The organism is Pseudomonas sp. 43NM1, from assembly GCF_002836905.1.
Lineage (GTDB): Bacteria > Pseudomonadota > Gammaproteobacteria > Pseudomonadales > Pseudomonadaceae > Aquipseudomonas > Aquipseudomonas prosekii.
The window spans coordinates 1-50,838 of sequence record NZ_MKGS01000145.1 but is presented as its reverse complement, the minus strand read 5'-3'; the positions used below and the strand labels follow the sequence as shown (position 1 = coordinate 50,838).

Annotated in this window: 42 protein-coding genes; 33 read left to right on the top strand and 9 right to left on the bottom strand. The window is 58.5% G+C overall.

The genetic code is table 11. The features are described from left to right. Positions 1-225: 225 nt before the first annotated feature. The 3 genes from BI292_RS15965 (at position 226) to BI292_RS15955 (ending at position 2,031) form a co-directional block, all read left to right on the top strand. A complete protein-coding gene (locus tag BI292_RS15965) occupies positions 226-393 on the top strand; it encodes a rubredoxin (protein ID WP_003437744.1) in 168 nt (55 codons plus the stop codon). A gap of 21 nt (positions 394-414) precedes the next feature. Further along, the gene (locus tag BI292_RS15960; RefSeq protein WP_101208420.1) at positions 415-1,563 is read left to right on the top strand and encodes an NAD(P)/FAD-dependent oxidoreductase; all 1,149 of its coding nucleotides are present in this window, start codon (positions 415-417) and stop codon (positions 1,561-1,563) included. 192 nt (positions 1,564-1,755) lie between these two features. Then, positions 1,756-2,031: an HU family DNA-binding protein gene (locus tag BI292_RS15955; protein ID WP_003213368.1), complete on the top strand. Its 276-nt coding sequence runs from the start codon at positions 1,756-1,758 to the stop codon at positions 2,029-2,031. 91 nt (positions 2,032-2,122) lie between these two features. On the opposite strand, the gene BI292_RS15950 is transcribed toward BI292_RS15955, so the two are convergent. Genes BI292_RS15950 through BI292_RS15935 form a run of 4 tightly spaced genes read right to left on the bottom strand, consistent with a single transcriptional unit; the run spans position 2,123 to position 8,011 of the window. Further along, on the bottom strand, positions 2,123-4,360 hold the full coding sequence (locus BI292_RS15950) for a lipase family protein (protein ID WP_371918733.1): 2,238 nt from the start codon (positions 4,358-4,360) through the stop codon (positions 2,123-2,125). Then, positions 4,357-5,151: a hypothetical protein gene (locus tag BI292_RS15945; protein ID WP_101208418.1), complete on the bottom strand. Its 795-nt coding sequence runs from the start codon at positions 5,149-5,151 to the stop codon at positions 4,357-4,359. The genes BI292_RS15950 and BI292_RS15945 overlap by 4 nt, the downstream gene beginning before the upstream one ends. After that, complete coding sequence (locus BI292_RS15940; protein ID WP_101208417.1) at positions 5,148-5,996, bottom strand: DUF4123 domain-containing protein; 849 nt, start codon at positions 5,994-5,996, stop codon at positions 5,148-5,150. The genes BI292_RS15945 and BI292_RS15940 overlap by 4 nt, the downstream gene beginning before the upstream one ends. Next, positions 5,993-8,011, bottom strand: a complete 2,019-nt coding sequence (locus tag BI292_RS15935; RefSeq protein ID WP_101208416.1) for a type VI secretion system tip protein VgrG — start codon at positions 8,009-8,011, stop codon at positions 5,993-5,995. The genes BI292_RS15940 and BI292_RS15935 overlap by 4 nt, the downstream gene beginning before the upstream one ends. A gap of 711 nt (positions 8,012-8,722) precedes the next feature. Between BI292_RS15935 and tssA the strand changes: the two genes are divergently transcribed. From tssA to BI292_RS15815, 24 genes are all read left to right on the top strand, one after another. After that, positions 8,723-10,279: a type VI secretion system protein TssA gene (gene tssA, locus BI292_RS15930; RefSeq protein ID WP_101208415.1), complete on the top strand. Its 1,557-nt coding sequence runs from the start codon at positions 8,723-8,725 to the stop codon at positions 10,277-10,279. 32 nt (positions 10,280-10,311) lie between these two features. After that, the gene (tssB, locus tag BI292_RS15925; protein ID WP_092276020.1) at positions 10,312-10,815 is read left to right on the top strand and encodes a type VI secretion system contractile sheath small subunit; all 504 of its coding nucleotides are present in this window, start codon (positions 10,312-10,314) and stop codon (positions 10,813-10,815) included. A 28-nt stretch (positions 10,816-10,843) separates the two neighbouring features. After that, entirely contained in the window at positions 10,844-12,319 is a 1,476-nt protein-coding gene (gene tssC / locus BI292_RS15920) for a type VI secretion system contractile sheath large subunit (protein ID WP_092276023.1), read from the top strand. A gap of 13 nt (positions 12,320-12,332) precedes the next feature. Then, positions 12,333-12,740 carry a type VI secretion system baseplate subunit TssE gene (gene tssE, locus BI292_RS15915; RefSeq protein ID WP_092276026.1) on the top strand — a complete coding sequence of 136 codons (408 nt, stop codon included), beginning with the start codon at positions 12,333-12,335 and terminating at the stop codon, positions 12,738-12,740. 10 nt (positions 12,741-12,750) lie between these two features. Further along, on the top strand, positions 12,751-13,251 hold the full coding sequence (locus BI292_RS15910) for a PAAR domain-containing protein (protein WP_101208414.1): 501 nt from the start codon (positions 12,751-12,753) through the stop codon (positions 13,249-13,251). A 14-nt stretch (positions 13,252-13,265) separates the two neighbouring features. After that, a complete protein-coding gene (locus BI292_RS15905; protein WP_256592700.1) occupies positions 13,266-14,090 on the top strand; it encodes a hypothetical protein in 825 nt (274 codons plus the stop codon). Then, positions 14,080-14,424 carry a hypothetical protein gene (locus tag BI292_RS15900; RefSeq protein WP_101208412.1) on the top strand — a complete coding sequence of 115 codons (345 nt, stop codon included), beginning with the start codon at positions 14,080-14,082 and terminating at the stop codon, positions 14,422-14,424. The genes BI292_RS15905 and BI292_RS15900 overlap by 11 nt, the downstream gene beginning before the upstream one ends. 97 nt (positions 14,425-14,521) lie before the next feature. Next, entirely contained in the window at positions 14,522-14,932 is a 411-nt protein-coding gene (locus tag BI292_RS15895; protein ID WP_256592699.1) for a hypothetical protein, read from the top strand. Positions 14,933-14,956: 24 nt separating this feature from the next. Then, positions 14,957-16,744 (top strand): type VI secretion system baseplate subunit TssF, encoded by a 1,788-nt coding sequence (tssF, locus tag BI292_RS15890; RefSeq protein WP_092276045.1) that lies wholly within the window; start codon positions 14,957-14,959, stop codon positions 16,742-16,744. Beyond that, the gene (tssG, locus tag BI292_RS15885) at positions 16,708-17,715 is read left to right on the top strand and encodes a type VI secretion system baseplate subunit TssG (protein WP_101208411.1); all 1,008 of its coding nucleotides are present in this window, start codon (positions 16,708-16,710) and stop codon (positions 17,713-17,715) included. Before tssF ends, tssG begins: the two co-directional genes overlap by 37 nt. A gap of 13 nt (positions 17,716-17,728) precedes the next feature. After that, a complete protein-coding gene (gene tssH / locus BI292_RS15880) occupies positions 17,729-20,383 on the top strand; it encodes a type VI secretion system ATPase TssH (RefSeq protein WP_092276051.1) in 2,655 nt (884 codons plus the stop codon). Between the two features lie 10 nt (positions 20,384-20,393). Next, positions 20,394-21,914, top strand: a complete 1,521-nt coding sequence (locus BI292_RS15875) for a sigma-54-dependent Fis family transcriptional regulator (protein ID WP_101208410.1) — start codon at positions 20,394-20,396, stop codon at positions 21,912-21,914. 312 nt (positions 21,915-22,226) lie between these two features. After that, positions 22,227-22,367: a type VI secretion protein gene (locus BI292_RS15870; RefSeq protein ID WP_092276060.1), complete on the top strand. Its 141-nt coding sequence runs from the start codon at positions 22,227-22,229 to the stop codon at positions 22,365-22,367. Positions 22,368-22,384: 17 nt separating this feature from the next. Beyond that, on the top strand, positions 22,385-23,581 hold the full coding sequence (gene tagH / locus BI292_RS15865; RefSeq protein ID WP_092276063.1) for a type VI secretion system-associated FHA domain protein TagH: 1,197 nt from the start codon (positions 22,385-22,387) through the stop codon (positions 23,579-23,581). A gap of 5 nt (positions 23,582-23,586) precedes the next feature. Next, positions 23,587-24,087, top strand: a complete 501-nt coding sequence (gene tssJ, locus BI292_RS15860; RefSeq protein WP_092276065.1) for a type VI secretion system lipoprotein TssJ — start codon at positions 23,587-23,589, stop codon at positions 24,085-24,087. A 2-nt stretch (positions 24,088-24,089) separates the two neighbouring features. Beyond that, on the top strand, positions 24,090-25,421 hold the full coding sequence (tssK, locus tag BI292_RS15855; protein ID WP_092276068.1) for a type VI secretion system baseplate subunit TssK: 1,332 nt from the start codon (positions 24,090-24,092) through the stop codon (positions 25,419-25,421). A 5-nt stretch (positions 25,422-25,426) separates the two neighbouring features. Then, positions 25,427-26,302 carry a type IVB secretion system protein IcmH/DotU gene (gene icmH, locus BI292_RS15850; RefSeq protein ID WP_092276071.1) on the top strand — a complete coding sequence of 292 codons (876 nt, stop codon included), beginning with the start codon at positions 25,427-25,429 and terminating at the stop codon, positions 26,300-26,302. Positions 26,303-26,315: 13 nt separating this feature from the next. Beyond that, entirely contained in the window at positions 26,316-29,843 is a 3,528-nt protein-coding gene (gene tssM / locus BI292_RS15845; protein ID WP_101208409.1) for a type VI secretion system membrane subunit TssM, read from the top strand. Further along, on the top strand, positions 29,843-30,571 hold the full coding sequence (locus BI292_RS15840; protein WP_092276077.1) for a PP2C family serine/threonine-protein phosphatase: 729 nt from the start codon (positions 29,843-29,845) through the stop codon (positions 30,569-30,571). The genes tssM and BI292_RS15840 overlap by 1 nt, the downstream gene beginning before the upstream one ends. Next, positions 30,568-31,584, top strand: a complete 1,017-nt coding sequence (locus BI292_RS15835) for a serine/threonine-protein kinase (RefSeq protein ID WP_178076587.1) — start codon at positions 30,568-30,570, stop codon at positions 31,582-31,584. Before BI292_RS15840 ends, BI292_RS15835 begins: the two co-directional genes overlap by 4 nt. A gap of 28 nt (positions 31,585-31,612) precedes the next feature. Continuing rightward, the gene (tssI, locus tag BI292_RS15830) at positions 31,613-33,661 is read left to right on the top strand and encodes a type VI secretion system tip protein TssI/VgrG (RefSeq protein WP_101208408.1); all 2,049 of its coding nucleotides are present in this window, start codon (positions 31,613-31,615) and stop codon (positions 33,659-33,661) included. A gap of 5 nt (positions 33,662-33,666) precedes the next feature. Next, positions 33,667-34,701 (top strand): tetratricopeptide repeat protein, encoded by a 1,035-nt coding sequence (locus tag BI292_RS15825; RefSeq protein ID WP_157831266.1) that lies wholly within the window; start codon positions 33,667-33,669, stop codon positions 34,699-34,701. A gap of 16 nt (positions 34,702-34,717) precedes the next feature. Continuing rightward, positions 34,718-37,801: an N-acetylmuramidase domain-containing protein gene (locus tag BI292_RS15820; protein WP_101208406.1), complete on the top strand. Its 3,084-nt coding sequence runs from the start codon at positions 34,718-34,720 to the stop codon at positions 37,799-37,801. After that, positions 37,798-38,532, top strand: coding sequence for a hypothetical protein (locus BI292_RS15815; RefSeq protein ID WP_178076586.1), 735 nt, complete (start codon positions 37,798-37,800; stop codon positions 38,530-38,532). The genes BI292_RS15820 and BI292_RS15815 overlap by 4 nt, the downstream gene beginning before the upstream one ends. Positions 38,533-38,666: 134 nt before the next feature. Here BI292_RS15815 and BI292_RS15810 read toward each other — a convergent pair whose 3' ends face one another. Further along, positions 38,667-39,059 (bottom strand): DUF6124 family protein, encoded by a 393-nt coding sequence (locus BI292_RS15810; RefSeq protein ID WP_101208404.1) that lies wholly within the window; start codon positions 39,057-39,059, stop codon positions 38,667-38,669. A gap of 465 nt (positions 39,060-39,524) precedes the next feature. Between BI292_RS15810 and BI292_RS15805 the strand changes: the two genes are divergently transcribed. The 6 genes from BI292_RS15805 (at position 39,525) to BI292_RS15780 (ending at position 45,300) form a co-directional block, all read left to right on the top strand. Then, positions 39,525-40,010, top strand: a complete 486-nt coding sequence (locus BI292_RS15805; RefSeq protein WP_101208403.1) for a cell division protein — start codon at positions 39,525-39,527, stop codon at positions 40,008-40,010. After that, complete coding sequence (locus tag BI292_RS15800) at positions 40,003-41,445, top strand: TIGR01777 family oxidoreductase (RefSeq protein ID WP_101208402.1); 1,443 nt, start codon at positions 40,003-40,005, stop codon at positions 41,443-41,445. The genes BI292_RS15805 and BI292_RS15800 overlap by 8 nt, the downstream gene beginning before the upstream one ends. A gap of 9 nt (positions 41,446-41,454) precedes the next feature. Next, positions 41,455-43,896: an alpha/beta hydrolase gene (locus BI292_RS15795; protein ID WP_101208401.1), complete on the top strand. Its 2,442-nt coding sequence runs from the start codon at positions 41,455-41,457 to the stop codon at positions 43,894-43,896. A 41-nt stretch (positions 43,897-43,937) separates the two neighbouring features. Continuing rightward, positions 43,938-44,339, top strand: coding sequence for a hypothetical protein (locus tag BI292_RS15790; RefSeq protein WP_157831265.1), 402 nt, complete (start codon positions 43,938-43,940; stop codon positions 44,337-44,339). A gap of 27 nt (positions 44,340-44,366) precedes the next feature. Further along, entirely contained in the window at positions 44,367-44,789 is a 423-nt protein-coding gene (locus BI292_RS15785) for a hypothetical protein (protein ID WP_101208399.1), read from the top strand. Between the two features lie 121 nt (positions 44,790-44,910). Continuing rightward, positions 44,911-45,300, top strand: coding sequence for a helicase (locus BI292_RS15780; protein ID WP_101208398.1), 390 nt, complete (start codon positions 44,911-44,913; stop codon positions 45,298-45,300). 123 nt (positions 45,301-45,423) lie between these two features. On the opposite strand, the gene BI292_RS15775 is transcribed toward BI292_RS15780, so the two are convergent. The 4 genes from BI292_RS15775 to BI292_RS15760 form a co-directional block, all read right to left on the bottom strand. Beyond that, entirely contained in the window at positions 45,424-46,824 is a 1,401-nt protein-coding gene (locus BI292_RS15775) for an aminoacyl-tRNA deacylase and HDOD domain-containing protein (RefSeq protein ID WP_101208397.1), read from the bottom strand. 78 nt (positions 46,825-46,902) lie between these two features. Further along, positions 46,903-48,978 (bottom strand): ATP-dependent DNA helicase RecG, encoded by a 2,076-nt coding sequence (gene recG / locus BI292_RS15770; RefSeq protein ID WP_101208396.1) that lies wholly within the window; start codon positions 48,976-48,978, stop codon positions 46,903-46,905. 9 nt (positions 48,979-48,987) lie between these two features. Then, on the bottom strand, positions 48,988-49,917 hold the full coding sequence (locus BI292_RS15765) for a hydrogen peroxide-inducible genes activator (protein ID WP_092276135.1): 930 nt from the start codon (positions 49,915-49,917) through the stop codon (positions 48,988-48,990). Between the two features lie 323 nt (positions 49,918-50,240). Then, positions 50,241-50,838: energy transducer TonB (locus tag BI292_RS15760; RefSeq protein WP_101208395.1), on the bottom strand; the 598-nt coding region annotated here is incomplete at its 5' end.

Sequence of the window (50,838 nt, the reverse complement as noted above, 5' to 3'; positions counted from 1 at the left end):
GGCAGGGGGATTTTGAGTGCGGCACAGTGAGTCATTATTGGCAGCAAATGAGGCGGCGAGCTTACCATGTCGGCCGGCGATTTTGATTGAGCCGGCCGGCTGTTGCATCGAACGCGCTTGCATCTGTCGGGTCCGATCAGTACAAAACGCCCTGAGCCGGACGGCAACGCTGCACCCATCGACCGTTCGCGCCAGCAATAGCCTGAATCCTGAGGAAATGACTGAATGAAAAAGTGGCAATGTATTGTCTGCGGCCTGATCTATAACGAAGCCGACGGCTGGCCGGATGACGGCATTGCGCCGGGTACTCTGTGGCAAGACGTGCCGGAAGACTGGCTGTGCCCGGACTGCGGCGTAGGCAAGATGGATTTCGAAATGATCGAAATCAACTAAGAAAAAAAAATGGAGTTGGGAATGAACGCACCTGTCGTGATCATCGGTACCGGCCTGGCTGGCTACAACCTGGCCCGGGAGTTTCGCAAACTCGATGGCGAAACCCCGCTGCTGCTGATTACTGCCGATGACGGGCGTTCCTACTCCAAGCCGATGCTCTCCACCGGGTTCGGCAAAAACAAGGACGCCGACGGTCTGAGCATGTCCGAACCGGGCGCCATGGCTGAACAGTTGAAAGCCGAAGTGCGCACCCACACGCGCATCAGCGGCATCGACCCCGGCCACAAACGCCTGTGGATCGGCGAGGAATCGGTGATCTACCGGGACCTGATCCTTGCCTGGGGCGCGGAAACCGTGCGTGTGCCGATTGAAGGTGATGGCGCGGACGCGGTGTTCCCCATCAACGATCTGGAAGATTACGCACGTTTTCGCGCGGCGGCCGTCGGCAAGCGTCGGGTGCTGGTGTTGGGCGCCGGCCTGATTGGCTGCGAGTTCGCCAACGACCTGATTCTCGGTGGTTACGAAGTGCAGCTGGTCGCGCCATGCGAACAGGTGATGCCGACGTTGCTGCACCCGGCGGCAGCCGCTGCGGTGCAGGCGGGCCTGGAAAGCCTCGGCGCACGTTTCCATCTCGGGCCGGTGCTCAATCGGCTGCAGCGTTCGGCCGATGGCCTCGAAGCGCATCTGTCCGACGGCCAAGTGATTGCCTGCGATGTGGTGGTCTCGGCGATCGGTCTGCGCCCGCGCATTGATCTGGCGGCTGCTGCGGGCGTTCAGGTCAATCGCGGCGTGATGGTCGATCGGCATTTGAAGACGTCCCACGCCAATATCTACGCCTTGGGCGATTGCGCCGAGGTCGATGGGCTGAATTTGTTGTACGTGATGCCCCTCATGAGCTGTGCGAGAGCGCTGGCCCAGACGTTGGCCGGAAACCCGACCGCCGTCAGCTATGGCGCCATGCCGATCACCGTAAAAACCCCGGTTTGCCCGTTGGTGGTTTCGCCGCCACCGCGTGGCACCGAAGGCGTCTGGACGGTCGAAGGGCAGGGCGCTGACATCAAGGCGTTGTGCCGCGATGCCTCGGGCAAACTGCTCGGATACGCCCTGACAGGCGCGGCGGTGACGGAAAAACTCGCGTTGAACAAAGAGCTTCCGGCCCTGCTGGCGTAAATACCGGTCGTTCTGTCGGAATCACCCCGCTTTTGCCCCTACAAAGGTCGCGCCGAGACTGGCGCGCCTCTTCGCTGCGTGCCATCCTCACTCCCGTCTGCCGCAGAGTAGAGCACCTGCGGCGCCTTGGGCGCTGTTCCAACGAGAACAGCACGGACATAACAACAAAAAACCGTCAAAGGGGCTTCACTAATGCGTAAACCAGAACTCGCCGCTGCAATCGCGGAAAAAGCAGACCTCACCAAAGAACAAGCGAACCGCGTTCTCAACGCCGTTCTCGAAGAAATCACCGGCGCTCTGCACCGCAAGGACAGCGTCACGCTGGTAGGCTTCGGTACTTTCCTGCAACGCCACCGCGGCGCCCGCACCGGCAAAAACCCGCAAACCGGTGAGCCAGTCAAAATCAAGGCCAGCAACACCGTCGCGTTCAAGCCCGGCAAATCGTTGAAAGACAGCGTAAATCCATAAGTGCGGCGAGCTCCCTGAATCACCGGGAGAACCGTATTGAAAGATGGGCCTGACGACTAAGTCGCAGGCCCATTTTTTATGCGCAGCGGGTTCACATGATCGAGTCGATATCCAGATGAAACGGCGTACCGACTGCGTGCCCCCCGGTCAGGGCGGCAATGACCTGTTCGTTGTCCTCAACGGCTGGCGGTGTGCTTGCCAGTTGTTCGGCGGCGGTGTTCGCCAGATTTGCCTTCCAGCGATTCAAGGTATCGGCAAGTAACTGCGGGTTTGTTGCCAGATGCCCGTAAACATCGGCGCTGCTGACCACCTTGCGCAGCGTCGCCAGGCGATCCCGGGTGACCTGCAGGTTGCCCTTTTCCGCAATGATGGCGTCGATTGCACCTTGATGGGCACGCCGATAAGCATCCGGACGCGTCTCGCGGGAGGATTTTTCCAACTGGTTGATCATGCTCTGAATGGCGTCGCTGACCCATTTGAACTCGCGGCTGGTGACGATCGGCCGTTTGTATTCGTGCGATTCCTGCCAGCGGCGCAGCGTCGCCCAACTGTTGGGGATATAACCGCCGACCATCAGGTGATTGAGTATGTAAACGCTCGGTTCAAAAGCCCGATGTTTCGGTAAACCGTTTTTCTGCTGAAGCAATTCATTACAAGCGCGTTGGTTAATGCTCTCGCAGCCCGGCTGCCAGAGGATTGAAGCTTGATCGCCATTCTCGAACCTCACGGGCATGAAGTGATGCAGTTCGCCGTGGTGGGCGAACGACTCACCGCTCAAATTGCTTACCCCCGCGAAGAACACCGAAACGCCGAGTGGCGCGTTGGCGAAGCCGACCGCGAGGCCGGCGCCCATCACTGCCGGTTTGGTATCCATTTGCGTGCCGGGCACGCTGGGGATCGGGTCGTTGTGGTTGACCATGCGGTGGTGGGTGAGGGTGCTGGCGCCATCGACGAAGGTTTGGTCCGCGGCGCGGGGGGCGCCGTAGGTGTAGAGGAGGATGTCGTAAGAGAAGCCTGGTCGGCGGCGGAGCATCTCGGCTAGAAGCAACGCGATGGCACCGCCGAGGCTGTGGCCGGTGATGATGAGTTTTTGGTTGGAATGGAATTTATCGAGGTATTTGGTGGTGAAGTCATAGGCCACTTTGGCGGCTTGGTAAAAACCTCGGTGAGCTTGCCCAACGCCTTCGATAAATGGCACTTGATGCGCGTCGATATCACGCAGCAGGTCCCATGGATGATCGTTGGTGCCGCGTATGGCGATCAAAAACAGCTCGTCGTGATGAGTGATGAAGGCTTGGGTATCGGTTCCTCCTTTTTTCTTGCTGTCGTCGAGAAAGTGAACATTGGCGGGATTTTCCTGCCGAGCCTCTAGTCCTGGGTCATTTACTTGCGGGTAATACTCAGGATTGAACGGAATAATTTCCAGACGTTTGGAGTACGGAACGTCTTCATACAGCGGATAAAACGGCGTTTCAGTGTTTTGTCCCGCGTCCACCTGCCAAATTTCCTCTCCGGTTGCCAGTGCGTCGCCGAACCAGTTGCCGCTGGTGGGTTTTGTAGGAAAAGCGACCTTCATTGACGTTACCGGCTGCTCGTCAGGATCCTGACCGAACGGTGTGTAGCTCAACGTCGACATCAACGCCAGTTGATAAAGGTTCAGTGCGCAAAATTCGTTGGCCGTAGAGAGCACAGGACGTAACGACCGCAGTGGGCGTACTTCGAGCACATGGTGTCGGTTGGGCAGGAGTCCGACGCCGAAACGTCTGGCCGTCTTCATGTCAGTGCCCGACTCGCCCCTCGCACACGTCGATTGCTGTCGCATCATCAACAGTACGTGGTTGGCGGGCTCGAAGTTACGCTTGGATATGGGCGGCAAATGCGCCACCTGTTCAACCAGCTCGCTGACTTCCACTTGGCAGTAGAAATCGGTGGGTTCTTTTGCATGACTGTTTTGCGTGCGTGCGCCGCTTTTATCGAAGAATCGGGTTTTCTCGGCGCGCACTTGAAGTTCGGTGATGGGCAGGGGGTAGTGGTGCCTCTCTTGCAAGAGCGAATAGGTTTGCTCACCCCCTTTATATTCTCGGTTGATCTTGAGGATCAGCGCACCTCGATAGTGGTTATCTACCTTGCCGGAACCGGTGGAATCGAGTCTGCCGGTGTGAACAGTATCTTCGTAATCGACGACTTCATAGGCCAGCCCAGCGTAGGGTTTGCCGTCCCCGAATTCATCCACCAATTGAAAACTGGTTGAATGACCACGCTTTGGACACGCATGGATGTCGCCACCCATGAACGGTTTATCGTGCTCTGGTATCGAGTTTGGCTTCACGGCTTCACCTCCGTGCTTTCTGTGCAGCCGGGATAAATGGTGCAGCTGCGGCCATCCGGCATGTGGAAGGAGCTGAAGTCCTTATAGTTGCCGCGGCAAAAGGCGTATGGGTCTTCAAAGTTGTCGCCCATACAGCGTTTCCACCCGCCGGGCACCTTGACCCATTGATCTCCCCAGGCGGGTTCCTCTTCTTCAGCTAACTTGATTTTTAACCGAACTGTTTTTTCCGCCAGTTCTTCCAAGGAAAGTGTCACAAGGGGCTTCGGACCAAACGGAATGCCTTGCGCATCGGTATTGCGACAGTCGAGAAGTTTCACAATGCGCCGCAATCCACCGGCCGTGCGAAACAACCACTGACACTCTCCAAAAAACTCACTCTCGCCCGACGCATTGAAGGTTCCTCTGTATCGCTCATTAGGCTGCTGACCCACGAGAATGGCGCCGAAATCCCCCCCTACATCCCCCCGGTCCTTTCCGTAGGCCGCATTGATGTCCACCCTTATGCTGCTCAACGCGAGCAGACAGCCATTGACTGTCTGGTAGAGCCTGATCTGCGAATTGGGTTGGTACTCGGTACGCCACTCGCGGTTGAAGACGTCAGCCTTGTTTTCCTTTGCCGGCACAGTGCACGTCTGCCCGACAGCCGGTTTGTAATAAACCGTGGCAACGTACGCAAAGTTGGGCGGCAGGTCGGCGGTGAGGGTGAAGCTGTCGGTTTTCTCGATAGCCGAGCAGCCTGCGATGACGGCCAGACAACCGCCGGCGACCATGTGTTGAATCATGTCTTTCATGAGGCGGCATCTCCCTGCCAGTAACGCGCTTCCTGATACAGGCGCTCGAAGTGAGTGGTCGGAGTTTCCTCAGGCTGAGGGCTCCAGGACGTGGGAACGGAAAAATCCGGCGACTGCAACGTTTGCATCAGCAAGAAGTGCAGGTGTTCAGGTTCGCGCCAGCCCCAGGCATGAGCGAGGTCAAGCAGGTTGCGCAGCCATGCATTGACGTCCTGGTGCTGGGCGAGCCTGGCAAAAGCGTCCGTGTGCTCGGCCATCAGATAGCGGTGAACGTTATCGAATTGCACGCTGGCGTAAGTCGCCGCCGGAGTGGGAATGGCCAGCCACGGTGGCTCGGCCGGCAGCGGCTGCGCGCCGGGATCGGGGTTGTTGGTGATCATCCACTGGTCATCGTGCCAGTAGCACACGCTGTCCAGCGGGCCGAGATATGTTGGATATTGCTCGGATTGCAAATGCGCCAGGGCGCGTCCGAGCACGCGGTTATCGTGAAAGCGATAGAGCGCCTGATTCGGTCGCTCACCACTGATCAAACGGGCGCTCCAATGCCGGCTTATAGCCGCGATGTCATCGTCCGTGCTGGCCGCCAGCCAACCCCAATGCAGTTCAGGCGTTTCGAGCAGCGTTTTGAGAATCGGATGATCAGCCCTGTCGAGTCGAAAAATGTACGGCCCGTCGGCTGCCTGCGAACTGGCCGCTGTGCCGATGTAGACGCTACGGTATTGATCGGCTGTCAGGCCTTTGAGCAAGGCGTCGCGCGCATCGAGTTGGCCATCGCAATCCAGCATCAGATAGAGGCAATGACCCTGATCGGAATGTGCGCGCAACCACTGTTCGGGAAGGATCATGCGGTCGCTCCCATGCTGCATTGCCCATCGAGGCAGGCTTCGCAGAGCGGGCAAAAATCCGCAGCATGCTGGCGGGCGGCGGCCACGATGGAGCGCACGGTGCCGATGACGGGTTGCGCGGCGCCCGCCATCGCAGCGGACGGCAGCAGGCCCGCCGCGGGCGATCCGCCCTGCACGATGGCGACGCTGCTGAAAATCCCGCCGGCGGTAATCAGCAAGTGATGACCACCGGCCATCAACGTCAGGCTCGCGCCTGCATCGATCACGATATTGGCGGCATTGAGGCTGGCCTGCGCCCCCGCCTGAATCACCAGCGTGCCACCCGCCGAGGTGCTGCTGTTGCCGGTGATGCTCAGCAACTCATTGCCGCCGACCACGGTTTCGCGCACGCCGCGGGTGGTATGCACCTCGTCGCCTTCGATCAGGCTGAGGCTATTGCGACTGACCTGTTGCCGACGGTCGTGGCCAATCCGGGTGTTGCTGTCGTGGAGGATCAGTTGTTCGAGATCGCGTTCAGCGCGCAGGTAGATTTGCTCTAGCCCGGCGCGGTCTTCAATCGACAGCTCGTTGTAGCCGCCGGTATGCGGCGAGCTATTGCTGCGCAGCACGGTTTTGCTTTTATGCTCGGGCAATGTGTATGGCACGGACGTGACTTTGTTGGCCACACAACCGGTAATCAGCGGCTGGTCGGGATCGCCTTCGAGGTAAGTGACCACGACTTCCATGCCGACGCGCGGAATCGTCACCGAGCCGAAACCTTCCCCGGCCCAATTGGACGCGACGCGCAGCCAGCAACTGCTGCGCTCGCTGTCGAGCTCGGCGCGGTCCCAGTGAAATTCGACTTTGACGCGGCCGAATTCATCGCAGTAAATCTCTTCGCCGGCAGGTCCGGTGACGCGCGCAGTCTGGGTCACCAGCAAGGTTTTTCGGCTGCACATCGGTGGCCGGTAAAACATGTCCCACGGAATCGCGCGGAAGCTGTTGCGATAGCCTTGCGTGAAGCCGTCCTCAGGTTTCACGTCGCCGGTCAGCGCCTCTTCGAGTGCCTGGGGCTGGCGGCCAGTGTGCGTGACGCTTAATAACAGCCACAGGTCATTGCAGGTTTTGCGCGGGTGCCCGGTCAGGTTGAAAAAGTGACCGCTGCGCAGGCACGGCTGGTCGCTCCGGCCCTCGGCGATTTGGTAGTCGAAACGATGCCGCTCCAAGGCTTGTCGAGCCAGCTGCTTGCCGCGTTTTTCATTGTCGAGCTTCAGCGGGTAGCGATAATCCTCAAGCTCTGGGCTGAACTCGGCAGTGAAGCTGCTCTGCAGTAACAGGCTGGGCCGTTGCATGTCGTAGTCGCGGCGCGTCACGGTGCTGGTGCGCGTGCTGAAGCGCATGGAAAAACCGCTGACCACCGGATGCTCCGGGACCATGCCGCAATCTTGCTGATAGGGGGTTGCGCCCAATTTGCGGAAGTACGTCTGATCATCGGTGAACACCAGCAGATGGCCCTCGAGCGAATGCTGGTGATGCCAGGCGATACCGTCCTCGGCACACAGGCGCTGAATCAACTCGAAATCACTTTCTGCGTACTGCGTGCAGTATTCGCGCGGGGGAGCGGCACTGACATGCAAGGCAAACGCATCGGTTTGAATGCCGTGCCTCTCGAACACTTGGGCAATGATTTGCGGCACCGTCAGATTCTGGAAAATCCGCTGGTGGTGGCTGAATTGCAAATAATGCAGCCCGGGCACCAGCGTCAGGTGATAACGCGTCAGGCGTTTGCCCGTTTCCCCCATCACCACTTCTTCGATGCGACCGTGGATGCCTTCGCCTTCGAGGCCGAACTGCAAAAATGCAGGCTGACTGAGCAAGCTCTCCAAGTCGAAATCGTGGTTATCGCTGACCAGTTCGACGTGAATGCCGTACAAACTGCTGACGGCTTCCGTGCCATCGAATGCCAACACCTTGAAATCGTTGTGGACCGTGGGGATATGGAGGGTGAAATGCGCCGTATTGGCCGGTCGAGACATACGCTTGTCCTTAAGCAGGCTGGAGATAGCGCGCGATGCTCAAACCGTCCTTGGTCTGCGATCACGAGAGTTTCATGCCACGCTATCAACTCGACAAACAAGAAAATGTAGGAGGGGTCCTAGACATCGGTCAGAGTGTTCCGGGATTCAATTCGGCGGTTTAACAGAAGGGATGCTGGCCAATAACAGGCTGCAGTTTGATCGAGATCTGAGAGGTCGAATCGCTTAAGGCACAATTGCTTAATGACGAAACGAAAGATGCCACTGTTTTAGTGGCACTTTTTTGTTTGCTGGCGGTCTTTCATAAAATTGAAGTCGGATTGCGGTAACTTTTAGGACGGATCCTACATTTATCTTCGTTGATTTTTGTCATTATCCGTTTCCGCCGGGAGAACCAAGCGGACAAGGGTTTCGAGTATTTGGAGTGATTGCTCTGAAGCTGCCAAAAGAGTGCTGAAGCCCCCTAAACAGGGCATTAGATTGCCATCAGAGGGATTCCCTTACACATGTAGGGTTATCTCCTACAAGAATCAGAGAACTGTTCGTCTTGTTGTTTAATCGGATGCTTGCTAGTGGCCATCATTGTGATTACGATGCGCCCACTTGAAAGAGCGCGAACTCAATTGGATGAGGACCTCGCAGCTCTTTGATACTGTCCGCCGCCGTTGAATCCAATTGGCGTGTGACCGTAATCCTAACTAAAGGCCATGGATGTCCTACTCAAGCAAACTTTCCGCCCATTACCTTGAACTCGCTAAAGCCTCTGTTTCCAAAGAGAATTTCGCGGGCGAGGACGTTCGCTTTTCAAGCGAATATGAGGCGTTGGAAAGCGAGCTGGCCAAGGCCCAATCGATGCATGAAGCCGGGCAGATCGACTGGCTGAAAATCCGCGAAAACAGTGAAAACCTGCTGCGCACCCAGTCCAAGGATTTGCGTGTCGGCGCCTGGCTGACCTGGGCGTTGTACCAGCGCGAATCCTTCCAGGGACTGCTCGCCGGCCTCGGTTTGCTGCACCATCTGTCGGAAAACCACTGGGCCGAAGTTCATCCGAGCAAGGCTCGCACCCGCTCCGCGGCCATCAGTTGGTTGGTGCCGCGTCTTGAGCAGGTACTGACCGAAAACGTTGCGATCAAAGAGCAGTTGCCGATGTTCCGCCGGATGGTGGAACACCTCGAAGGCCTCGACGCTGCGTGCACCGAGCACTTGGGCGATGACGCGCCGCTGCTGCTGCCGATCTCCCGCCGCCTGAAAAACATGGTGCAACGCGCCGCTGACAACCAGCCGGAACCCGGCGTGGTCGGGGCCGCCGTGGCCCAGGTCAAGCAGGCCGCGACGCAGCTGTTTACGCCCGGCGCGCCGATCGACAACGAAAAAGAAGCGCATAAAGCCCTGCGCGCGCAGCAGGAAAATGCCCGTCCGCTGTGTGCCTGGTGGCTCAAGCAGAAGGCCACCGACCTGCGCGCCTTGCGCCTTAATCGCACGCTGCTGTGGTTGCCCATCGACGCGGTGCCCGAACGCAATGCCGAGCAGATCACCATGTTGCGCGGCTTGCCGGCGGACAAGCTCAAGGCCTATCAGGATCGTTTCGATCAAGCCAAGTACGCAGACCTGTTGGTGGAACTGGAGGCCAGCCTTGCGAAGGCGCCGTTCTGGTTCGATGGCCAGCGAATGGTCTGGGAATGCCTTCAGGGGTTGAACGCCGAGATGGCGATGCGCGAAGTGGAAATCCACTTCGCGCTTTTGATTCAGCGACTGCCCGGCATCATCGAATTGCGCTTCCATGACGGCGCGCCGTTCGCCGACCCGGCCACGCGCGCCTGGGTCAGCGCACACGTGCAGCCGCACCTGCAAACCAACAGTGCGCCGCGCAAAGTCGAAGTCGCCGACAGCCAGCCGGCCTGGGAAGTGGCGCTCGAAGAAGTCTTGCCGATCTTGCGCAAGGACGGCCTCAAGGCTGCCGTGCAAATCCTCAAGCAAGGACTGCAAAGCGCTCACGGCGGGCGCGTGCGGTTCTTCTGGCAGTTCGCCCTCGCGCGGCTGTGCTTCATGGCCAAGAAATACGAACTGGCCAAGACCCAACTCGAAACCCTCGACCAAACATTACAGGACTCAGGCCTGAGTGCCTGGGAGCCCGATCTTGCGCTGGAAGTGCTGCATTTGCTGCATAGCTGCTGCGAGTTGCTGCCGCAGAACCATGCCTTACGTGAACGCAAGGAAGAGATTTATCGCAGGCTGTGCCACCTCGATCTCGAAGTGGTACTCGAATAGGCCCCAGGGCCACAACCGCAAGGAGAAAAGCCATGGCCAAAGAAGGCTCGGTAGCCCCCAAGGAACGCATCAACGTCACCTTCAAACCCGCGACTGGCGGTGCTAATGAAGAGATCGAACTGCCGCTGAAACTGCTGGCAATCGGTGACTACACCCACCGCAAGGACGAGCGCAAAGTCGAAGATCGCAAGCCGATCAGCATCGACAAAACGACCTTCGACGAAGTGCTCGCCAAGCAAGAGCTGAGCTTGTCGTTGAGCGTGCCGAACCGTCTTCAGGAAGAAGGCAGCACTGAAGAGCTGGGCGTTCAATTGCGCGTCAACTCGATGAAGGACTTCAACCCGGCCAGCCTGGTCGAGCAAGTGCCTGAGCTGAAAAAACTGATGGAACTGCGCGATGCGCTGGTAGCCCTCAAAGGCCCGCTGGGTAATGCGCCTGCGTTCCGCAAAGCTATCGAAGGCGTTCTCGCCGACGACGAATCCCGCGGTCGCGTACTGGGTGAGCTGGGTCTGAACGCCGCAGCCCAGGACGCCTGATTCCCTATCAGCCAAGGAAGCCAACACAATGAGCACTAGCGCAGCACAGCAAAAGAGCAAAGAGAATGGCGAATACAGCATTCTCGACAGCATCATCGCCGAAACCCGCCTGACGCCGGACGACGAAGCCTACGACATCGCCAAGCGCGGCGTGTCGGCGTTCATCGAAGAGCTGCTCAAGCCGCAGAACAACGGCGAGCCGGTCAAGAAGGCCATGGTCGACCGCATGATCGCCGAGATCGATGCCAAGCTCAGCCGCCAGATGGACGAAATCCTGCACCACCCGGATTTCCAGTCGCTGGAATCGTCGTGGCGTGGCCTGCAGTTGCTGGTCGACCGCACCAACTTCCGCGAAAACATCAAGATCGAAATCCTCAACGTCTCGAAAGAAGACCTGCTGGACGATTTCGAAGATTCGCCGGAAGTGATGCAGGCTGGCCTGTACAAGCACATCTACACCGCTGAATACGGTCAGTTCGGTGGTCAGCCAGTCGGCGCGATCATCGCTAACTACTACATGTCCCCAAGCTCGCCGGACGTGAAACTGATGCAGTACGTGTCCAGCGTAGCCTGCATGTCCCACGCGCCGTTCATCGCGGCGGCCGGTCCGAAGTTCTTCGGCCTGGAAAGCTTCACCGGTCTGCCGGACCTGAAGGATCTGAAAGATCACTTCGAAGGCCCGCAATTCGCCAAATGGCAGAGCTTCCGCGAGTCGGAAGACTCCCGTTACGTTGGCCTGACCGTGCCGCGTTTCCTGCTGCGCAACCCGTACGATCCGGAAGAAAACCCGGTCAAATCGTTCGTCTACAAAGAAACCGTCGCCAACAGCCACGAACACTACCTGTGGGGCAACACTGCCTACGCGTTCGGCACCAAGCTGACCGACAGTTTCGCCAAGTTCCGCTGGTGCCCGAACATCATCGGCCCGCAGAGCGGTGGCGCGGTTGAAGACCTGCCGTTGCACCATTTCGAAAGCATGGGCGAAATCGAAACCAAGATTCCTACGGAAGTCCTGGTCAGCGACCGTCGTGAATACGAACTGGCCGAGGAAGGCTTCATTTCCCTGACCATGCGCAAAGGCTCCGACAACGCGGCGTTCTTCTCCGCAAGCTCGGTGCAGAAGCCGAAAAACTTCGGCATCAGCGCAGAAGGCAAGGCTGCAGAACTGAACTACAAGCTCGGCACCCAACTGCCGTACATGATGATCGTCAACCGCCTGGCTCACTACTTGAAAGTGCTGCAGCGCGAGCAACTCGGTTCGTGGAAAGAACGTACCGACCTCGAGCTGGAACTCAACAAGTGGATCCGCCAGTACGTGGCCGACCAGGAAAACCCAAGCGCCGAAGTCCGTGGCCGTCGTCCACTGCGCGCTGCCCAGATCATCGTCAGCGATGTCGAAGGCGAGCCTGGCTGGTACCGCGTCAGCCTGAACGTGCGCCCGCACTTCAAGTACATGGGTGCAGATTTCACCCTGTCGCTGGTTGGCAAGCTGGACAAAGAGTAAACGGAGCTAACTCATGACTGGATACGGCAGCCTGTTCGAACGCCTGGGTGGCGACGCGCAAAAACGCGTCGGCTGGAGCCGCGAGGTCTCCGCGATGGCGTCCGTGGCTGCCCATCTGGCCAAGATGCTCAGCACCCGTGCGGGCAGCGTGCAAACGCTGTCCGATTACGGGTTGCCCGATCTCAATGACATGCGTCTGAGCCTGCACGACTCCCTGAGTCAGGCCCGTCTGGCGATCGAGAATTTCATCGAAGCCTACGAGCCACGCCTGAGCAATGTGCGTGTCATTTCCCTGCCGCGTGACCACGATCAACTGCGCCTGTCCTTCAGCATCGAAGGCCTGCTGGAAGTTGATGGTTTCAAGCGTCAGGTCAGTTTCGCCGCGCGCCTGGATGGCAGCGGTCAAGTGAAGGTCAACTAAGGAGACCCCGATGGCTGGTAAACCCGCAGCACGCGTCACCGACCCCACCGCTTGCCCGCTCCCCGGTCACGGCACCAACCCGATCGCCGCCGGTTCCGGCGACGTCTTCTTCGACGGCCTCGCGGCCGCCCGCCAAGGCGATGCCTCGGCGTGTGGTGGTGCGATGTCGGGCGGGTTGGCGACGACGGTTTTGATTAACGGCAAACCGGCTGCGACGGTGGATTCAGTTGGGACTCATGGCAACAAGGTCACGGCCGGGTCCGGGACGGTGATTATCGGGAATTCGCATTCGGCGGTGCCGTTTGTGGCGCCAATTCCGTTGGTGATCCCGGGCTTCGATGCGCAGTTTCAACTGAAGAATGGTTTAGGCACTCCGTTGGCTGATACCAAATATCTAATTCGACGTCAGGACGGGTCGCTCGAAAGCGGAATTACCAATGAGTTGGGTTTGACTCATCGGGTAGCTGCGCATACGAGCTCCGAAAAAATCGAAGTATTTATTGAGAGCTAAGGGAGTAGTCGTTCATGGCAGAGCCTGAAAAAATTACAAAAGATGGACAGGAATACGTGCCCGCTGGCGCTGCTTCAAGCACTAAGACTTCAGAAGTTACGCCCGTAGAATTAAAAGTGTGTCGTTGTAATGGAAAAGAAGTAACTACACTACGCGGATGCGATAGTGTTCCGAGTTACTCCGGAGAGCTGCCTTCTCCTCTACAAATAATGTGGTATGTGCCCAAAACCAAAGAGTTTCTAAAAGCAAGTTTTTCTGACACTGAAATACGTGTGTGGATAAAACAGGCCGCCGAATATTATGGGATTCCTCATATTCTGCTGGCGGTCATTTTGCAGCAGGAAAATGGACCTAAAGGCAGCAAGTTTCTTCAGACAATGCAGTTCGGCGAGCGATCATTAACGACTCTGCTGGCGATTGTCGATAATATCGCTTTTGACGCCGTTCCTGATAAGTTGGCCGGTGGCTCCAGCGGTTTTGCCAATATGAGTCGAGCTACCTTGCAGAACTCCGTTAAATACACCGAAAATTATTACTGTAAAAAGCCATTGCCCGAAGATGTTCAGTACCGGATTTTTGGTTGGAACCAAGACACTCGAATCCCTGGCGATGACTGGAAAGCAGACCTTTATTATGCCGCGGGTCACCTGCGTGAACTCATAGACCGAGCCACAGGGTCCCGCTGTCATTCAGGGTCATTGACACCGGAGCTGCTGAAGAAAGTCATTGCGTCTTACAACGGTTCAGGTCCGCTCGCCGAAAGGTATTCAAGTGATGCAATGACGTTGTTAGAAAATGCAAAGGCAGGCACTGCATGGTTGTATTTCTATGAAAAGTAAAATCTCGGGATTTACCACTTTCGTGTTGGTATCCGGTGTTTTAGTCTTGGGGATCGTCATGTGGACTAACTTTTTTTCCAATGCGCTGATGTTGGCAATGGATCGCGTTAATTTCATTCCTGCGGAATCTTCAATTTTTTCTTTCGAGCCGTATGAGATAAATCAAGGATCTTCGTCTTATTGGATCTATGGTCAGGATGGCGATAACTATTATTATTTTTCCTATGAGGCGGCGCCGCCATATATATTTATTTCAAAGTCTAATGATTGTCAGGGCTTTGACCGCCTAAATTTTAAAACATGGTGTACGGCGAAACCGGGCGGCGATAAGTGATCGGTTTTCCGGTTTGGCTAATATCCGCTGGTTTGGGCGTGCCTTACTCCGTGTCCAAAAAATTCGCGGGAAGTAACTAACAGTGTGTAGCTCTCATATGCTTTTTTTCAGAGTGGCACTTTGGTTTCCACTTGCGGCGCTTCTGATTCTGATGTTGGTAGAACACGGTAGCGGCGATGGAGCGGATCTGGATTTTCACCAATTTCTATTGATTTACGTCCTCTCATTTGGCATCCCTGCCTATATCACCTTTGCTCTATGGGCAACGCGAGCATTGAGCGGAATATCTGAACAACAGATCGTGAAGAAAATCTGGTGCGCGCCGCTGATGTTCATCCCTTTTTACGCGGCGCCATGGGTGATTGGCGGGCTGGGCTTTTTGCTTTTTGGGCACCTCGCCGGGCTTGGAATGATGGTGATGTGGGTGGTGTTTTTGCCCTACCTGCTGGTCGCCGGCTACGTCATTTCCGGTCTGACGGTCGCGTTCTACAGGACAGTTTTTTCATGAGATTCAATACCAGGCAGGTAACCCGTGTCCTTTAACCACTACTACCAAAGCGAACTCACCGCACTTCGCCAGTTAGGTCGTCGATTCGCCGAGCGTAGCCCGGCATTGGCGCCTTTCCTTGGCCAGGCCGGGCGGGATCCAGACGTGGAGCGGTTGCTTGAGGGCTTCGCTTTCCTGACCGGGCGCCTGCGCCAGAAGCTCGATGACGAGCTGCCGGAACTCAGCCATTCGCTGATGCACCTGCTGTGGCCCAACTACATGCGGCCGCTGCCGGCGTTCAGCATTTTGCAGTTCGATCCGCTGAAACGTTCGGGTCCTGCGTTGATGGTCGAGCGCGATACGCCGGTCGAAAGCGTGCCGATCGATGACGTGCGTTGCCGCTTTCGCACGTGCTACCCGACCGAAGTCTTGCCGCTGGATCTGGCCGCGCTGAATTACTCGGTGAAGGGCGATGGTTCGCTGTTGAGCCTGCGCCTGCAGATGAGCGCCGACGGCCACCTCGGCGAGCTCGACCTGAGCCGCTTGCGCCTGCACTTCGCCGGCGAGCGCTACATCAGCCAGATGTTGTACTTGAGCCTGCTGCGCAATCTGCAAGGCATCGAGCTGATCCCGCTGGACGGCGCCGGCAAGCCGATCAATGGCGTCAACGGTGTACCGATGGCGTTCAAAATGCCCGGCGACCGCGTGCAACCGGTAGGTTTTGCCGAAGAAGAAGCGCTGATTCCGTACCCGCTCAACACCTTCCGCGGCTACCGCTACCTGCAAGAATATTTCGCCTTCCAGGACAAATTCCTGTTCGTCGATGTCAACGGTCTGGACCTGCTCAACGCCTTGCCGGAAGACACGCTCAAGCAAGTGCGCGGGCTCGAATTGCGCTTCGATATTCGCAAGAGCGGCATCCAGCGCCTGCGTCCGACGCTGGACAACGTGAAGCTCTATTGCACGCCGATCGTCAACCTGTTCAAGCACGATGCGCTGCCGATTCGCCTCGATGGCAAGCAGGACGAATACCTGTTGCTGCCGGCCGAATACGACCTGGAAAACTGCGGCGTGTTCTCCGTGGAAACCGTCACGGGATGGAAGCCTGGCGGCCTCGGTTATCAGGAATACGTGCCGTTCGAATCGTTCGAGCACGACCCGAGTTTCGACGTGCCCAACAGCCGTCCGCATTACAGCATCCGCCAGCGTTCGTCGTCGCTGCATGACGGCCTCGACACCTACCTGAGCTTCGGCATCCGCCACACCGAAGCGCACGAAACCCTGTCGATCGAGCTGATGTGCACCAACCAGAACCTGCCGCGCAAGCTCAAGCTCGGCGACATCAGCCAGGCGTGCGAAGAGACGCCGGAGTTCCTCAGTTTCCGCAACATCACCCCGGCCACGCCGAGTTACGCGCCGCCGCTGAACCGCGACTTCCTGTGGAAGCTGATCAGCAACATGTCGCTTAACTATTTGTCGCTGGCCGACGTCAACGCGTTGAAGGTGATTCTCGAAACCTACGACCTGCCGCGTTATTACGACCAACACGCTGAAAAAGTCAGCAAGCGCCTGCTGGGCGGGCTCAAGTCGATCAAGCATCAACACGTCGACAGATTGCACCGAGGGTTGCCGGTACGCGGATTGCGCACCGAGCTGACCATCGACCCGGAAGGGTATATCGGCGAGGGCGACCTGTTCGTTTTCGCTTCGGTTCTCAACGAGTTTTTCGCGCTTTACGCCAGTCTCAATTCGTACCATGAGCTGCGCGTAAAAAGCACACAGGGAGAGGTGTACCAATGGACACCACGTATGGGCCTTCAGCCGCTGCTTTAAGCGGGCTGACCCGAGGAATACGCGAGTACTCGCTGTTTCAGGCCGTGCTGCTGGTGGTCGATCGGTTGCGTGACGCGCACCCGCACATGAGCCAGGACGATCTGTACGATCAGCTGGAATTCCAGGCCAATCCGAGCCTTGGTTTCCCCGGCAGTGACGTCGATCGCGTGGAGTTTTTCACCGAGCACGGGCAACTGCGCGCGCGCATGCGTTTCAACCTGATCGGCCTGGTCGGTTCCGGCTCGCCGCTGCCGGCGTTCTACGGCGAGCAAGCCCTGGGCGACAGCGAGGACGGCAACCCGACACGACACTTTCTCGACCTGTTCCACCATCGCCTGCAACGGCTGATGCTGCCGATCTGGCGCAAGTATCGCTACCGCGCCAGTTTCGAAAGCGGCGCACTCGACCCGTTCTCCGCGCAGCTGTTTGCGCTGATCGGCCTGGGCGGCGAAGAGATCCGCAAAGCCAAGGAACTCAACTGGAAACGCCTGCTGCCGTACCTCGGCCTGCTCAGCTTGCGCGCGCACTCGGCAGCGCTGATCGAAGCGGTGCTGCGTTACTACTTCAAGCACGCCGAACTGACCATCGAGCAGTGCATCGAGCGTCGCGTGGAAATTCTCGACGAGCAGCGCAATCGTTTGGGACGTGCCAACAGCATGCTTGGCGAAGACCTGGTGCTGGGCGAGCACGTGCGCGATCGCAGCGGCAAATTCCGCATCCACATCCGCGAGCTCGACTGGCTGCGGTTTCACGAATTCCTGCCGATCGGTTTCGGCTACCAGCCGCTGTGCGCGCTGGTGCGGTTCACCCTGCGTGACCCGCTCGATTACGACATTCGCCTGGTCTTGCGCCAGGAAGAAATCCGCGAACTGCGCATTGGTGAGCAGAACGCCTGTCGCCTGGGGTGGACCAGTTGGCTCGGCCGCGAAAAAGCGGACGGCGTGGTGACCCTGGGCAGCAAAATTCATTAAGGACGGATGACCAATGAGCAACGTAGACCTGCAACAACTGATTCAGGCGCTGGACGCCGAAACCCGTCGTGACCTGGAAAGCTCGGCCGAACGCTGCGTCGCCCGTGGCGGCAGCAAAATCCTCGTCGAAGACTTGCTGCTGGGCCTGCTGGAGCGCCCGCAAGGCTTGCTCGCACGCGCGTTGCAAGATGCCGAAGTCGACGCCGGCGAACTCAGCGCCGCCCTGCAATCGCGGGTCGAGCACAGCGCCTCGCGCAACCCGGTGTTCGCCCCGGAACTGGTGCAATGGCTGCAAGACGCCTTGCTGGTGGCCAACCTTGAACTGGGCCAGACCCAGGTCGAACAAGCCGCGCTGATCCTCGCACTGCTGCGCAACCCGATGCGTTACGCCGGCAGCCGCTACCAGGCATTGCTGGCGAAACTGAACATCGAGCGCCTGAAAGAATTTGCGCTGTCGCAGAAAGAACAACCGGCCAACGGCAAACCGGCGGTACCGGGCGAATCGTTGCTTGAGCGCTTCACTCACAACCTGACCCAGCAGGCCCGCGACGGCAAACTCGACCCGGTGCTGTGCCGCGATGGCGCGATCCGCCAGATGATCGACATCCTCGCCCGTCGCCGCAAAAACAACCCGATCGTGGTCGGTGAAGCCGGCGTCGGTAAAACCGCGATCGTCGAAGGTTTGGCCTCGCGCATCGCCGCCGGTGAAGTGCCGCAGGTGTTGAAAGGCGTCGAGTTGCTGTCGCTGGACATGGGCCTGTTGCAGGCTGGCGCCAGCGTCAAAGGTGAATTCGAACGTCGCCTCAAAGGTGTGATCGACGAAGTCAAAGCCTCGCCGAAACCGATCATCATCTTCATCGACGAAGCGCACACGCTGATCGGCGCGGGCGGCAATGCTGGCGGTTCCGACGCGGCCAACCTGCTCAAGCCCGCCCTGGCGCGTGGCGAGTTGCGCACCATCGCCGCCACTACTTGGGCGGAGTACAAGAAATACTTCGAAAAAGACCCGGCGCTGGCCCGGCGTTTCCAACCGGTGCAGTTGCACGAACCGACCGTCAGCGAAGCGGTGACGATCCTTCGCGGCTTGGCCCAGGTCTACGAAAAGAGCCACGGCATCTACCTGCGTGATGACGCAGTGGTCGCCGCCGCCGAACTGTCCGCGCGCTACCTCGCCGGTCGGCAACTGCCGGACAAAGCCGTCGATGTCCTCGACACTGCTTGCGCGCGCGTGCGCATCAGCCTCGCCGCTGCCCCGGAAAGCCTCGAACGCCTGCGCGGCGAACTGGCTGAAGGTGGTCGTCAGCGTCAGGCCCTGCGCCGTGATGCTGAAGCCGGTTTGCTGATCGATCACGAAGCGCTCGACATTCTGGAAGATCGCCTGGCCGCCGCCGAAGACGAAAGTGTTGCGCTGCAAGCGCTGTGGACCGAACAGAAAGAACTCGCCGAGCGCCTGCTCGACCTGCGCCAGCAACTGGCCAAGGCGCGTGAAGCCGCGGCCGTCGAGCCGACTGTCACGGTTGAAGAAGACGCCGAAGGCACGGTCATCGAAACCCTCGAAGTGCCGGTCGACGAAGCGCAAAGCGTCGCGTCGCTGGAAGCCGCGCTCAACCAAACGCACAAAACCCTGACCGACTTGCAGCTCAAGGACCGTCTGGTCAGCTTCGAAGTGTGCCCGCGTCTGGTCGCCGAAGTGATCAGCGCCTGGACCGGCGTGCCGTTGGCGCAATTGGCCCGCGAGCACAACGCCAAAGTCGCCAGTTTCGCCACCGATTTGCGCGTGCGCATTCGTGGTCAGGAACAAGCCGTGCACGCGCTGGACCGCTCGATGCGTGCCACCGCTGCCGGCCTGAACAAGCCTGATGCGCCGGTCGGCGTGTTCCTGCTGGTCGGCCCGAGCGGCGTCGGCAAAACCGAAACCGCGCTGGCCCTCGCCGATTTGCTGTACGGCGGTGATCGTTTCATCACCACCATCAACATGTCCGAATTCCAGGAGAAACACACCGTCTCGCGCCTGATCGGTGCGCCGCCGGGCTACGTCGGTTACGGCGAGGGCGGCATGCTCACCGAAGCCGTGCGGCAGAAACCGTACTCGGTGGTGTTGCTCGATGAAGTCGAAAAAGCCGACCCGGACGTGCTCAACCTGTTCTACCAGATCTTCGACAAAGGCGTGGCCAACGACGGCGAAGGTCGCGAGATCGACTTCCGCAACACGTTGATCCTGATGACCTCGAACCTGGGCAGCGACCTGATCAGCGAGCTCTGCGAAAACGGCGAGCGGCCAAGCGCCGAAGTGCTCGAAGAAACCATTCGCCCGGTGCTCAGCAAACACTTCAAACCGGCGCTGCTGGCGCGGATGCGCGTGATCCCGTATTTCCCGGTCGGTGGCCCGGTACTGCGCGAGCTGATCGAGATCAAACTCGGTCGCCTGGGCGAGCGCCTGAACCGCCGTCAACTGGCATTCAGCTGGTGCCAGAACCTCGTCGATCACCTCGCCGAGCGTTGCACCCAAAGCGACAGCGGCGCGCGTCTGATCGACCATTTGCTCGACTTGCACGTGCTGCCGCTGGTGGCCGATCGCTTGCTCGATGCGATGGCCACCGGCGAAAGCCTCAAGCGCGTGCACGCGACGCTCGACGGCAACGCCAGCGTGATTTGCGAGTTCGCCTGAGGTGGGTGTGATGTTCACTCAAGTGCCGCAACCGCTGGTCTACGCCGAGGCCTTGCTGGCGCAGTTCGCCAGCCTGTCGCGCGCGGCGGACGGTGCTGCGCTGCTGGGTGACTTCGTGCGCGGTTTGGCCGAACTCAGCGGTTGCGAGCTGACCCAGTTGTACTTGCTGGACGCCACGCACACGTGCCTTGGAATGAACGCCGAGTGCCTCGACGGCGTGCTGCAACCGCGCGAATCGGCGAGCCTGCCGGCGGATTACAACGGTGAACAACTGCTGCAATTCGCGCTGTGCCAGAACCGCGTGGTGTGCCTCAGCGAATTGAGCGGCAGCCTGCACGAAACCACGTTTTTGCCGAGTCAGGCGACGCCGTGGCAATCGCTGCTGTGTGTGCCGCTGGTCAATCAGCAGAAGGCCGTTGAAGGCTTGCTGCTGTGCGCCAGCCGCCGGCACATCGACTTGCAGGGTTTTGCCGATTCGCTCGGGCAACTCGGTTCGTTCGTGCTCGGCCAATTGCGATTGCTGCAACGTTTGCGGCAACCCGCCAGTGCCGCGACGCCGGTCACCCGCAGCGTGCCGAGCATCAGCGGTTACGGCTTGATCGGCAAAAGTGCGGCGATGCGCCAGACCTATTCGCTGATCAGCAAAGTCCTGCACAGCCCGTACACGGTGCTGCTGCGCGGCGAAACCGGCACCGGCAAGGAAGTCGTCGCGCGGGCGATTCACGATTGCGGGCCGCGTCGCTCGCAAGCGTTCATCGTGCAGAACTGCGCGGCGTTCCCGGAAAACCTGCTGGAGAGCGAACTGTTCGGCTACCGCAAAGGCGCCTTCACCGGCGCCGACCGCGACCGCGCCGGGCTGTTCGATGCGGCCAATGGCGGGACCTTGTTGCTCGACGAAATCGGCGACATGCCGTTGTCGCTGCAAGCCAAGCTGTTGCGGGTTTTGCAGGAAGGCGAGATTCGGCCGCTAGGCTCCAACGACACGCACAAGATCGACGTGCGCATCATCGCCGCGACGCACCGGGATTTGTCGGTGCTGGTCAGCGAAGGCAAGTTCCGCGAGGACTTGTATTACCGTCTCGCGCAATTCCCGATCGAGTTGCCGGCATTGCGTCAGCGCGAGGGCGACATCCTCGATCTGGCCCGGCATTTCGCCGACAAGGCCTGCTCGTTCCTGCAACGCGACGCGGTGCGCTGGTCCGATGCGGCGCTGGATCATCTGTCCGGTTACGCCTTCCCCGGCAACGTGCGCGAACTCAAAGGTCTGGTCGAGCGCGCGGTGCTGTTGTGCGAGGGCGGGGAGTTGCTCGCCGAGCACTTTTCGCTGCGCATGGAAGCCATGCCCGAAGACAACAGCGGCCTGAATTTGCGCGAACGTCTGGAGCAGGTCGAACGCAGTCTGCTGCTCGATTGCCTGCGCAAAAACGACGGCAACCAGACCCTCGCCGCCCGCGAACTCGGCCTGCCACGCCGCACGCTGCTGTACCGCCTCGGTCGCCTGAACATCAATTTGGGTGATTTCGATGGTTAAGCAAAAACAAATTCTTCAGGTGAACGCGATTCCTGTGGTGAGCAGGCTCTCTGTGGCGAGGGGGCTTGCCCCCGCTCGGCTGCGCAGCAGTCGCAATCCGGTCAACGCGGTTTGCCTGAGGACGCTCGGCAGCCAGTTTTGGGGCCGCGTCGCGACCCAACGGGGTGGTGCGGCATTCCGACAAGCCCCCTCGCCACAGGCGTCCGGCTCAAAGTCCCTGACCAGAGCCTTGAAACCCACCTTATTCGCTTCTAACAGCGCCGCCCAAACGGGTCGGCGCTTTGTACTTTGTCTACCTCTGGAGACCCTCTGATGCCTGTTCGTCACTGGCAAGCCGTCCTGTTGACCCTCGTCGTTCTATGCGGCCTCGGCGGCTGTAGCGGCAATTACAAATTCAACGACAACACCTATCGCCCATTGGGTGATCCGCAGGCGGTCAATCGCGGCAAGTGACCGCAAGGAGCATCATCATGGAACTGGTTTTCGAAATGCTGAACACCAAGCAGTTCGTGCCCACGGATTTGTGCCAGAAGACCTTCAAGCAGGCTGGCGGGGTGATTGGCCGGGGCGACGATTGCGACTGGATCATTCCGGATCGCAAGCGTCACCTGTCCAACCACCACGCGCTGATCAGCTACCGCGAGGGCACGTTTTACCTGACCGATACCAGCAGCAACGGTATCCAGGACAGCGGCAGCGGCGCGCGCCTGCGCAAGGGCGAAGCGATGCAGATCGAGCACGGCAGCGTTTACGTGCTGGGCGACTTTGAGATACGCGCGCGCCTGGTGCGCGACCCGGCGATGTTCGACGTCGAAGTCGGCCGCCCGCAAGCGGCGGGCAGCATCATTCCGGACGACGCCTTTCTCGACCTCGACCCGCTGAACGCGCTCGACCAGCAAGAGCGCGTTTATTCCGAAATCGACGAGCTGATCTCGCCACGCGCGGCGCCCGAAGACACCCGACAACGCGCCGACTATGCGCGCATCGACATGGAAAGCCTGATGGTTCCGGAGCTGATCGAAGCCCCGGCCGAACCTGTTCCGGCACCTGCGCCGAAACCGGTCGAGCGTCAGAGCGAAGGTTTCTGGGAGCACTTCGGCGCAGCGCTTGGCGTCGACCTCAAAGGCCTCGATCACGACGCCCGCGAAGCCCTGGCACTGAACGCCGCACGCCTGCTCAAGCAAAGCGTCGGCGGTTTGCAGCAGAGCCTGCGCACCCGCAGCGAGCTGAAAAACGAACTGCGTCTGGCACAGACCATCGTCCAGGGCAACAACAAGAATCCGCTGAAATTTGCCGTCGATGCCGGTGAAGCGCTGGGCATTCTGTTGCAGCCGAACAAGCCGGGCCAGTTGCCGGCCGAGCAAGCGATCTCGCGCTCGTTCCGCGACCTGCAAGCGCACCAAGTGGCATTGCTGACCGCCAGCCGCGCCGCCGTTCGCGGCACGCTGGAGCACTTCTCGCCGGAGCAACTGACCTTGCGTTTCGAGCGCGACAACAAGCCGCTGATGGCCACTTCCGGCAGCCGCTGGAGAGCCTACGGGCGTTATCACCAGGCCCTGCGCCAGGACGATGACTGGAGCGAACGCCTGTTGGCGCGCGACTTCGCCCAGGCTTACGAAGAACAGATTCGCCTGATTTCCACCCTTCACACCGACCACCAAGGATGATCCGCATGTCTCGCTGCTCGACCGCTTTTTTCAAGACGCTGACGGCATTCGCGGCCCTGGTGCTGCTGGCCGGCTGCTCGTCGCTGTCGCCGTATTCGACCGTGACCAAGGTCAACCTGAAGCTGACCGCCAGCGATCAGTTGAACCCGGACCTCAACGGTCGGCCGTCGCCGATTGTCGTGCGCCTGTTCGAACTCAAGCACCCGGTGGCCTTCGAAAACGCTGACTTTTTCAGCCTCTACGAACGCGCCAAGGAATCGCTGGCACCGGACATGGTCGCCACCGAAGAGCTGGAATTGCGCCCGGGCGAAACCGTCGAGCTCAAGCTCAGCGTGGAGGAGGGCAGCCGCTACGTCGGCATCCTCGCTGCGTATCGCGATCTGACCGACACCAAGTGGCGCTACACCGTGCAAGTCACCCCGGTGGAACTCACCGAGGCAGACTTGACCCTCGACCAGGCCGGCATCCGCAACACCAATGAAACGCTCGCCAAGGCGGTTGACTGATCATGAATTCGCATAAAGTCATTTGGCAGGAAGGCATGCTGCTACGGCCGCAGCACTTCCAGCACAACGATCGTTATTACGACCACCAGATGAAGACCCGCACGCAGTTGCTGGGCAGCTACACCTGGGGTTTCCTGAATCTGGACATCGACTTGCAGTTCCTCAACATGGGCAAACTGGTGATCAGCCAGGCCTCGGGGATTCTGCCGGACGGCAGCCTGTTCGAACTCGGCGGCAACACCGAGCCGCTGGCGCTGGACGTGCCGCCGAACACCGGCAACACGCCGATCTATCTGGCATTGCCGCTGGTCACGGGCAACCACATTGAGGCCCGTCGTCTGGAGCAATCCGACGTGCTGGCGCGCTACACCGCTTATGAAGCCGAAGTCGCTGACTCCAACGCGGGTGACGACTCTTCGAGCCAGGTCAGCTGCGGGCGCCCGGACTTCAAACTGCTGCTTGGCGAGCAACAGAGCGATCAGGCCTACGTCAAACTGAAAATCTGTGAAGTGCTCGACACCACGCCCGACGGCGTGATCAGCCTCGACCCGGACTTCGTGCCGACCTACATTCAGGCGCATTCCTCCAGCTACCTGCTGTCGTGCCTGAAAGAAGTCATCAGCATGCTCGGGCACCGTGGCGATACCATTGCTGACCGGATTCGCTCGAACGGCAAGGTCGGCGGCGCGGAAGTCGGCGATTTCATGATGCTGCAACTGATCAACCGCACCGAATTGCTGCTGCGCCATTACCTTGGCCTGGAACAGGTTCACCCGGAAGAGTTGTACCGCACGCTGCTGACCATGCTCGGCGATCTGGCGACCTTCTCCAGCGACAGCAAACGCCCGCGTCTGGACAGCCGTTACCAGCACAGCGACCAAGGCGCGAGCTTCCGCAAACTGATGGAAGCGATTCGTCAGGTGCTGTCGATGGTGCTCGAACAGCACGCCATCGAACTGGTGCTGCAAGCGCGTCAGTACGGCATCATCGTTTCGCCGTTGCACGACCACAAACTGCTCGGCTCGGCGTCGTTCGTGCTCGCTGCGAGCGCCAACTGCGACTCCGAGGAACTGCGTCACCGCTTGCCGGCGCACCTCAAGGTCGGCCCGGTGGAACGCATCCGCCAACTGGTCAACCTGCATCTGCCGGGCATCAAGGTCAAACCGTTGCCGGTGGCCCCGCGGCAGATCGCGTTCCACTCCAACAAAACCTATTTCATTCTCGAACTCAGTTCCGAAGACCTGGCACAACTGGAGCGCTCCGGCGGCTTCGCGTTCCACGTGTCGGGCGAATTTGCCGAGCTTGAACTGAAATTCTGGGCCATCAGGAACTGATCGACATGATTAAGGACATGGAACACAACCAGGACGATAAAACCGTCCTGCTCGACCGTCAGGGCCACGGCCCGGCTTCGAGTCCGTTGACTGACTTCGCTGCGCCACCGCGTTTCGAGCAGCTCGAAGAACGCATGATTTACGCCGCGCGCCTGCGCCCGGCCGAAGCGTTCAACATCAGCCTCAATTCGCTGGTGGCCGCCGCGTCCGATCTGTTGTCGGAAGTGGTGCGCCTCAAGCACAGCGACACCCGCGAAGACATGTACGCGCTCAACGAGCGACTGACTTCGGCGCTGAAACTGTTTGAAGTGCGCGCGTTGCACAACGGCGCCGAGAGCAGCCAGGTGATGGCCGCGCGTTACGTGCTCTGCACCGTGGTCGACGAAGCCGTCGTGACCACGCCGTGGGGCAACGAAAGCGAGTGGTCGCAGATGAGCCTGCTCAGCAGCTTCCACAACGAAACCTTCGGCGGCGAGAAGTTTTTCCAGCTGCTGGATCGCCTGTCGAAAAACCCGGTCAAGCACCTGCCGATGCTGGAATTGATGTACCTGTGCCTGTCCCTGGGCTTCGAAGGCAAGTACCGGGTGCAGGCCCGCGGCATGCTCGAACTCGAAGGCATCCGCGACGCCTTGTATCGGCAGATTCGTCAACTGCGCGGCGACGTGCCACGCGAATTGTCGCCGCATTGGGAAGGCCTGAACGATCAGCGCCGCAGCCTGGTGCGCATCGTGCCGGCGTGGATGGTGGTGTTGTTCACCGTGGTTTGCCTGGCCGTGATGTATTCGGGTTTTGCCTGGGTATTGAGCGAGCAACGCGAAACCGTTCTGCAACCTTATCAGCAGCTTGATCCGGCCGCGGTCCAGCCGCAGTCGCAGCCGTAAACAGGGACGTGTGATGAAAAAGTTTTTCAAGAAAGTCGGCGCATTCTTGCGCAAGACCTGGGTCTGGACCTTGCTGGTGGTGCTGTTCCTCGCGCTGCTGGTGTGGTTCGTCGGGCCGCTGCTGGCGGTCGATGACTACAAGTTCTGGGAAGGTTCGACCTCGCGTCTGCTGACCATCAGCGTGCTGTTCCTGATCTGGGGCCTGACGATGGTCTTCGTCAGCTGGCGCGCCGGTGTGCGCAAGAAAGCCATCGAAGACACCGAAGACGGCCAGGATCGTATCCGCCGTGAAGAGCTGATCGACGAAGAGCAGAAAGAGCTGAAAGTGCGTTTCAAGGACGCGCTGAAAACCCTCAAGAATTCGAGCCTGTATCGCGGTCGCAGCGAGCGCTGGCGCAGTGATTTGCCCTGGTATTTGCTGATCGGTCCACAGGGCAGCGGCAAGACCAGTTTGCTGGACTTCTCGGGACTTGAGTTTCCGATCAACAAGATCGATCGCAAACTGACCCGCGACACCCTCGGCACCCGTCATTGCGACTGGTACTTCGCCGATCACGGCGTGCTGATCGACACCGCTGGCCGCTACCTGACCCAGGCGGATGCCGAAGTTGATGGCAGCGCCTGGAACACTTTGCTCGACCTGCTGCGCAAACGTCGCCGCAACCGTCCGTTGAACGGCGTGCTGGTGACCATTCCGGTGGAAACCCTGCTGGGCGGCAGCGAACAAGACCTCGACACCCTGGCGCGCCAGGTGCGTGCCCGCCTGCAAGACGTGCATCAGAAACTGCACGTCGATGTGCCGGTTTATCTGGTGTTGAGCAAGGCTGACAAGCTGCTCGGTTTCGACGAGTTCTTCGATCAACTGACCCGCGAAGAAAGCGATCAGGTGCTCGGCACCAGTTTCCGCAAAGAACAGAGCGGCACCGACGTCGCCGTGCTGCGCGCCGAGTTCGAAGAGCTGCTGCGTCGCCTCAACAGCCAAGTGATCATGCGCATGCACCAGGAGCGCGACACTCAGCGCCGTGGCCGCATTCTCGACTTCCCGCATCAGCTGGGGCAGATCGGCGAGCGTCTGTGCCTGTTCGTCGACATGGCGTTCACCGGCAACCGCTACCAGCGTGTCAGCCAGTTGCGCGGTTTTTACCTGACCAGCGCACCGCACCTGACCGAGGAAATGGACCAGACCACCGCCGGCATCGGCGCCAATCTGGGGATGAACGCTGGCGTACTGCCGACCCTGCGCAGTGGCCGTTCGCGGTTCATTCACCATTTGCTCAGCCGCGTGATTTTCCCCGAGGCCGATCTGGCCGGTCTGGACAAACGCGAACGCAGCCGCATCCATTGGGGCCAACGTGCGTTGTACATCGGTGCGTTGGCGGCGCTGGGCTTGTTCGGTCTGCTGTGGGCGGGCGGTTTTTCGGCCAACTACGAGCGCCTGGAAAACCTGCGCACCCTCGCACAAAACTGGACGCAATCGCGCTCGGCTCTGAGCCCGCGCGATGACTCCATGGCCGTGCTCAAAACCCTCGACAGCAGCTACGCGGCGACTCAGGTTTTCCCCAACAAGGGCGATGTGAGTTACCACGAACGCGGCGGTTTGTATCAGGGCGAAGAGGCCAACCCGGTGGTGAAAGCGGCCTACGAGCGTGAGCTCGAAGCGCAACTGTTGCCACGGGTCGCGACGCTGCTGGAAGGGCAGATCCGCGCCAACATGCAGGACCGCGAGCGTCTGCTCAACAGCCTGCGCGCGTATCTGATGCTGAACATGAAAGATCGCCGCGACGCAGGCTGGCTCAAGGATTGGGTCGCTACCGACTGGTCCCTGCGCTACGCCGGCAACACTGCGGTGCAGAACGGTTTGAACACGCACTTCGAGCGCTTGCTCAAACAGCCGTTCATCTATCCGCTCAACGATCAACTGGTCGCGCAGGCACGTCAGGTGCTGCGCAGCGAGTCGTTGGCGAACGTGGTTTACCGCATGCTCCGTGAGCAGGCGCGCAACCTGCCGGAATACCGGTTGAGCCAACACATGGGTCCGCAGGCTGCGCTGTTTATCGGCACTGACTACGTGATTCCGGGCTTCTACACCCAACAGGGTTATCAGCAGTATTTCTCGGTCCAGGGTTCTGCGCTGGTCACCGATATCCTGCGCGACAACTGGGTGCTGGGCGAAGGCTCGGGCATCAGCGGCATGGACTTGCGTCGCTTGATGGTCGAGCTGGAGCAACTGTACTTCCGCGACTACGCCAACTTCTGGAGCGAAGCCGTTGGCCAGGTTGCATTGCCGCCAATCAACGACGCGGCTGAGGGCGCCGAGCAACTGGCGGGCCTGACCTCGTCGAACTCGCCGATCCTGCAACTGCTGGTCGAAGTGCGCGAAAACACCCGTTTCCCGGTAATCGCCGACAGCGCTGACGAAGCGGCCGACGCCGCTGAAAAACTCGGTGAGAAGGGCGGCAAGCTGGGCAAACTCGCAGCGTCCGCAGCGGACAAGGCATCCGATGCCCTGGCCAAAAACCTGCCGGACACCTCGAAGAAATCCCTGCAACGTCGCTTCGAACCGCTGCACCGTTTGCTCGATGACAACAACGGCCCGGCCGCTGATCTGACCCCGGCACTGCAAGCGCTCAACGACCTGCAACTGCAACTGTCGAGCCTCGCGCGAGCCAGTGCGCCGGAGCAAGCTGCGTTTGAGATGGCCAAGACGCGCATGAGTGGCCAGCGCGATGCGCTGAGCAACTTGCGCAATGCCTCGGGGCGCCTGCCGCGACCGGTCAGCGTCTGGTTTAACGTATTGGCCGAAGACACCTGGCGTCTGGTGCTCAACGATTCCTACCAGTACCTGAACCAGCGTTATCAGAGCGAGCTGTACAGCTTCTACGGCAAGGCGATCAACAAGCGTTATCCGTTCAGCGCCCACAGCACCAGCGACGTGGCGATCAACGACTTCCGCGAGTTCTTCAAGGCTCAGGGCATCGTCGACCGCTTCTTCGACAGCTACATGCGCCCCTTCGTCAGCGGTGAGCCGGGCAACTACCGGATGCGCAGTGTCGATGGCCACAGCCTGCCGGTTTCCAAGGTTTACCTCGACCAGATGGCCGCGGCGCAAACCATTCGCCAGAGCTTCTTCGCCGAGAACCCGGCCGAGCCGCAAGTGCAATTCAAACTGGAGCCGTATACCCTCGACCCGGCCGTCAGCCGTTCCGAGTTCAAGTTTGGCGACAAGACCATGGAATACCGTCACGGCCCGATCCTGCCGATGGCCTTCAAATGGCCGACCGATGCTGAAGACGGTCGCACCAGCCTGGTCCTCGACAAAATGGCCGGTCGCCCGATTGGTATCGAGAAGAACACCGGCCCATGGTCGCTGTTCCGTCTGTTCGATTTGATGCAGACCGAGTACCTGACCGGGCGCGACGTGCTGGTCCTCAAAGCAGACGTCGGTGGCCTGCGCGCCAACTACCTGCTGTCGAGCCAACGCACGCCGAACCCGTTCGACATGGGCGTGCTGCGTACCTTCCGTATGCCGGTGCAGCTCTGATGCAGGTTGCCAGTCCCTGGCGCAGCGCTGCGCGTACCGACGCCGGCAAGGTTCGGGCGCGCAACGAAGATGCCTTCCTCGACTCGCCGCAGCAGGGGCTGTGGGTGGTCGCGGATGGCATGGGCGGTCATCAGGGTGGCGACATCGCCAGCCAGTTGATCGTCGCCAGCCTGGCGGAATTGCCGGCGCAGGACGACTTCGATGAACGGCTCAAAGGCATTCGCCAGTGCCTGCACTGGTTGAACCGCCGCTTGGGCCAGGAGTTGACCGTCACGGCCGGGCGCCACGACAGCATCATGGGCAGCACCGTGGTGGCGCTGCTGGTAGAAGGCAGTCGCGCGGCATGCATCTGGGCCGGCGACAGCCGTTGTTACCTGTGGCGTGGCCAGCGTTTGTATCAGCTGTCCAAGGACCATTCGCTGCAACAGCAATTGATCGACGAGCAAAACATGAGCGTCGAGCAAGCCAAGGCGCATCCTTCGGCGCATGCCCTGACCCGCGCGGTCGGGGCGGCCGAGGTGCTGACGCTGGATGTGCTCGAACTCGAGGTTTATCCCGGCGATACGTTTCTGCTGTGCAGCGACGGTTTGTACCAAGGGCTCAGCAGCGATGCCTTGGGTAACGCCCTGAGCCTGACCGCGCCGCACGTTGCGCTGGAGCGTCTGTTCGATGGCGCCCTGCGTGGCTCGGCGCGGGACAACCTGACTGCCGTGGTGATCCGTAAATGACTGAACTCATGCCACCGATCGACGACTTGCTGGTGAGCGAAGAAGAGGCCAACAACCTCACGTACTTCGCGTTCGCCAAGCCTCTGAAAGGAGCGCCGCACAAGGCTGAACCTGCGCTGGCGCCGACACGGGCCAGCGTCGGCCAACTGCCCGACGTGCTCGCCGGCCGTTACCGCATCGAGCGCCTGCTGGGTGCCGGTGGCATGGGCGCGGTTTACCGCGCACGGGACTTGCTGAGCGAACAGTTCGGCGATCCCGACCCTTACATCGCGCTGAAAATCCTCAGCGAAGAATTTGCCGAATCGCCGGACGCCAGTGCCTTGCTCTACAGCGAGTTCGCCCTGACCCGACGCTTGCGCCACGACCACGTGCTGCGCTTTCACAGCTTTGAAGTCGACACCGACTGCCAGCGCGCCTTCATCACCATGGAACTCATGCGTGGGCTGACCCTGGACAAATTACTCTGCGAGCGGCCCGTGGGCATGCCGTGGAAAGAACTGCGCGACATCGCGCTGCCGCTGCTCGACGCGCTGGCCTATGCCCACGCTCGCGGCGTGCTGCACGGTGACATGAAACCGAGCAACGTGATGCTCAGCGAAGAAGGTGTGCGCCTGTTCGACTTCGGTCTCGGCCAGGCGGAAGAGGGCATCTTGCCCGGCCTGCCGCACCTGAGCCGCAACCGTTTCAACGCCTGGACCCCCGGCTACGCCGCGCCGGAATTGCTTGAAGGCCAGCCACTGACCGCCAGCGCCGATGTCTACGGCGTGGCCTGCGTGCTCTACGAACTGGCCGGCGGCAAACACCCGTTCCGCCGCTTGCCCTCGACCCAGGCCCGCGATGAACACCTGGAGCGCGAGCTGCACGCACCGCGAAACCTACCGAAACACTGCTGGCCAGCCCTGCGAAAAGCGCTGACCTTCAACGCGGCTGATCGCACCATCACCGCCGCTCAATTACGCGACGCCCTGGGCGTCACCTCGTCTTTGCTGCAACGTCTGCGACTTCGGGCGTAACGGATGACATCCGAACAGGGAGCACACAATGTTCAACCCAGCTAACGAAACGCATTTCAGCCTGACCATCGAGGGCGCTGAAAGCGACAACATCGGCAACCTGCAAGTGCTGTCGTTCAGCGGCACCGAAGGCATCAGCCAGCCGTATCGCTTCGACCTCGAACTGGTCAGCGAAAACCCCGATCTGGACCTCGAAAAGCTCCTGCACAAGCAAGCGTTTCTGGCGCTTGATCAGCAGGGCTCAGGCATCCACGGCCAGATTTATCGCGTCGCTCAGGGCGATGCCGGAAAACGTCTGACGCGCTACAAAATCTCCCTGGTGCCGCACCTGCAATACCTGCATCTCCGCACCAACCAGCGCATCTACCAGCAGATGTCGGCGCCGAAAATCATCGCGCTGATCCTTGAAGAACACGGGATCAAGGGCAACACCTACAGCTTCCAACTGAACGAAACCTGCCCCGACCGCGACTACTGCGTGCAATACGACGAAACCGACCTGCACTTCGTCCAGCGCCTGTGTGAAGAAGAAGGCATTCACTACCACTTCCAGCACACGCCCGAGGGCCACTTGCTGGTGTTCGGCGACGACCAAACCGTGTTCCCGAAACTCGGCCAGCCCACCGCGTATGTGCAGGGCAGCGGCATGGTCGCCGACGAGCCGGTGATCAAGGGTTTCAAACTGCGTTTGGAGACCCGCACCGGCCGCGTCACCCGTCGCGACTACGACTTCGAAAAACCTCGCCTGCAACTCGAATCCGCCTACAAACCTGACGGCGAAACCACCGAGCCGGACCTGGAAGACTACGACTACCCGGGCCGCTTCATCGACCGCGCGCGCGGCAAATTCCTCAGCCAACGCGCACTCGAAAGACACCGCGCCGACTATCAACAAGCCGAGGGTAACGGCGACCAGACCCGACTGGTCAGCGGCCATTTCCTGGAACTGTCCGACCACCCGCGTCAGGAGTGGAACGACCTGTGGCTGCTCACCGAAATCTTCCACGAAGGCAAACAGCCGCAAGTGCTCGAAGAGTCGGTGACCAGCGACACCACCGCCAACAAAGACGACTTCCACCAAGGCTATCGCAACCGCTTCCTCGCCACCCCGTGGGCGGTGTTCTACCGCCCCGCGCTGCAATACCCGAAACCGCGCGTGCTCGGCAGCCAAACCGCGCTGGTCACCGGGCCCAAGGGTGAAGAAATCCACTGCGACCAATACGGCCGCATCAAAGTGCAATTCCACTGGGACCGCGAGGGCCAGGCCGATGACAAAACCAGTTGCTGGATGCGCGTTTCATCAAGCTGGGCCGGCGACCGCTACGGCGCCATCGCCATCCCGCGCATCGGCATGGAAGTCCTCGTCACCTTCCTCGAAGGCGACCCCGACCAGCCGCTGGTGACCGGTTGCCTCTACCACAAGGAAAACCTCGTCCCCTACGAACTGCCGGCGAACAAAACCCGTACCGTATTCAAAACCCTCAGCTCACCGGGCGGCGGCGGGTACAACGAACTGCGCATTGAAGACAAAAAAGGCGCGGAACAGATCTACCTGCATGCCCAGCGGGATTGGGATGAAAACGTTGAGCATGATCAGAAGATTCGCGTGGGGAATGAGCGTCACGACACGGTGGAGAAGAACACCTACACCGAGCTGAAGGCTGAAGAACATCGCACCACCATTGCCGCCCGCAAGAGTGAAGTGCGGATGGATGAACACCTGACGATTGGGCAGAACCAGCATGTGAAATTGGGGACTGCGCAGCTGACTAGTGTCGGGAAAGAAATACATCTGAAGGCTGGGGACAAGATTGTTATTGAGGCTGGGATGGAGCTCACGGTTAAGGCCGGGGGGAGTTTCATCAAGCTGGATGCCGGTGGGATTACGGTTGTTGGGCCGGTGATCAAGATTAATGCGGGCGGGTCGGCAGGCTCGGGCACGGGGATCGGGATTAAACCGCCGGTGCTGCCGGGGGCTGCGGATTCGGATAAGGCGGGGAGTTTGATGGATCAGGCGTTGGGGAATGCGGTGCCTGAGAAGGTGAAACCGAAGGCTTTTTTTGTGTTTTCCGAGTGATCGACATGAATGGTTTTTTGAAGAACAGAACCTCTTTTGCCGCTGCTGTTTTGACCTCAATATTTTTGAGTTTTTTTTATTCCAGCATTTCTTCAGCTGAGGAACGCGAAAATACCTGCCCGTCGAAAAATTTCTCCGTATTCCTCCTTGAATTTTCGGCGAAGGTTGCAACGCAACAGCAGTTTGTTCTTGATAATGTGCAGGTAATGACATTGAAACAAAAGGGGTACGCAGAACAAGTGGAACCCTTCGTTACGCATGTGAAATCTTCCGACCTTAAATTCCCTATTATTTTTCCTATAGCAAGTTTTAAGGAGGAAGGCATTCAGGTAGTAAGAGTTGACGAAGAAACTTTGCAGGTGGTTGATAAGCGAGCAGGTAATAGCGAGATAAAGACCTATACATTCAAATTAGCTGGATGCTGGGCGCTGTATGGTATGGAGGACTGGGCAATCACTTCTGATAATTTTAAGCCCCCACAAAAAAAGGACATGAGCGAAAGCGAAAGTTTCCTTTTTCAAAAGGCTATGGCTTACTCTTGGTTAGGGTGGGCGCAAAAGTACCAATTAACAACGGAACTTTTTCAGGCTAGCCTGGATAATTTTGTACTAGCCGCTTCCGATGGCAACGCTGAGGCGAGTTTGGCCGCGGCAGGGCTGAGCCTTTCTGGTATGGCGCCTAAGTTAGATGAAGAGAAGTTAGAGTCCCTTTACAAAACTGCCGCTAGAATACTTCCCGCCGGGGCCGAAGGGCTATCTTACTTCTACTGTTATGGAAATGATGTCGCCGGTAACGGCCCATGCAAAGATCCGTATCGAGCTGAGCAAGCCCTTATTAATTCTGCGAGGCTAGGTTCCGCGGAAGGCGCAAATTCTGTAGGCGAATATTTCGAGACAGGGAAACTCGTCACAAAAGATATAAATAGGGCTATCGCTTGTTATCAGCTAGCTGTGCAGCGAGGTAATAGCGACGCCATTAAAAATTTAAACAAAATAAAACAGCACGAGGCTCGTATGCCTCAAGCTAGTTATTGCTACTAATTTGCAGGAAGCAGAAATGACAGAGCCACTAGATTTATCCGGTCTGTATACTGGCGGTGATTACCGGTACAAGCTGGAAGGAGACGGATTTACCATTGAGAATGGCAAGAAAATAATAGATTGCTCTCATATGGTTTATTTGTTGATGAAAGGTGCGGGGTACAACATTACGTATGAAAATACTTCTGCAATGGCGAATTCAACATACTATGAGCAAATTACCGACTTAGCAACTGTTAAGCGGGGAGATGTTGCTCTATGGTTAAACGCCACTGGTCATACACCAGCACCTCCATTGAATCATACCGGTATCATCGCAACATTTGATGGTGTGAAAAACGGAACATTCTTCGGTGCCCAATCATCGGGTGTCGCAACTGCAAATTTCGGTGATAGACCGCATAGCGGCTTTTGGCCGAGAGTCACTAAGGTTTTACGTATAAAAGAGCAGTACAGGACTGGAACGCAACCGGCGCCTGTGGCTACTCCGGCACCTGCTCCAGTAGGCCCTGAGCCATTGATGAATTTCCAATACCCGTTTCGAAAGGCAGATGGTAAGCAATTTACTGATTCGGAAGAGGTTTACAAGGCATTAGAGAATGAGACCTCTGGGAATTATTTGTTAGGTAGCCATAGTTTTTGGCATGGTGGGATTCATATCACCAATAAAAGTGCTCCTCAGTGCATAAGCGATGAGCCTGTGCGCTGTATGGGGGATGGAGTCGTTGTTGCCTATCGCTTGAACAAAGACTATCTGACAAGCGAATTTGTAGATGAAGACTCATGCGAGACATTAAAATATTCAAGTTCTTTTTGCCTTGTTCGCCATGATTACAAATCGCCGGTAAGTACCGAAGGGGCTCCAGGTGCCTGCAATGAGCTGACTTTATACAGCCTTTACATGCATTTGCTGCCATTTGATCGTTATCCTACATCGCCGGATGAAGTGTCAATACCGCGAATCAAGATGGTCGCCGGTGGTTTTAAGGCGCGAAGCGATATCAAGGGGGCGGCGGGTTGTGAGGAATATGGGGCAATTTCAGCGGGAGCCGAAATTGAAATTCTGGAAGAGCATTCCGATCATATTCATGCCAAAGGAAAGTTAATTGCAGGTAGTGTGGTTGGTCGTACCACGGGGCAGGAGTTTTGGTTCGCCTACAAACAAAACGGCCTTGCTTATCCAAAATCCGACGGAGCTCCGAGTTGGAAGGCGCTAGTTCTTCCTGAGAGAACAAAGCCTGGGTATTGGAAGGGTAAAGTAAGGGCGGTAGTAGCAGCATCAGGGTTAACACTCCGTCAGCCCCCGGCAGCACTCACTAATGGTGTCGAGGCGGGCCCAGCAATGAGCGCCGCGGCGAGTCAGGGCGGAACTAAGAATTTAGTTTTATGTACCAGCAGTACAATCGAGTTCGATAGCGGAAAAATTTTCAATCTTAAGGTTGGACATAAAACTCTGCGAATGGCTGAGTGCACATTTATCCCGAGCACATCCGGTGCTCCCACGGGTTTGAAAAGTCATAGCTTTCCTGTACCAGATACTTTTTGGGCTTGTGTCGAAGATATTTCTCCCAACCAGTTTGTTCAATGGCAAGGGCTTACACCTTCAGTCTTTGATGAAGTGGTGCTTATGGATACCGCAATCAAGGCTGGTGATCCAATTGGTTACCTCGGATTGAATGAAAATATATCGGGTCCAAATGGAGGTGCTTCAAGTAAGTATCAAGTACATGTGGAGATATTTTCAGCTGATCCTAGAGTCGAAGACTTCCTGAAAAATAAGGCTGGTATAAGCGGCGGCAAGCAATACGTGCATTTGCCAGCTAATACCTCCCTCACTAAAAGAGCTCCTCAATCTGGGACGATTGAGCTGTCAAACGAACATTTTGTAGAATTAAGGAAAACTGTACTTTTCAAAGATACAGTTGAATGGTATGAGATAACCATTGTCGATAACGGTGAAATTAAATCTGGTTTGGTTAAGAAGGAGACAGCAAAGCTGTTAAGTCAGCATGACTGGGAAAAACTAGGTTTTCGAGTCGTCAAAGAGTCGAATCAAAACGCTGATGGCTTTTTGGATCCGGATGATATGCCGGAGTTTTTTAAGACGCTATACAACGACTTAGATAAATTTGGTAATCAAGACACTAAGGTAACTGTTGACGACCTTTCGATTGCATTAAAGAACTCGGAAATGAGAGACCATTGGTCAAAATTGATCGCGGATCATCCTACAGAATGGAAGTCTAAGTCTGATACTCCTAAATGGGCTCGATTAGGTGAGTTGCTGGGAGGATTCCCAGCAGTACTAAAACACGAGAAAGAGCGAATAGATAAGCTGGTCTTTTGGGATGATCTTACAGGAAACGCACAGGTAGGAAATGGTGTCGGTGTAGTTGCCCATTTCCATCCGATTGCACTGGTCAGTAATATGCTGCCCGGTAATCGATGCTTTTGCTTTGAACAAGGCATTGTTGATTCGCCTTGTCAGAAGGGCATTCGTGATGTAACTAAAGAACATTTTGAGTTATTAGCTGCGCAGTTGGGAGTTGAAAGAGAGGTTCTTCGAGCGATCGCAGTCGCCGAGACGGGTGATAAAGTACCTTTTAAAGAATACGTTGCGGGCAAGCAACATGCCACTATTCTGTATGAGCGGCATTACATGTATAGATTGCTTAATCTTAAAGGGTACACGAATGTACAGCTAGATGAAATGGCCGTCAGTGAGCCAAAAATAGTTCATAGATACCAATCTGGATATTCATATGGTTCTGAGCAGGCCCAATATGAAAGATTAGTCCGAGCTAGTGAAATAGATAAAGAAGTAGCAATCAAGTCATGTTCTTGGGGGAAATTCCAAGTGATGGGTGAGTATTTTGCTCGTCTCTATAAAAGTTCAGATGAGTTGGTTGAAGCGCAAAATTATTGCGCCTTACAACATCTGCAGTACTTTAAAATATTCCTGACTAAAGAAAAAAATATGCTGGAACCTATGAGGCAGAAAAATTGGTTAACTATCGCTAAAAAATACAATGGTGAAAACCAAATTGGTTATGATATTAATATTTCCAATGCATATGACCAACTGAAGGCGAATTGGTGATGAAGGATTTTGGCGTTTTTTTGGCTTTTTTTCTTTTTTGTTTTGTTGCTCAGGCTTCTGACGATTGCAAAAAAGCAATTCCTCCTAGCTCCGTGCTGTTTCATCAGTTTAGTCTGGGGTCAGAGTTTGCTTGCGTTTATGAATCCCCATCGGTAAATGATGCGGCAGTATTAAGTTTCTATTCAATAGATGGCTCTGGTAGTAAATTGATATCATCGAATGAAAAGTTATTAAATCTTGACGACGCTCGTAATGGTATTAATTTACCCGATGTTTCTAAGCTGAAAAGCGGTACCTATCAAATTTTATGGGACTACCCTAATGGTGTAGATGTAGTTAATTTGATGCTTACAGCAGGAGTGCTGTCTTTCGATAATGCAACGAAGGAGTTGCGGCTTCGCTCCTTTGGAAGTGAAAGTGAAGTGAATGTCCTTACTCTGATCAATGAGTCATGGGCTCCAGGGACTTTAAATTTTTCGAATATCAACGTTTCTGAGATTTTTGATAAGAATTCTTTAACGCTTAAGAGCAGCGCGGCGGACTTAAAAATAAACGTAGAGAAAGCGTTCTTGTATTCTGATTCCACTGAAAATTCAAAAACCAAAAGCTATTTGATTAAAGGTGATGTGGTCAAGGTTAAGGAGTATAAGTCTGGTTTTTTAAAAGTTTTGTATAAAATGAGCAATGGTAAAAGCTTGGTTAGATGGATCGGTTTATCTTCTGTTATCTAGAATAAAAAGTAGTGAAAGGGACAGATTTATTTTTTAAATAAGTCCGTCCCCTTTTGCTCTTTCGCGTTGTCTGTAAATCTCGCGGCGCAGCTATAAACCATAAAAGGGGACATTAAGTCCCCTTCGTACGTTTATTACGCCGTAGCCACCTGCCGACCCTTCGGATCAGGCGAATCAATTTGATCCAGCGCTCGCTCCACCATCAATTGCACCCCATCGGCCAATCGACTCAGCGCCAGGGCTACCGAGCGGCGTGTGCCTTCCACGTCGTCCGCTAGGTCTGCAGCGATGGCGCTGATGGCTAGCAGGTCTTCGGATGCATTGGCCAAGAGTGTTTCGGTGTTGAGGTCGGAGGAGGCGGTGAATAGCGCGCCTTTGCGCGGTTTGGGTTTGGCTTTCGCGTCGGGGTTCGGCCCGAGATGGTAGTCGAGGGCGCGCTCGGCGGCTTCGTGGAGCTTCTTCGAATCGAGGGATTCGTAAGGGGTTATCGATACGTCTTCGGGCGGGTTAGGTGTTGGTTTGAACATAGATGTAGCTCCTGGAATTAAGAGACTGACACCGTTTCGCTTGCACTTCGAAAGAGGTGGCAGCTGTGCGTTGGTGTGCAAGACCGGACCAGGACCCGGCAGATCCGCAGATCTCCGACGCACAGCTGCCATAACGATCCGCGAGGATAGGAAAACACTCGACGAATAGCCATACCATTCATGCACCTGGTCCGGACTTGCACGTCCGAGTCACCGATTTTGCGGTGACGAAAACAAGGTTATCGATGAAACCCAACCCCGCCTAGTTCACGCATAGCCCCACGACTTGAAGGAAATTTCCGAGAGGTTTGCGGGCAGTCACCTCGGAAAAACGCCACCCGAATCGGGTCCTACACCACGACGTTTCCTGTCATATAAATCGCCGATTTATTTCCAATCAACAACCGCCATTCACCTATAAACCCTTTAGACTTGCCCCCCTCAAGGAAGACTTCAGGACACGGAATGCCAGTCCCCCAAAATCGCCTTCGCCAAGCCCTCGTCGCGTGGTTATACGCCGCCGCGCTGGTGCATTTATTCGTCAGCCTCATCCTGACCTGGGCCGGCAATTCCGGCCTGCTCGACGGTTACCTGCAAACCATCGAACTCGGCTTCTGGTCCGACCTGCCGCCGCGCGCCGCCCGCGAGCAACAAGTCTGGTGGCTGGCCCTGTTCGGCGCCACGCTGCAAAGCTACTCCCTCTATATGTTCGCCCTCGTGCACTTGGGCAATCGCCTCAAAACCTCCATCGCGTGGGGCTGGTTGATCGCCGGCATCGTCATTTGGGCGCCGCAAGACATGTGGCTTTCCCTGACCGCGCAGCTCTGGTTACACCTTTGGGTCGACAGCTTCGCGCTGCTCACTTTGCTGCCGCCGCTGGTCTGGCTCTATCGCCACGACCGCCGCGCAACCACTTCAAACCTCACACTGAGGGACGCCAGACATGGCTGATTTTTCACTTCTCGATTGGGCGGTCGCGCTACTGATTGCGCAGGCCATTCTGGGTGCGCTGGATACCATCTATCACCACGAGCTGACCGTCGCGCTGCCGTATCGGCACAGTGCGCGGCTGGAGTTGTCGATCCACGCGATGCGCTCGTGTTTCTACGGGATTCTGTTTCTCGGCATGGCGCATCTGGCGTTCCAAGGCACATGGGCGATTGTGATCGCGCTGCTGTTTGCCCTGGAAATTTGCCTGACGCTGTGGGATTTCGTGGTTGAGGATCGCAGTCGTAAACTGCCGGCCATCGAGCGAATCATGCACACCGTTCTGGCGGTGAATGGCGGCGCATTTTTCGCGTTGTACGGCGTGCAACTGGCGCAGTGGGCGAGTCTGCCGACCGGGTTGAGCGCGATTGATTTTGGCTGGCGTGGCTGGTTGCTGACGCTGTTCGCCGTCGGCGTCACGGCTTCGGGCATTCGCGATGGTTTGGCGGCGTGGCGCATGCAGCGCGAGGGTAAACCGTCGAACCCGTTCGCCGGTGGCGCCTACAAACGTGTGCTGGTGACCGGCGGCACCGGGTTTATCGGCGAAGTGCTGGTCAATCAATTGCTCGACGCGGGGCACACGGTCAGCGTGTTGGCGCGCGATCCATTGAAAGCGGCTTACCTGTTCGATGGTCGCGCGCGGTGCGTGCGTTCGCTGAGCAAACTTGGCTATGACGAAACCTTCGATGTGGTGATCAACCTCGCGGGCGCGCCGGTCGCCGGGCCGCGTTGGAGTGCCAAGCGACAGGCACAACTGATCGCCAGCCGGGTCAACACCACCGAGGCGCTATTGGCTTGGCTGAAAAACGCCAAGCACAAACCGGCATTGTGGATTCAGGCCTCGGCCATCGGCTATTACGGCGTGCGTGATGCCAGCGAAAGCCTGGACGAACAGGCGAGCAAGGGCGACGGCTTCATGGCCGACTTGTGCGCGCGCTGGGAAGCCGCCGCGCGACCTGCAACCGAGTTTGGCGTGCGTCAGGTGGTGTTGCGCTTGGGCGTGGTGTTTGGCCCGGGCGGCGCGTTATTGCCATTGCTGATTCCGTTCCGTTTGGGTTTCGGCGGGCGCATGGGCGATGGCCAGCAGATCATGAGTTGGGTGCATCGCGATGATGTGATTCAAGTGATTGCACGGTCGTTCGATGACAACCATTTGAGCGGCACCTACAACCTTGTCGCGCCGGATACGGTGAGCCAAGGTGTTTTCGCCGAGCGCGTCGGTAAAGCCCTGAAGCGCCCGGTGTGGTTTCACATTCCGGCGGCGCCAGTGCGAATGTTGGCGGGTGAAATGGCCCAGTTGTTTTTCGACGGGCAGCGTGTGGTGCCAAGCCGATTGACCGAGGCCGGTTACACGTTTCGTTATCCGACACTCGACGCTGCCCTGCGCGATCTGGCCTGAGGACTGTTCATGAGCAAGCCGTTGATGTACCTGCTGGCCGGCAATGGCAGCGCCGCCGATTGGTGGGACGACGCGCTGCCGCATTTTCAGCGCTACCAAGTGCTGCCGCTTGAGTTGCCCGGCTTCGGCGACAATCCGCAGGCGCCGTGCGAAGACCTCGCCGATTACGCGCGAGCCTTGCTGGCGATGACGGTTGAGGGCCGCGCGATCATGGCGGTCGGGGTCAACGCGTTGTTGGTGCTGCATGCGCTACAACGCAAGCCGGGGCATTTTTGTCGCAGTGTGTTGCTGGCGCCGGTCGGCGCGTTTTTGTGGCAACGACGGCTGCCGGCGCTGATGTCGCCGCTGCCGATCCGCAAGACCATTCATTGGTTGCTGTCGAATAAACCCGCCGTGTTCGCCCGCAAGTTCTCCAACCAGACCTGGACGCCCGCGCAGTATCAGCGCATGGGCGCCGGTTATGCGCGGTGTCGCGCGTTTGTGCCGCACTGGGACCTGGTGCGCGCCGACACCGCGCTGCCGCTACTGGAGTGGATCAGCGACCCGGTCGAGCTGGTCTGGGGTGATCAGGACAACGTGCTCGGCATTGCACAAGCTGCCGCATGGTCGGCGATTCTGGCGCGCGCAGACCTGACCATCAGCCTGAAAACCGGTTGGGGCCATTACCCGTGGATCGACGCGCCGGCCGAGTTCGCCGCGTGGCTGGAGTCGGGCGAGCGTGGATTCGTTGCGCACACCAAGGGTGGCCGTTTGCGCCTCGCCGAGCTCGCCGGGCAGGCAGTGCCGCCAGCGCTGTCGCTCAACGATTGTCATGACTCACGGTTGTCGGCATTTCTCGCCAGCCAACCGGATGCCACGTGGGCCGTGCGTTCTTCCAGTTACGGCGAAGATCAGGCCGATGCGGCGAATGCCGGGTTGAGCACCACGTTCCTGCGCGAACCGGCGGCCAATGTCGCTGCGCGCATCGTGGAATTGAGCGCGGCGGGCGTTGAGGAAGTGGTGGTGCAGCGGTTTATCACACCGCAGGTGTCCGGGATCGCTTTTGTTCGGCATCTGTCGGTTGAACTGGAGTGGGTTGAAGGTCATCTGGAGTCGCTGGCCGACGGGCACGTCAGCCCCGAGCGAGCGATCATTTCTCGTCTCGGTGAATCGTGGAGCAGCGACACATTCAAACCTTCCCATGGCCTGACGGCGGACGCGTTATGGCGCTTTCTGCAAGGCGTATTGCGGGTGTTTCATTACGTGCCCGGCGACGTCGAATGGGCCTGGGACGGCCAGCAACTCTGGCTGCTGCAATACCGGCCGATCAGCGACTACGGCTGGCGTCGGCACCTGACCGCCGCCAACATCGCCGAGATCCTGCCGCCGCAACCGAGTGTTTTTGTGGAGTACGCGCAACGACGTGCGGCAGCGAGTATTCCGGCGATCATGGCGCGTTGGGATTCGCGGGTGTTGCAGGATAACGAGCCGTTTACAGCAGTGTTTAGCGGCGCTTCGTACATCAACAACGACCTGTTTCTCGCACGCCTGGCCGACTGGGGCATTTCCGCCAGCAGCTATGCCGGTGAGGTTGGCGGCGCGACACCGCATCTGCCGTGGCGGCCGCTGCGAATGCTGCGTTCGCTGCCACTGTTTCTGCGCATGCAACGGATCGCACGTGGGCATTTGCTGACGCTGGAAAGGGGGTTGCAACGCTTCGATCAGGAGCTCTCCGAACTCATCGCCCAAGGTGCCGACGGCCAACATCTGGCCGACTGGTTCACCCGGTTTTACGTGTTCGTGGTGCAAGGCAATCTGTGCATCGCCACGGCGTTGGCCAGCAGTGGCGGCGACCTGCTCGGTCGGCCGCCGACCGCCTATGACGATCTCGAAAACAGCCCGCATCGGCTGCCATGGGAAACCGACCCGGCCACGCCACGCCCTGCGCCGACCGATCTGCCGTTGCAGGCCTTCCCGCAATGGTCGGGGCTTATCCGTGCCGCTCACTCCACCGGCCTGCCGGGCCTGCGCGGCTACTACCTGCAAGTGCGCGAGTGGTATCGCGACAACCTGATGCGGGTGTTCTTTCGCCTGCACCATGCGACGCCGATGGCGGATCGAGCGCATTGGTTCGCGCCGCATCCAGACATTCGCAGCCGCGACGGCAGCTTCTGGCAGGACGGTCGCGAAGGCACCGAGCAGGCGACGGGTTTCATGATTTATCCGGGGCAGGTGCAGGGGATTCTGGGCGACGATATTTTGCTCGAAGACACCTTGGACCCAGGGCGGCATGCGCATTACCAGGCCGCTAGGGCAGTGATCGCGCGCATGGGCGGGCGCTTGTCCCACGGCTCGACCTTGTTGCGTGAACTGCGCAAACCTTCGGCGGTGCTGCCGCAGGTTGATGTGGCTTGGGTGGGGTGTGAGGTGTTGTATCGGGATGGTGCACTGACGTTGGTGAGGTCGCTTTGATGAAAAGGCATTCTTTTGTGGCGTGTTTCAAGCGTGGATGTTTGGCGTTATTGGTTTTGGCACTGTTTCAGGGGCCTGTCAGGGACGCGCAGGCAGCGGTCTGCCCGTCGAAAGACTTCCCGACATTCTTAGCCGCCTACATGAACAGCATTGACGTTCAAAAGGCATTCACTCTCGAACCGCTGCAGAAGTTGACCACGGTGGATGCCGAGCCTGAGCCGAAGCAGGTCAGGCACTTACTGGGTAGCCGTGAACTTGAATTTCCGTTGATCCCCGACGCGAAGATCATTGATATGCGTGGCCTGACATTACAGATCACGGACAGAGACCAATTTTCGGCGGCGGTCAAATTGCAGAAGCCTGATACGGGTTATCAGGTTATTTATCGGTTCAGTTTTGATACCTGTTGGGTACTGAATGAAATTCAGGACGACTCTATTTAAGAGTTTGTGAGTAAAAAGGAGTTGTCGTTGAAAAAGTTAATCACGCTGTTACTGCTGGCCTTCCCGCTATTGGCGCACAGCGCCGTGGAAACCCAGATCAACTGCTTCAAGGCGCAAGATGGCAAAGACATAAAGTTTGAGTTCCGGACCTACTACGATCCCGCAGTGAATTGGAGTGGGTCGGCGGTGAAGTATGCGACGTCGAAAAAGTGGATTTCATTGGTTCACAAAAGTACCGAGCAGTACGAAATGGCTGAGGGCAGACCTTACGAATTCACCACGACGTGGGTTGAAGTCGTCGACGGTGCGGTCACGGGTGAATACGTCATGGTCCGTCAAGGCGCGTTGATTTATGGCATGGCGTACACCAATGGCAAAAGCAAGAAGCGCTACGCGTTTGAGCATCTCCCACCCGTCGAAACCTCGCCAGAGAAGGGTTGTCAGTGGTGAGCTGAAGGCGTGACTTGGCAGTCATCAGCGTCAATCTTCCGCAAACTAAAGCCGATAGTGTCGTTATCCGCCGAAGCCGCTACACTGCGCCCGCCGTTCATTTCCTTTTGAGGCTGCACGCATGAAATTTCGTTTTTTTCTGTGGATGCTGGGTTTGTTGATGGGTAAGGCCAGTCGGACTAATCCTGCGTTTCAGCAGCAGTTGGGTGACAAGGAGTTGGTGTTCCAGCTACAGACCCTGGACGGGAAAGTGGCGCGGCACTTTTTGGTGAAGAATCAGCGCATCACCAGCAAGTCCGGGATGTACCCCGAGCCGGCGTTTGCGATTGCTTTTAAAGACGCGGCGTATGGCTTTGCGACGATGCAGGCAAAGAACAAGCAATTGGCATTTATGACGGGGATTCAGGACAAGTCGATTCAGATCAAGGGCAACCCGGCGCTGGTGATCTGGTTCCAGGGTTTGACCAAGTATTTGAAGCCGCGCAAGGCGAAGCCTAAAGCCAAGGCTTGAGGTTGATGATTAACCTTGTGGCGAGGGGTGTTTCAGGCAGATAGGCGGGGGGTTCTTCGCGGGCAAGCCTCGCTCCTACAGGATTAGGTGATCCACAGGAGCGAGGCTTGCCCGCGAATGTTTTCAGCCCTGCGAGAACTGCGAGGCGAGTTCGCGCAGCAACACTTCGGCTTCGAGGACTTTGCTGACCACGTCGTTGGCTTTCTCGCGGCTCAGGCCGACGCGCTCCAGCAGCGCATCCGGGATGTCTTCATCCGGTCCCGAGCCAACCCCGCGGCTGCGTAGCAAGCGCACGGCCAGGCACACCAGATTCGGGTATTCGGCATAGGCGCCGTCATACGCCGGGTCGTGCTGGAAGCGCAACGCCGTGGCCAACTCATCGGGCATGTCCCAATAACGCATCAACCACGAGCCGATCTGTTCGCGGCTGATGCCCAGCAAATGTTGCTCGACATAGCTGTGGCACAGGTGCGGGTTGACCTCGAGGTGACGGCAGATCAGCGAAAAGTGCGGCGGGAACACGTGCGCCAGCAGCAAATAACCGAAGTTGTGCAGCAGACCGGCGAGGTAGGTCAGGCCGGCTTCGGGGCGCTGGGCGCGGGGCATGGCGCGGGTCAGGCCTTCGATGACGGCGGCGGTGTAGATCGATTGCTGCCAGTACGGCGTGGTGTGTTGCGGATGATCCTTGGGCAGGCTCAGGGTTTTGCCGAGGGCCAGACCCAGCGCCAGGTTGATCACCAGATCAAAACCGAGCACGCGGACGATCGCGTCTTCCACCGAACGAATCTTGCCCGGCGAAGCGTAATACGGCGACGCCGCCCAACTCACCACTTGCGCGGCCAGCGCCGGATCGGTTTCGACAACGCCAGTGATGTCATCAATCGTCGCGTTGGGATCGACCCGCAGTTTGATGATTTTCTGTGCGGTTTCGGCCAGCGGGGGAATCTCGATGGTGGCTTCCAGACGTTGCTGGATGCGCCGCGCGGTGAATGCCTGAACGGCCTGGGTGATTTCCTCGCGGTCATCGTCCGGGCGGTCGAGGTTGGGGCGGATGCTGGTCAGGTTTTCGCCGAAATTGGCGGCGCTGGCCTTGGTCAACATCGTCTTGAAAGCGTCGCTGGTGATTTCCAGCAGCACGTTCGGCTCGCCCGAGTTGATCAGCAACTTCGGCTCGCGCAGCAGACTTTCTTCGTACAGACACGGTGAGCTGGTCAGCGCCGGCAGGCCCGGCAGCAAGCTCAGGTTGTGCTTGCTGAGCATCTTTTCCAGGCGCTCGGTGGACACCGCGGTCAAGCGCCGGCCAGTCAATTCGGCGAGGCGATTGAGGTCCAGCAATTGGCTTTGCGGGAACAGCACCATGAGCGCGCCGACGGCATCGTCGAGCAACACTGCCTGCACTTTACGCGCGGCGTTGAGGCCGTGGTGGTCGATGACTTCTTCGTAGGCGATGCCCAGTTTGCCGAGCAGCATCCGAATAACAGACGGGGCGTGCGGGGCTTCGGGAACGAGAGCAGCTTCGGTCATGGTCTGTGTCCGTTTTCAAACAATTGCAGGAGTATAACCAGCTTGCCCGGCGCGAGTGTCCGGAAACTGCGACGGTGCTCACACTTGTCCGTATTGCTGCCCATGACGCAACCAGCGATCGAGCAACGGGCTGACATGATCGGGCCAGCGCTCAAGCAATGCCTGCGCCGCGTCACGCACGGCGGGCAACAAATCAGCGTCACGCATCAGGTCCGCAACCTTGAATTGCAGCAGGCCGGTCTGGCGAGTGCCGAGCATTTCGCCGGGTCCGCGCAGTTCGAGGTCTTTTTCGGCTATGACAAAACCGTCGTTGGTTTCGCGCATGATGCCCAGGCGCTGACGGCCGATTTGCGACAGCGGCGGATGGTAGAGCAGCACGCAATGACTGGCGGCGCTGCCCCGACCGACACGGCCACGCAATTGGTGCAGTTGCGCGAGGCCAAGGCGTTCGGGGTTTTCAATGATCATCAGGCTGGCGTTGGGCACATCGACGCCGACTTCGATCACCGTGGTCGCGACCAGCAATTGCAGATTGCCCGCCTTGAATTCGGCCATCACCGCGGCTTTCTCCACAGGCTTCATGCGCCCGTGGATCAGCCCGACCTTCAACTCACCGAGCGCGGCGGTGAGGTCTTCAAAAGTGGTTTCGGCGGCCTGGCAGGTCAGCTCTTCGGATTCTTCGATCAGCGTGCACACCCAATACGCCTGACGCCCTTCGGCACAGGCGCCGCGCACGCGTTCGATGACTTCGACGCGCCGCGTGTCGGTGACCAGCACTGTGTTGACCGGGGTGCGGCCGGGCGGCAGTTCGTCGAGGATCGAGGTGTCGAGATCGGCGTAAGCGCTCATGGCCAGCGTCCGTGGGATCGGCGTTGCGGTCATGATCAATTGGTGTGGGCACATGCGCCCGCCAACGCCTTTCTGCCGCAGCGCCAGACGTTGCTGGACGCCAAATCGGTGCTGCTCGTCGATGATCGCCAGGGCGAGGTTCTTGAACCGCACTTCTTCCTGAAACAGCGCGTGAGTGCCGACCACCATGGGCGCGCCGTTGGCGATTTGCTCCAGCGCGGCGACGCGGTTCTTGCCTTTGAGCTTGCCGGCCAGCCACGCGACTTCGATGCCCAACGGCTCGAGCCAGCGCTTGAAGGTGATGAAGTGCTGCTCGGCGAGGATCTCGGTCGGCGCCATCAGCGCGACTTGATAACCGGCCTCCAGCGCTTGCAGAGCGGCGAGGGCGGCGACCACGGTTTTACCCGCGCCAACGTCACCCTGAATCAGCCGCAGCATCGGCTCGTGCTGACTGAGGTCGTAGGCGATTTCGTTGCCGACCCGTTGCTGCGCGCCCGTCGGCGCGAAGCCGAGATTGGCCAGGTATTTGGCGGGCAACCGGGTGGCTTTCGGCATAGCTGGCGCGCGCAGTGAACGCATGCTTTCGCGCAGGCGCTGCTGGGACAGTTGATGCGTGAGCAGTTCTTCGAACGCCAAACGGTGCTGCGCCCAGTGATGACCGATGGCGAGTTCATCGACGTCGGCGTCGGCGGGCGGGTGATGCAGGTAGCGGATTGCGTCGGCCAGCGGCGCCAGTTGATAGTCGCGCGCCAATTCGGTCGGCAGCCAGTCGGGCAGGCTGGTCGGGCCGAGCAGGGTCAGGGTTTGCATGCACAGTTGGCGCAAACGCTGTTGGGTCAGGCCTTCGGTGAGCGGGTAGACCGGCGTCAGTGTTTCATCCACGGGCGGCGGTTCGTCGCCGGTGATGGCGCGGTATTCCGGGTGGTAGATTTCCAGCCCCGACGCGCCGGGCCGCGCTTCGCCGTAACAGCGAATCCGCGTGCCGCGCTTGAGGCCTTCTTTCTGCGCGTTGCTGAAATGGTAGAAGCGCAGGCTGAGCCCGCCGGTGCCGTCCTGTATCCGCACGACCAGACTGCGGCGCCGGCCCATGACCACGTCGGCGCCGCTGACGGTGCCTTCGACCACGGCATCCTGGCCGGGGCGCAAATGACCGATCGGGACCACGCGTGTGCGGTCCTGATAACGCAGCGGCAAGTGAAACAGCACGTCCTGGAGATTCTCCAGGCCGACCTTGGCCAATTTCTCGGCCATGGCTTCACCGACACCCTTGAGTGCGGTCACCGACACTTGCGACAACTCGGTCATGGCTGCGACTTAACCGGCCACCACCGGCGCTTGCGGCTTGGCCACCGAGCACAGGCGAATGGAGTCAGCGAGGATTTCGATGGCTTTCGGACGCGGGAAACTCGCGCGCCAGGCAATCGCCACGGTACGGAACGGCACTGGCGGCGTCAGTGGGCGCACGGCGATCACGCCCGGCGCGTAATGGTGGCTGTCGACCGCCGACAGCGGCAGGATCGAAATGCCGAGACCGGATGCAACCATGTGGCGGATGGTTTCCAGCGAGCTGGATTCGACCGTGGTGTGCTTGGCGCCGTCATTGCCCTTGCCCAGCGTCGGACAGGCTTCCAGCACTTGATCGCGGAAGCAGTGGCCTTCGCCGAGCAGCAGCAGACTCTTGTCGTTGAGCAGGGCGGCGTCGATCGATTGTTTTTTGGTCCACGGATGTTGCGCCGGCATCAGCACGTAGAACGGCTCGTCGTAGAGCGGCAGGGTCAACACATCGGCTTCGTTGAACGGCAGGGCGATGATGATCGCGTCGAGCTCGCCGTTGCGCAGTTTGTCGCGCAGCACGTGGGTGAAGTTTTCTTCGATGTACAACGGCATCTGCGGGGCCACCCGGTGCAGTTGTGGGATCAGGTGCGGAAACAGGTACGGGCCGACGGTGTAGATCGCGCCGACTTTCAGCGGTGCGGTCAGCTGGTTTTTCCCAGCCTGGGCCAGCTCGCGGATGCCTTGCGCCTGTTCGAGGACTTTTTGCGCCTGGGCGACGATGCCTTCGCCGACCGGGGTCAGGCGCACGGCGCTCTTGCTGCGCTCGAAAATCAGCACACCGAGTTCGTCTTCAAGCTTTTTCACGCCCACCGACAGGGTCGGCTGACTGACGTGGCAACGCTCGGCCGCGTGGCCGAAGTGCTGCTCTTGGGCGAGGGTAACGATGTAGCGTAATTCTGTAAGGGTCATAGCAAGCGTCCGTGAAGTTGCGGGCCAAGCATACCGGCTGCAATCGATAGACGCACGTTATCAGAGAGAGTGTGGTGAGTGACACCGGGCAATGCAGGTTTGCCGTTGGCGGATACGCGAAAGGCACCTTTTGGTGCCTTTATCTTGTGCGTGACTTCTGTGGCCCATGAACTTCTGTGGCGAGGGGGCTCGCCCCCGTTGGACTGCGCAGCAGGCCCGGCAGCAGCGAGTGTGGAGTGTCGGGTGATTTGCATTCGCTGATTTTGGGGTCGCTTCGCAACCCAACGGGGGCAAGCCCCCTCGCCACACGTTGGGGGTTCGGCTTAACGCCGGCGTTTTTCCAGTGAGTAAACAAACGGCGCAACAATTTCAATCGAGCCATTGTTCAGCATGTCTGCCGGTGGCTTGGGCAGTGGCTGGGCGCGTTTGATCATTTCCAGCGTCGCGCGGTCCAGATCGGCGTTACCAGACCGGCCAACCAGTTCGTACGACAACACATTGCCTTCAGCATCGACCACAAAGCGCAGGCGGTTCAGCCCTTCTTTGCCCCGCGATTGCGCACTGGCCGGGTACTTTTTGTACTTGGCCAAGTGAGCGAGCAGGGTGCCTTGCCAACTGGCCTTGGCGGCCTGTTGCGCGGGCGATGGGCCCGGCGCTGGCTGCGCGGATTTCTCGGTCGGTGCCTGAGTCGGTTGCGCGTCGCTCGGTTTTTCCTCGGACGGTTTCTCCTTCGGCGGCTCCGGTTTTTTCTCCACAGGCTTCGGCGGTTTAGGCTTTGGCTTGGGTTTGACCGGTTTCGGCACGGCGATCTCGGCTTTCGGCACTTCCGCCAGTTTCGGGATCGGCAGTTCTTCCACCGGGGCCGGTGGCTGCGGCGGCGTGATCACCTTTGGCGGGGCGGGCGGTGGCGGGGCCGGAACC

Bases quoted from the DNA above. Each gene is read 5' to 3' on its own strand.
- BI292_RS15965 (WP_003437744.1), top strand. From the start codon at position 226: ATGAAAAAGTGGCAATGTATTGTCTGCGGCCTGATCTATAACGAAGCC.
- BI292_RS15960 (WP_101208420.1), top strand. From the start codon at position 415: ATGAACGCACCTGTCGTGATCATCGGTACCGGCCTGGCTGGCTACAAC.
- BI292_RS15955 (WP_003213368.1), top strand. From the start codon at position 1,756: ATGCGTAAACCAGAACTCGCCGCTGCAATCGCGGAAAAAGCAGACCTC.
- BI292_RS15945 (WP_101208418.1), bottom strand. From the start codon at position 5,151: ATGAAAGACATGATTCAACACATGGTCGCCGGCGGTTGTCTGGCCGTC.
- BI292_RS15940 (WP_101208417.1), bottom strand. From the start codon at position 5,996: ATGATCCTTCCCGAACAGTGGTTGCGCGCACATTCCGATCAGGGTCAT.
- BI292_RS15935 (WP_101208416.1), bottom strand. From the start codon at position 8,011: ATGTCTCGACCGGCCAATACGGCGCATTTCACCCTCCATATCCCCACG.
- tssA (WP_101208415.1), top strand. From the start codon at position 8,723: ATGTCCTACTCAAGCAAACTTTCCGCCCATTACCTTGAACTCGCTAAA.
- tssB (WP_092276020.1), top strand. From the start codon at position 10,312: ATGGCCAAAGAAGGCTCGGTAGCCCCCAAGGAACGCATCAACGTCACC.
- tssC (WP_092276023.1), top strand. From the start codon at position 10,844: ATGAGCACTAGCGCAGCACAGCAAAAGAGCAAAGAGAATGGCGAATAC.
- tssE (WP_092276026.1), top strand. From the start codon at position 12,333: ATGACTGGATACGGCAGCCTGTTCGAACGCCTGGGTGGCGACGCGCAA.
- BI292_RS15910 (WP_101208414.1), top strand. From the start codon at position 12,751: ATGGCTGGTAAACCCGCAGCACGCGTCACCGACCCCACCGCTTGCCCG.
- BI292_RS15905 (WP_256592700.1), top strand. From the start codon at position 13,266: ATGGCAGAGCCTGAAAAAATTACAAAAGATGGACAGGAATACGTGCCC.
- BI292_RS15900 (WP_101208412.1), top strand. From the start codon at position 14,080: ATGAAAAGTAAAATCTCGGGATTTACCACTTTCGTGTTGGTATCCGGT.
- BI292_RS15895 (WP_256592699.1), top strand. From the start codon at position 14,522: ATGCTTTTTTTCAGAGTGGCACTTTGGTTTCCACTTGCGGCGCTTCTG.
- tssG (WP_101208411.1), top strand. From the start codon at position 16,708: ATGGACACCACGTATGGGCCTTCAGCCGCTGCTTTAAGCGGGCTGACC.
- tssH (WP_092276051.1), top strand. From the start codon at position 17,729: ATGAGCAACGTAGACCTGCAACAACTGATTCAGGCGCTGGACGCCGAA.
- BI292_RS15875 (WP_101208410.1), top strand. From the start codon at position 20,394: ATGTTCACTCAAGTGCCGCAACCGCTGGTCTACGCCGAGGCCTTGCTG.
- BI292_RS15870 (WP_092276060.1), top strand. From the start codon at position 22,227: ATGCCTGTTCGTCACTGGCAAGCCGTCCTGTTGACCCTCGTCGTTCTA.
- tagH (WP_092276063.1), top strand. From the start codon at position 22,385: ATGGAACTGGTTTTCGAAATGCTGAACACCAAGCAGTTCGTGCCCACG.
- tssJ (WP_092276065.1), top strand. From the start codon at position 23,587: ATGTCTCGCTGCTCGACCGCTTTTTTCAAGACGCTGACGGCATTCGCG.
- tssK (WP_092276068.1), top strand. From the start codon at position 24,090: ATGAATTCGCATAAAGTCATTTGGCAGGAAGGCATGCTGCTACGGCCG.
- icmH (WP_092276071.1), top strand. From the start codon at position 25,427: ATGATTAAGGACATGGAACACAACCAGGACGATAAAACCGTCCTGCTC.
- tssM (WP_101208409.1), top strand. From the start codon at position 26,316: ATGAAAAAGTTTTTCAAGAAAGTCGGCGCATTCTTGCGCAAGACCTGG.
- BI292_RS15840 (WP_092276077.1), top strand. From the start codon at position 29,843: ATGCAGGTTGCCAGTCCCTGGCGCAGCGCTGCGCGTACCGACGCCGGC.
- BI292_RS15835 (WP_178076587.1), top strand. From the start codon at position 30,568: ATGACTGAACTCATGCCACCGATCGACGACTTGCTGGTGAGCGAAGAA.
- tssI (WP_101208408.1), top strand. From the start codon at position 31,613: ATGTTCAACCCAGCTAACGAAACGCATTTCAGCCTGACCATCGAGGGC.
- BI292_RS15825 (WP_157831266.1), top strand. From the start codon at position 33,667: ATGAATGGTTTTTTGAAGAACAGAACCTCTTTTGCCGCTGCTGTTTTG.
- BI292_RS15820 (WP_101208406.1), top strand. From the start codon at position 34,718: ATGACAGAGCCACTAGATTTATCCGGTCTGTATACTGGCGGTGATTAC.
- BI292_RS15810 (WP_101208404.1), bottom strand. From the start codon at position 39,059: ATGTTCAAACCAACACCTAACCCGCCCGAAGACGTATCGATAACCCCT.
- BI292_RS15805 (WP_101208403.1), top strand. From the start codon at position 39,525: ATGCCAGTCCCCCAAAATCGCCTTCGCCAAGCCCTCGTCGCGTGGTTA.
- BI292_RS15800 (WP_101208402.1), top strand. From the start codon at position 40,003: ATGGCTGATTTTTCACTTCTCGATTGGGCGGTCGCGCTACTGATTGCG.
- BI292_RS15795 (WP_101208401.1), top strand. From the start codon at position 41,455: ATGAGCAAGCCGTTGATGTACCTGCTGGCCGGCAATGGCAGCGCCGCC.
- BI292_RS15780 (WP_101208398.1), top strand. From the start codon at position 44,911: ATGAAATTTCGTTTTTTTCTGTGGATGCTGGGTTTGTTGATGGGTAAG.
- BI292_RS15775 (WP_101208397.1), bottom strand. From the start codon at position 46,824: ATGACCGAAGCTGCTCTCGTTCCCGAAGCCCCGCACGCCCCGTCTGTT.
- recG (WP_101208396.1), bottom strand. From the start codon at position 48,978: ATGACCGAGTTGTCGCAAGTGTCGGTGACCGCACTCAAGGGTGTCGGT.
- BI292_RS15765 (WP_092276135.1), bottom strand. From the start codon at position 49,917: ATGACCCTTACAGAATTACGCTACATCGTTACCCTCGCCCAAGAGCAG.